This window comes from Kribbella koreensis, from assembly GCF_039525325.1.
Taxonomy (GTDB): Bacteria; Actinomycetota; Actinomycetes; order Propionibacteriales; family Kribbellaceae; genus Kribbella; species Kribbella koreensis.
Genome location: NZ_BAAAHK010000017.1, coordinates 1 through 55,536, shown reverse-complemented (window position 1 = coordinate 55,536; position 55,536 = coordinate 1). Strand labels below are relative to the sequence as shown.

Annotated in this window: 56 protein-coding genes (1 of these 56 only partly in view); 20 read left to right on the top strand and 36 right to left on the bottom strand. The window is 68.4% G+C overall.

Translation table 11 applies throughout. The features are described from left to right. Positions 1–768: the 5' portion of a helix-turn-helix domain-containing protein gene (locus ABD116_RS29815; RefSeq protein ID WP_343977642.1), read on the bottom strand. The gene continues 39 nt to the left of window position 1, outside the view; only the first 768 of its 807 coding nucleotides appear in the window; its start codon is at positions 766–768; the stop codon falls past the left edge of the window. Positions 769–923: 155 nt separating this feature from the next. Here ABD116_RS29815 and ABD116_RS29810 point away from each other — a divergent pair, with 155 nt between their 5' ends. Together ABD116_RS29810 and ABD116_RS29805 are read left to right on the top strand one after the other, a co-directional pair. Beyond that, entirely contained in the window at positions 924–1,610 is a 687-nt protein-coding gene (locus ABD116_RS29810; RefSeq protein ID WP_343977639.1) for an SDR family NAD(P)-dependent oxidoreductase, read from the top strand. 33 nt (positions 1,611–1,643) lie between these two features. Beyond that, a complete protein-coding gene (locus ABD116_RS29805) occupies positions 1,644–2,309 on the top strand; it encodes a hypothetical protein (RefSeq protein ID WP_343977636.1) in 666 nt (221 codons plus the stop codon). A gap of 62 nt (positions 2,310–2,371) precedes the next feature. On the opposite strand, the gene ABD116_RS29800 is transcribed toward ABD116_RS29805, so the two are convergent. Genes ABD116_RS29800 through priA form a run of 5 tightly spaced genes read right to left on the bottom strand, consistent with a single transcriptional unit; the run spans position 2,372 to position 9,202 of the window. Next, complete coding sequence (locus ABD116_RS29800) at positions 2,372–3,304, bottom strand: lysophospholipid acyltransferase family protein (protein ID WP_343977633.1); 933 nt, start codon at positions 3,302–3,304, stop codon at positions 2,372–2,374. After that, positions 3,304–4,884, bottom strand: coding sequence for an NPN-dependent hydroxyacid isomerase, LarAH14/15/16 family (gene larAH, locus ABD116_RS29795; RefSeq protein WP_343977631.1), 1,581 nt, complete (start codon positions 4,882–4,884; stop codon positions 3,304–3,306). The genes ABD116_RS29800 and larAH overlap by 1 nt, the downstream gene beginning before the upstream one ends. Before the next feature lie 54 nt (positions 4,885–4,938). Next, positions 4,939–6,138 (bottom strand): zinc-dependent alcohol dehydrogenase, encoded by a 1,200-nt coding sequence (locus ABD116_RS29790; protein WP_343977629.1) that lies wholly within the window; start codon positions 6,136–6,138, stop codon positions 4,939–4,941. Then, entirely contained in the window at positions 6,135–8,432 is a 2,298-nt protein-coding gene (locus tag ABD116_RS29785) for an HAD-IB family hydrolase (protein WP_343977626.1), read from the bottom strand. Before ABD116_RS29785 ends, ABD116_RS29790 begins: the two co-directional genes overlap by 4 nt. Beyond that, positions 8,429–9,202: a bifunctional 1-(5-phosphoribosyl)-5-((5-phosphoribosylamino)methylideneamino)imidazole-4-carboxamide isomerase/phosphoribosylanthranilate isomerase PriA gene (priA, locus tag ABD116_RS29780; RefSeq protein ID WP_343977623.1), complete on the bottom strand. Its 774-nt coding sequence runs from the start codon at positions 9,200–9,202 to the stop codon at positions 8,429–8,431. Before priA ends, ABD116_RS29785 begins: the two co-directional genes overlap by 4 nt. A gap of 137 nt (positions 9,203–9,339) precedes the next feature. Between priA and ABD116_RS29775 the strand changes: the two genes are divergently transcribed. Beyond that, positions 9,340–10,464 carry a cytochrome P450 gene (locus ABD116_RS29775; RefSeq protein WP_343977620.1) on the top strand — a complete coding sequence of 375 codons (1,125 nt, stop codon included), beginning with the start codon at positions 9,340–9,342 and terminating at the stop codon, positions 10,462–10,464. On the opposite strand, the gene ABD116_RS29770 is transcribed toward ABD116_RS29775, so the two are convergent. Both ABD116_RS29770 and ABD116_RS29765 read right to left on the bottom strand, forming a co-directional pair. After that, positions 10,445–11,200, bottom strand: coding sequence for a class I SAM-dependent methyltransferase (locus ABD116_RS29770; protein WP_343977616.1), 756 nt, complete (start codon positions 11,198–11,200; stop codon positions 10,445–10,447). The two genes, ABD116_RS29775 and ABD116_RS29770, sit on opposite strands and share 20 nt — an antisense overlap. A 42-nt stretch (positions 11,201–11,242) precedes the next feature. Continuing rightward, the gene (locus ABD116_RS29765) at positions 11,243–12,022 is read right to left on the bottom strand and encodes a sulfite exporter TauE/SafE family protein (RefSeq protein ID WP_343977613.1); all 780 of its coding nucleotides are present in this window, start codon (positions 12,020–12,022) and stop codon (positions 11,243–11,245) included. Positions 12,023–12,132: 110 nt separating this feature from the next. On the opposite strand from ABD116_RS29765, the gene ABD116_RS29760 reads away from it, so the two are divergent. Further along, positions 12,133–12,300: a hypothetical protein gene (locus tag ABD116_RS29760; RefSeq protein WP_343977610.1), complete on the top strand. Its 168-nt coding sequence runs from the start codon at positions 12,133–12,135 to the stop codon at positions 12,298–12,300. A 77-nt stretch (positions 12,301–12,377) separates the two neighbouring features. On the opposite strand, the gene ABD116_RS29755 is transcribed toward ABD116_RS29760, so the two are convergent. After that, entirely contained in the window at positions 12,378–13,097 is a 720-nt protein-coding gene (locus ABD116_RS29755; protein WP_343977608.1) for a DUF998 domain-containing protein, read from the bottom strand. Then, positions 13,094–14,143: an aldo/keto reductase gene (locus ABD116_RS29750; RefSeq protein ID WP_343977606.1), complete on the bottom strand. Its 1,050-nt coding sequence runs from the start codon at positions 14,141–14,143 to the stop codon at positions 13,094–13,096. Before ABD116_RS29750 ends, ABD116_RS29755 begins: the two co-directional genes overlap by 4 nt. Before the next feature lie 78 nt (positions 14,144–14,221). Here ABD116_RS29750 and ABD116_RS29745 point away from each other — a divergent pair, with 78 nt between their 5' ends. After that, positions 14,222–14,758, top strand: coding sequence for a TetR/AcrR family transcriptional regulator (locus tag ABD116_RS29745; RefSeq protein WP_343977604.1), 537 nt, complete (start codon positions 14,222–14,224; stop codon positions 14,756–14,758). Between the two features lie 195 nt (positions 14,759–14,953). Here the strand turns inward: ABD116_RS29745 and ABD116_RS29740 are convergent, their stop codons facing one another. The 9 genes from ABD116_RS29740 to ABD116_RS29700 all read right to left on the bottom strand — a co-directional run bounded on the left by ABD116_RS29740 (position 14,954) and on the right by ABD116_RS29700 (position 21,632). Further along, the gene (locus ABD116_RS29740; protein ID WP_343977602.1) at positions 14,954–16,717 is read right to left on the bottom strand and encodes a proline--tRNA ligase; all 1,764 of its coding nucleotides are present in this window, start codon (positions 16,715–16,717) and stop codon (positions 14,954–14,956) included. 100 nt (positions 16,718–16,817) lie between these two features. Next, positions 16,818–17,189 (bottom strand): DoxX family protein, encoded by a 372-nt coding sequence (locus ABD116_RS29735; protein WP_343977599.1) that lies wholly within the window; start codon positions 17,187–17,189, stop codon positions 16,818–16,820. 43 nt (positions 17,190–17,232) lie between these two features. Continuing rightward, positions 17,233–18,558, bottom strand: a complete 1,326-nt coding sequence (locus tag ABD116_RS29730; RefSeq protein ID WP_343977597.1) for a M14 family zinc carboxypeptidase — start codon at positions 18,556–18,558, stop codon at positions 17,233–17,235. A gap of 134 nt (positions 18,559–18,692) precedes the next feature. Further along, entirely contained in the window at positions 18,693–19,517 is an 825-nt protein-coding gene (locus ABD116_RS29725) for a GNAT family N-acetyltransferase (protein WP_343977594.1), read from the bottom strand. Between the two features lie 48 nt (positions 19,518–19,565). After that, positions 19,566–20,039: a GNAT family N-acetyltransferase gene (locus ABD116_RS29720; protein ID WP_343977591.1), complete on the bottom strand. Its 474-nt coding sequence runs from the start codon at positions 20,037–20,039 to the stop codon at positions 19,566–19,568. Next, positions 20,036–20,689: a VOC family protein gene (locus ABD116_RS29715; protein ID WP_343977588.1), complete on the bottom strand. Its 654-nt coding sequence runs from the start codon at positions 20,687–20,689 to the stop codon at positions 20,036–20,038. The genes ABD116_RS29720 and ABD116_RS29715 overlap by 4 nt, the downstream gene beginning before the upstream one ends. Then, complete coding sequence (locus ABD116_RS29710; protein WP_343977584.1) at positions 20,682–20,840, bottom strand: ribbon-helix-helix domain-containing protein; 159 nt, start codon at positions 20,838–20,840, stop codon at positions 20,682–20,684. Before ABD116_RS29710 ends, ABD116_RS29715 begins: the two co-directional genes overlap by 8 nt. Positions 20,841–20,922: 82 nt before the next feature. Then, on the bottom strand, positions 20,923–21,258 hold the full coding sequence (trxA, locus tag ABD116_RS29705) for a thioredoxin (protein WP_343977581.1): 336 nt from the start codon (positions 21,256–21,258) through the stop codon (positions 20,923–20,925). Next, positions 21,255–21,632: a MerR family transcriptional regulator gene (locus ABD116_RS29700; protein WP_343977579.1), complete on the bottom strand. Its 378-nt coding sequence runs from the start codon at positions 21,630–21,632 to the stop codon at positions 21,255–21,257. The genes trxA and ABD116_RS29700 overlap by 4 nt, the downstream gene beginning before the upstream one ends. A 53-nt stretch (positions 21,633–21,685) precedes the next feature. On the opposite strand from ABD116_RS29700, the gene ABD116_RS29695 reads away from it, so the two are divergent. Further along, on the top strand, positions 21,686–22,186 hold the full coding sequence (locus ABD116_RS29695; protein WP_343977577.1) for an NUDIX domain-containing protein: 501 nt from the start codon (positions 21,686–21,688) through the stop codon (positions 22,184–22,186). Here ABD116_RS29695 and ABD116_RS29690 read toward each other — a convergent pair. From ABD116_RS29690 to dxr, 4 genes are read right to left on the bottom strand one after another with little or no spacing between them, the layout of a single operon-like run. Beyond that, positions 22,179–22,727 carry a nucleosidase gene (locus ABD116_RS29690; RefSeq protein ID WP_343977575.1) on the bottom strand — a complete coding sequence of 183 codons (549 nt, stop codon included), beginning with the start codon at positions 22,725–22,727 and terminating at the stop codon, positions 22,179–22,181. The two genes, ABD116_RS29695 and ABD116_RS29690, sit on opposite strands and share 8 nt — an antisense overlap. A 22-nt stretch (positions 22,728–22,749) precedes the next feature. Next, entirely contained in the window at positions 22,750–23,901 is a 1,152-nt protein-coding gene (gene ispG / locus ABD116_RS29685; RefSeq protein WP_343977573.1) for a flavodoxin-dependent (E)-4-hydroxy-3-methylbut-2-enyl-diphosphate synthase, read from the bottom strand. 22 nt (positions 23,902–23,923) lie between these two features. Then, positions 23,924–25,237 (bottom strand): M50 family metallopeptidase, encoded by a 1,314-nt coding sequence (locus ABD116_RS29680; protein ID WP_343977570.1) that lies wholly within the window; start codon positions 25,235–25,237, stop codon positions 23,924–23,926. After that, positions 25,234–26,460, bottom strand: a complete 1,227-nt coding sequence (gene dxr / locus ABD116_RS29675; RefSeq protein WP_343977567.1) for a 1-deoxy-D-xylulose-5-phosphate reductoisomerase — start codon at positions 26,458–26,460, stop codon at positions 25,234–25,236. Before dxr ends, ABD116_RS29680 begins: the two co-directional genes overlap by 4 nt. Positions 26,461–26,521: 61 nt before the next feature. Between dxr and ABD116_RS29670 the strand changes: the two genes are divergently transcribed. The 4 genes from ABD116_RS29670 to ABD116_RS29655 all read left to right on the top strand — a co-directional run bounded on the left by ABD116_RS29670 (position 26,522) and on the right by ABD116_RS29655 (position 29,531). Further along, the gene (locus tag ABD116_RS29670) at positions 26,522–27,100 is read left to right on the top strand and encodes a DUF1707 SHOCT-like domain-containing protein (RefSeq protein WP_343977559.1); all 579 of its coding nucleotides are present in this window, start codon (positions 26,522–26,524) and stop codon (positions 27,098–27,100) included. An 18-nt stretch (positions 27,101–27,118) separates the two neighbouring features. Continuing rightward, positions 27,119–28,282: an acyl-CoA dehydrogenase family protein gene (locus ABD116_RS29665; protein ID WP_343977556.1), complete on the top strand. Its 1,164-nt coding sequence runs from the start codon at positions 27,119–27,121 to the stop codon at positions 28,280–28,282. Between the two features lie 75 nt (positions 28,283–28,357). Further along, positions 28,358–29,206 (top strand): phosphotransferase, encoded by an 849-nt coding sequence (locus ABD116_RS29660; protein WP_343977553.1) that lies wholly within the window; start codon positions 28,358–28,360, stop codon positions 29,204–29,206. A gap of 40 nt (positions 29,207–29,246) precedes the next feature. Beyond that, on the top strand, positions 29,247–29,531 hold the full coding sequence (locus ABD116_RS29655; RefSeq protein ID WP_343977550.1) for a DUF6458 family protein: 285 nt from the start codon (positions 29,247–29,249) through the stop codon (positions 29,529–29,531). Here the strand turns inward: ABD116_RS29655 and ABD116_RS29650 are convergent. Then, positions 29,528–30,253, bottom strand: coding sequence for an SDR family oxidoreductase (locus ABD116_RS29650; RefSeq protein ID WP_343977547.1), 726 nt, complete (start codon positions 30,251–30,253; stop codon positions 29,528–29,530). The genes ABD116_RS29655 and ABD116_RS29650 overlap by 4 nt on opposite strands. A gap of 70 nt (positions 30,254–30,323) precedes the next feature. Between ABD116_RS29650 and ABD116_RS29645 the strand changes: the two genes are divergently transcribed. From ABD116_RS29645 to ABD116_RS29635, 3 genes are read left to right on the top strand one after another with little or no spacing between them, the layout of a single operon-like run. Continuing rightward, a complete protein-coding gene (locus tag ABD116_RS29645; RefSeq protein ID WP_343977545.1) occupies positions 30,324–31,235 on the top strand; it encodes a LysR family transcriptional regulator in 912 nt (303 codons plus the stop codon). A gap of 52 nt (positions 31,236–31,287) precedes the next feature. Next, positions 31,288–31,662, top strand: coding sequence for a nuclear transport factor 2 family protein (locus ABD116_RS29640; RefSeq protein WP_343977542.1), 375 nt, complete (start codon positions 31,288–31,290; stop codon positions 31,660–31,662). A gap of 53 nt (positions 31,663–31,715) precedes the next feature. After that, positions 31,716–32,657 (top strand): cyclase family protein, encoded by a 942-nt coding sequence (locus ABD116_RS29635; RefSeq protein ID WP_343977539.1) that lies wholly within the window; start codon positions 31,716–31,718, stop codon positions 32,655–32,657. Between the two features lie 146 nt (positions 32,658–32,803). On the opposite strand, the gene rny is transcribed toward ABD116_RS29635, so the two are convergent. The 4 genes from rny to ABD116_RS29615 form a co-directional block, all read right to left on the bottom strand. Further along, positions 32,804–34,507, bottom strand: coding sequence for a ribonuclease Y (gene rny / locus ABD116_RS29630; protein ID WP_343977535.1), 1,704 nt, complete (start codon positions 34,505–34,507; stop codon positions 32,804–32,806). A gap of 528 nt (positions 34,508–35,035) precedes the next feature. Further along, complete coding sequence (locus tag ABD116_RS29625; RefSeq protein WP_343977532.1) at positions 35,036–35,623, bottom strand: Rv0909 family putative TA system antitoxin; 588 nt, start codon at positions 35,621–35,623, stop codon at positions 35,036–35,038. Between the two features lie 276 nt (positions 35,624–35,899). Beyond that, positions 35,900–36,358, bottom strand: a complete 459-nt coding sequence (locus ABD116_RS29620; RefSeq protein ID WP_343977529.1) for a P-loop NTPase family protein — start codon at positions 36,356–36,358, stop codon at positions 35,900–35,902. Between the two features lie 41 nt (positions 36,359–36,399). Next, positions 36,400–36,981 (bottom strand): GrpB family protein, encoded by a 582-nt coding sequence (locus ABD116_RS29615; protein ID WP_343977526.1) that lies wholly within the window; start codon positions 36,979–36,981, stop codon positions 36,400–36,402. Positions 36,982–37,065: 84 nt separating this feature from the next. On the opposite strand from ABD116_RS29615, the gene ABD116_RS29610 reads away from it, so the two are divergent. Continuing rightward, the gene (locus ABD116_RS29610; RefSeq protein WP_343977523.1) at positions 37,066–37,776 is read left to right on the top strand and encodes a hypothetical protein; all 711 of its coding nucleotides are present in this window, start codon (positions 37,066–37,068) and stop codon (positions 37,774–37,776) included. Between the two features lie 101 nt (positions 37,777–37,877). On the opposite strand, the gene ABD116_RS29605 is transcribed toward ABD116_RS29610, so the two are convergent. After that, positions 37,878–38,489, bottom strand: coding sequence for a regulatory protein RecX (locus ABD116_RS29605; RefSeq protein ID WP_343977520.1), 612 nt, complete (start codon positions 38,487–38,489; stop codon positions 37,878–37,880). 676 nt (positions 38,490–39,165) lie between these two features. Further along, a complete protein-coding gene (recA, locus tag ABD116_RS29600) occupies positions 39,166–40,260 on the bottom strand; it encodes a recombinase RecA (RefSeq protein ID WP_343977517.1) in 1,095 nt (364 codons plus the stop codon). A 249-nt stretch (positions 40,261–40,509) separates the two neighbouring features. Between recA and ABD116_RS29595 the strand changes: the two genes are divergently transcribed. The 3 genes from ABD116_RS29595 to ABD116_RS29585 all read left to right on the top strand — a co-directional run bounded on the left by ABD116_RS29595 (position 40,510) and on the right by ABD116_RS29585 (position 44,137). Next, positions 40,510–41,304, top strand: coding sequence for a hypothetical protein (locus ABD116_RS29595; RefSeq protein ID WP_343977514.1), 795 nt, complete (start codon positions 40,510–40,512; stop codon positions 41,302–41,304). 40 nt (positions 41,305–41,344) lie between these two features. Further along, the gene (locus tag ABD116_RS29590) at positions 41,345–41,908 is read left to right on the top strand and encodes a GrpB family protein (protein ID WP_343977511.1); all 564 of its coding nucleotides are present in this window, start codon (positions 41,345–41,347) and stop codon (positions 41,906–41,908) included. A gap of 108 nt (positions 41,909–42,016) precedes the next feature. Beyond that, positions 42,017–44,137: an MMPL family transporter gene (locus tag ABD116_RS29585; protein ID WP_343977508.1), complete on the top strand. Its 2,121-nt coding sequence runs from the start codon at positions 42,017–42,019 to the stop codon at positions 44,135–44,137. Between the two features lie 81 nt (positions 44,138–44,218). Here ABD116_RS29585 and ABD116_RS29580 read toward each other — a convergent pair whose 3' ends face one another. Together ABD116_RS29580 and ABD116_RS29575 are read right to left on the bottom strand one after the other, a co-directional pair. Next, positions 44,219–44,413, bottom strand: coding sequence for a DUF3046 domain-containing protein (locus ABD116_RS29580; RefSeq protein ID WP_343977506.1), 195 nt, complete (start codon positions 44,411–44,413; stop codon positions 44,219–44,221). Continuing rightward, a complete protein-coding gene (locus tag ABD116_RS29575; RefSeq protein WP_343977503.1) occupies positions 44,413–45,585 on the bottom strand; it encodes an LppM family (lipo)protein in 1,173 nt (390 codons plus the stop codon). Before ABD116_RS29575 ends, ABD116_RS29580 begins: the two co-directional genes overlap by 1 nt. Positions 45,586–45,661: 76 nt before the next feature. On the opposite strand from ABD116_RS29575, the gene ABD116_RS29570 reads away from it, so the two are divergent. From ABD116_RS29570 to ABD116_RS29560, 3 genes are all read left to right on the top strand, one after another. Further along, positions 45,662–50,302, top strand: coding sequence for an ATP-dependent helicase (locus tag ABD116_RS29570; protein ID WP_343979471.1), 4,641 nt, complete (start codon positions 45,662–45,664; stop codon positions 50,300–50,302). A 3-nt stretch (positions 50,303–50,305) separates the two neighbouring features. Then, positions 50,306–51,091 (top strand): Fpg/Nei family DNA glycosylase, encoded by a 786-nt coding sequence (locus ABD116_RS29565; RefSeq protein WP_343977500.1) that lies wholly within the window; start codon positions 50,306–50,308, stop codon positions 51,089–51,091. Positions 51,092–51,182: 91 nt separating this feature from the next. Next, positions 51,183–51,602 (top strand): DUF4262 domain-containing protein, encoded by a 420-nt coding sequence (locus tag ABD116_RS29560; protein WP_343977497.1) that lies wholly within the window; start codon positions 51,183–51,185, stop codon positions 51,600–51,602. A gap of 20 nt (positions 51,603–51,622) precedes the next feature. Here the strand turns inward: ABD116_RS29560 and ABD116_RS29555 are convergent, their stop codons facing one another. From ABD116_RS29555 to ABD116_RS29540, 4 genes are all read right to left on the bottom strand, one after another. Beyond that, positions 51,623–51,913, bottom strand: coding sequence for a helix-turn-helix domain-containing protein (locus ABD116_RS29555; protein ID WP_328322728.1), 291 nt, complete (start codon positions 51,911–51,913; stop codon positions 51,623–51,625). A gap of 163 nt (positions 51,914–52,076) precedes the next feature. Further along, the gene (locus tag ABD116_RS29550) at positions 52,077–52,577 is read right to left on the bottom strand and encodes a CinA family protein (RefSeq protein WP_343977492.1); all 501 of its coding nucleotides are present in this window, start codon (positions 52,575–52,577) and stop codon (positions 52,077–52,079) included. After that, a complete protein-coding gene (gene pgsA / locus ABD116_RS29545) occupies positions 52,574–53,197 on the bottom strand; it encodes a CDP-diacylglycerol--glycerol-3-phosphate 3-phosphatidyltransferase (protein ID WP_343977489.1) in 624 nt (207 codons plus the stop codon). The genes ABD116_RS29550 and pgsA overlap by 4 nt, the downstream gene beginning before the upstream one ends. Next, on the bottom strand, positions 53,194–54,942 hold the full coding sequence (locus tag ABD116_RS29540; protein WP_343977486.1) for a MiaB/RimO family radical SAM methylthiotransferase: 1,749 nt from the start codon (positions 54,940–54,942) through the stop codon (positions 53,194–53,196). Before ABD116_RS29540 ends, pgsA begins: the two co-directional genes overlap by 4 nt. Positions 54,943–55,536: the final 594 nt, after the last annotated feature.

Genomic DNA, 55,536 nt, shown 5'->3' with positions numbered 1-55,536 from the left:
CAGCAGGGCCAGCTTGTCCGCATCGCTCGACCCGGCGTCGGGGTGATACACGACCAGCTTCAGACCGGCTGCTCCGTCGATCTGCAGTCGCTCGCGGTTCAGGGTCAGTTCGCCGACCAGCGGATGATTGATCCGGAGCGGCCCGCCACGCTGACCACGGACCTCGTGGCGGGCCCAGAGTGCGCGGAACCGGTCGCTCGCGCCGGACAGTTCGCCGATCAGCTCGAGCAGGCGCGGATCGTCGACGTCGTGACCCACGGACTGCCGCAGGTTCGCGATCAGGCACTCGGTGACGTCTTGCCAATCCGGATGCAGAGCCTGCTCCGCCGGCTCCAGGAACAAGTCGCGCAACTGGTTGCCACCCACGGCCAGACCGGGAGACAACGCCCGGGCCAGACTGTTGGAGGCCAGGATGTCGAAGTACCGGCCTTCGATGAAAGCAGGCTGCGCCAGGGAGTCCAGGAGCTTGAGCGCACCGGACGGTGGGATCTCCGCGGACGCTCGATGGCCACCCGCCCGAGGCGCCTCGGAGACGAGGGACTTGAGGTGAGCGAGGTGGTCGTCGTCGAGCCGTAGTACGCGCGCGATCGACTCGAGCACCTGGATGGACGGGTTGCGATCCCGGCCGCGCTCGAGCCGCAGGTAGTAGTCGGCGCTGATGCCGGCCAGCATGGCGACCTCCTCGCGCCGCAGACCGGGTACCCGCCTGACGCCGACCTCAGGAAGGCCCGCCTGCTGAGGCGTCACAAGCTCGCGCCGGGCCCGCAAGAACGCACCGAGCAAGTTGCGTCCGGCCCGGCCGTTCAGCAGAGGGGGTCCTGCGACACCCCGGGCTGGAGAGGGCTCTGGTTGCGGCGACTGGCTGCTCATAGCGTCTTCAACGGTCCACTCGGGCCGGATATTTCGACAGGAGACGCAGACGTATGACGGTCACACTGATCACCGGAGCCAACAAGGGCATCGGTTTCGAGACAGCCAGACAGCTCCTCGAGCTAGGGCACGTGGTCTACCTCGGGGCACGGGACGTCGAGCGGGGTGAGCAGGCCGCGGCAGCGCTCGGCGCGCGGTTCGTCCAGCTCGATGTGACCGACGACGACTCGGTGGGCAAGGCGCTGGCGACGATCGGCGCGGACGAGGGCCGGCTCGATGTTCTGGTACACAACGCGGGAGTCCTCGGCGACGGAACCATCGACGGACCGAAAGCGCTCCGGGTGTTCGACACCAACGCGGTCGGGATCGTCCGGGTGACGGAGGCGGCCCTTCCGTTGCTGCGCAGGTCCACCAATCCCGTCGTCGTGACGGTGTCGAGCAGCGCCGGATCGTTCTGGGCGGTGAACAACCCCGACCGGCCGGAGTACCACCTGCCGGTCGCGCTCTACTCGGCGTCCAAGGCAGCGGCCACCATGCTGACGATCCAGTACGCCAAGGCGGAGCCCGGGATCAGGTTCAACGCGGTCGAGCCCGGCACCACCGCCACCGACATGACCGCGGCCTTCGGAATCGGCCGGTCACCCGAGCAGAGTGCGGCCTTCGTGGTCCGGCTGGCCACCATAGGCCCGGACGGTCCGACCGGAACCTTCCAGGACGAGACCGGAGAACTGCCCTGGTGAGCCACCGCCGAGCCACTAGGCCAGACTTGGCCAGTGAAGATTCCCAGACCGTGGCAGAAGAAGCCGGCAGCTGAGCTCGCCACCGAGATGCGGACGCCACCGCCCGAGCTGGTCGCCGAAGCGGCCCGTACTCCGGGTGGCTGGGTCTACGACATCGACGCGGACTGGGTGGACGATCCGGACAGCGCGGTACCGCCCGAGGCGATCCGCGGCGGTTGGCGCGTCGACGACTCCGGCCAGCTCACCGGCGAGTTCGTCCCCAACGCGAAGCACACACCCCCACGGGACGATTTCAGCGCGCTCACCGAGCCGGACCACTGGCTCGAGTGGCTGGGGAAGAATCCCGGCCAGGTTGTCCGCGACAGCATCGAGATGTCGCTGGCCGAACAGGTCGCGGGCGCCAAGGTCCAGTGGTTGAGGTTCAGGGACGAGCCGGCGTTCGTGACCGGTGGGAAGCCGCTGCCGGACGATCCGGGCAAGGCGCAGGTGGTGCGGACCGGTCTGGCCGTGGAGTTCATTCTGGCGGTCTTGCGGCCGTCGGGTGAGCGGGATGTGCTGACCGGCGTTTACACGCTGGCCGTCGCCGGGATGGACGAGCCGGAGGCGCGGGAGCGGTCGTGGCTCGATCTCGGCGCCGGGATCGAGCAGGTCGGCCCGCTGCTGGAGACTCGCCTGTACGAGCTGGATCAGCAGAGCTGAACTCGCGAGCGATGAACAGCACAAGGGCGGCCGCTGAGCGACCGCCCTTCTGATTTCGAGCTTTACTTCCAGGCCCTGCGCTTCTGCTCTGCAGGCTTGACCGGCGTGGTGGACGCCCAGACTCGGCGCCAGCGGGCGGCGTCGGGGCCGGATTGGGATGGGGATGCGCCGGCGGCTACCCGGCGACGGGCCTCCCACCAGGTGGATGCCTCTTCGTCCAGCAGGGCCGACACAGCGGCCGAGATGCGTGGGGCGAAGTCGCGGGCCGACTCGCCCTCGGCCGGGTACAGCGGGTCGCCGTACCGGACTGCGACCGTCGGGCGACCGGGAACCGGCCAGCCGCGGCCGCGCGGCATCGCGGCGAAGGAGCCCTTGATGCCGACCGGGATCACCGGGACGCCTTGCTCGACGGCGATGTACGCCGCGCCCATCCGGAAGCGTTCCATCCAGCCGTCGGGCGAGCGGGTGCCCTCGGGGAAGACGACGACGTTCCAGCCGTCCGCGAGCAGGTCGCCCGGGGTCGCGCTGAGCTTGCCGCCGCGGCGCTCGATCGGGAACGTGTTGAACACGATCGCCGACGCGGTCGCCCGCCACCACGTGTCGAAGAAGTAGTCCGCCGCGGCAGCGACGGCCGTCTTACGACGCATGTCGTCGGGCAGCGTGCAGAGCACCAGCGGCGTGTCCAGGTGAGACGAGTGGTTCGCCACGATGACGGCCGGCCCGTGCACCTTGCGCAGCGAGTCGAGCCCGCTCACCTGCGGGTTCACCTCGAAGCGGAGTACCGAGTTCAGGGCGCCCTTCTGCAGGACCTCCCGGACCGCGATCGCCGCGGGCGTCCGCGCCCACCGCGTCGGGAAGACCGACGACTCCTTCTTCACCACGTACGGCTCGGCCGACCGCGGCACCTGCTGACGCCGTCCCCAGCGGAAGCCGCGCGCGACCTGCTTCACGTCCCGCGCGGTGTCCCGGCTGAACCGGACCAGGCTCGCGCCCATCAGCGGACGTCCGCGAGCAGGTGCGGCGGGTTGTGCAGGTACGTGATCGACGGCGAGCGGCCGACCGAGTGGCTGACCATCTCGAGCGCGTCCTGCAGCGTCGACGCCGACCGGAAGCCCATCCGCTCGACCGTCTTGCGGTTCGCGCCGACCCAGACGATGTCGCCGCAGTGGTCCAGCGCGTGGCTGATCCAGTACCACATGTAGAACGGGTGCACGCCGTGGTACGCGTTCGAGGTGCGGTACAGGTGGATGTACCACGGGTCCTCGGCGTACTGCTTCTCGAACTTCGCCTCGATGGTGGCCGGGTCGGTCGACTCCGACAGCACCTCCTCGAAGAAGTCCACGTACGACGGGTGGTGCAGCTGGCTGAACTCGTAGTCGACCGGGTGGTACAGGATCACCGCGCCGTCCTTGCGGACGATCGGCTGGCCGAGGTAGGAGTTGAAGTAGTAGCCCAGTCCCATGCAGGCGGCCAGGATCGGGTTCATCACCGAGTTCACGTTGTACGGGCCGACGAACGGCACGCCCATGATCGCCACGTCGGCCTGGCCCTGGACCTCGACCTTGTGCTGGCGGTGCACCGCCTCGATGGTCTTCTCGTGCACCGGCTCGATCTTGCCCGCGGTGACGCCGGTCAGGCCGTAGTTGGCCCGGACGTCCTGGAAGATCTTGCGCCGGATCCGGGTCGGCGCGACGTCCAGCCCGCGCTTGGCGCCGAGGTAGGCGGCCTGGTCCTTGATCGACCACTCCCACTCGCGCTTCTGCAGGAACTCCAGCGGCCCGCCGAAGATGTCGTTGTTCAGCGTGGTCTCGATCTGGAAGACCTTGACGTGCTGGGTGAGGATCTCGCCCATCCGCCAGGCCGACTCGTGCATCTTCGACCGCTTGTGGTCCATGAAGGAGCGCGAGTGGATCATCGTGTGGCTGTTGTGGTGGTGCTTCAGCGACTTGTACGACGCCAGCCCGATCGACGTCGACTTGTGGCCGCCGTCCATCGCCACCAGGTTCACGTTCACGTAGACCAGCAGGTCGGACTCGGCCGCCCGCTTGGAGATCTCGACGTCCTCGCCGTGCCGGGTCTGCCCCAGGTGGGCCAGGTTCGCCTCGTCCTCGGCGTCGAAGTTGTACAGCTTGCCGTCGGGGTAGAACGACCGGAAGACCCGCTCGCCGACGATGTCGCGCAGCTCGTTCGGAGTGAGCCGGCGGTGCAGCGCGTTGGCCGAGATCAGCTCGACGTCGTCGACGCCCGCGTCGGCGGCCATCGTCAGCACCTGCTCGATGATCCGCTGCCGGATGTCGGGCTTCTTCATCGGCGGCAACGGGATCGAGATGTCGTCGAACGCGATGGTCAGCTTCATCCCGGCGAACAGCAGCTCCGGCAGTGGCTCGGACTCCAGCGGGTTGAGCAGCGCGTTCTGGATCGCCTCCTCCACGTCGCGCACGGCCGGCAGCGACTCCGGCGGGTACACCACCCGGGTACCGAGCGGGAACCGCTCCAGCAGGAAACCCTCACCGTTGTGCACGAGCAGCGGCGGCGTCCGGTCGTCCACCTCAAGCACAAACCCTGGCCGAGACATGTCAGAACCTCTCTCGTCGTACGTTCAACGGTGCAGCAACAACAGTGGCGGCGATCATGATGCCCTCACATCGAAGGCGACCTTCACGGTGCCCAGGCGACCGGCCGACTGCGCGTGGTCGAGCGCCTCACGCCACCGGTAGAGCGGGTACCGCGCCCCGACGACCCCGTCCAGCGGAGCCTTCTGGGCCATCTCCAGCGCGGTCTCGAAGGCGGGACGCCCGTTCGGCTCCTCCCGCGAGGACGCGTACGTCCCGGTCAGCTCCAACTCACGGAACCACACCGGCGACAGATCCGCACCCGTCGACGGCATGCCCGCCAGCACCACCCGGCCGCCGGCCTTGGTGACCCGCAGCACGGTGTCGATCGAGTCCTTGCTGCCGACCGCGTCGACGGCGACGTCGACCCCGCCGAGCAGGAACTCCTTGGCGTTCAGATCCGGCTTCAGCCGGAAGGCACCGGTGGCCCGGCGGACGCCCCGGAAGACCTCGTCGGGCGCGACCACGTCGCTCGCCCCGAACGCCCGGGCCAGCTCACGCTGCTTCGGGTGCTTGGCGACGACGGTGATCCGGCCGGCCTGGGTCAGCTCGCGCAGGGCGAGCGTCGCGAACAGCCCGACAGCGCCGGCGCCACTGACCAGTACGGACTGGCCCGGCTCGATCTTGGCCCGGAGCGCGGTGTGCACGGCACCGGCCAGCGGCTCGACCAGGACTGCCCGCTCATCGGAGAGGCCTTCCGGTACGGCGTACAGCTGGCTGCGGTGAGCCACCATGACGTTGCCCCAGCCGCCACCGGTGTCCTGGCAGAAGCCGGTCTGGAGTCCGGGCGAGACATGGCCGACGGTGATCCGGTCGCACAGGCTGGTACGGCCCGACGAGCAGCTCTCGCACGGCTCCACGCCACGCGCGGCACAGGTGAGGACCGAGTCCATCACCACGCGGGTGCCCTTCGGCAGGTCCTCGCAGTCGTCGAGCAGCTCGCCGACGATCTCGTGGCCCGGTACGAACGGCAGCGACACCAGCGCGGAGAAGTACAGCTTGGTGTGGCCGGTGACCATGCCGAGGTCGGAGCCGCAGATGCCGGACAGGATCGGCCGGATCCGCGCCCAGCCCTCCCGGTCGGCCTTCGGCTCGTCGATCGTGACGAGCCGGAGCGGCGCGGCCGGGCCGGTCAGGATGGCCGGGATCCGGCTGCCCATCGCCTTCGCGGCCAGGAACTTGGCCGGTGAGCGGTACATCTCGAGCGCGAGCATCATCGGGCGTTCACCCCGGGGATCTCCAGACGCGAAGAAGTGGCGGGTGTCTTCCAGTCGACGATCTGCCAGCGCGCGGCCCGGGCGGCCCGGAACAGCGACACGTCCGGCGAGACGGCGACCGGGTTGCCGACGGTGGTCAGCATCGGCAGGTCCGAGTGGCTGTCGGCGTAGGCGTACGACTTGGACAGGTCGATGTTCGTGCCGCGGGCGCGGTGCTTGATCCACGCGGCGCGTGACTCGCCCACCAATGGAGGGCCGGTCAGGTACCCGGTGCAGCGGCCGCGGTCGTCGACGGCCAGCTCGGCCGCGACGATCTCGTCGAACAGCGACTCCAGCGGCCGGGTCAGCGGCCGGACGGCGCCGGTGATCAGGATCGTCCGGTGACCGGCCGCCTTGTGCTCGCGGATCCGCCGGACGGCAGCCCCGCTCAGCCGCTCGAGCACGTGGCCGGCCAGCGTCTCGTCGACGATCTTGTTGAGCTCTTCGAGTTCGGCGCCCTGGTACCGGCGGTAGATCGTCCGCAGGAAGGTGCCGCGGTCCTTGCGCTCGGCCGAGATCAGCTTCGGCAGCTTGCGCAGCATCGCGCCGATCTCACCGACCCGCTGGTGGCTGTCCAGCTCGGGCAGCCGCATCCACAGGTAGGTCTCGATCACGTTCGACGACAGCAGCGTGCCGTCCATGTCGAAGGCGGCGATGATCTCGGAGTCCTCCGAGGGCGTCACCTTCTTCAGCACGCCGGCCGACTCGGCCAGCGACTTGTTCCGCTTCTTCCGGACCACGTCCAGCCGGCGCAGCGAGTCGGTGACGCTCGGGCAGTGCACTTCCTGCAGGTAGTGCTGCCAGTCGACGATCGAGGTGTCGCACCAGAACTTCTCCTGGTCGTCGCCCTCCAGCGCGTTGTGCAGGGCGAGCACGTTGTCGTCGATGAACTGCAGCTCGGCCTGCGCGTACTCGGAGTACAGGTCCATGTAGCGGCGGAGGAAGTCGATCCGGCGCTTCTGCACGTCCAGCTCGCGGGCGTACTTGCGGGTCCGCTCGCCGCGCGGCGCGTGCATGATGATCTGGTCGGCGATCTTGTGCGCCTTCTCGCCGTACCGCAGCATGCTCTCGACCGAGTCGCCGCCGGGGAACTTCCAGACCGGCAGCCGGACCGCGCCGCGCTCGCCCAGGTCGAACGGGTGCTTGGAGAAGTACGCGCGGACACCGGCGTACAGCTGCTCGAAGGTCAGCGGGTTCCGGGCGCCGGAGCTGACGTGGTAGTACTCCGGCTTCGACAGCTCGGGCTCGGTCGCCATCACCGCGCAGATCGCGCCGACGACGTGGTCGACCGGGATGATCTCGACGACCGAGTCGGGGCTGGCCGGGAACTCCGGCAGCTCACCGCGGCCGTAGGCCAGGATCAGCGGCTCGGCCATCTTGAAGCCCTCGATCCAGCCCGGGTGCGGGCTCTGGACCGCGGACTCGATGATGGCCGGCCGGACGATCGAGGTCGGCAGCTTGGCCGCGAACTCCTCGACCACCCGCTCGCCCAGCGCCTTGGTGAAGGTGTAGCAGTCGGTCCAGCCGAGGCTGCGGGCGCGCTCGGTGCCGGTCTCGATCAGCTTCTTGGCGACCCACTCGGTACGCCGGCGCTCGGTGTCGGCCGCCGCGGTCAGGTGACCGGCCCGGCGGTGCAGCTTCTCCGACTCCTTGCGGAACTTGATCAGCATCGCGGCGCTGCGCGAGGTCTCCTCGATCCGCGCCTTCATCGCCATCCCGGCCTCGGCCTCGGTGCGCCAGTCGACGTTGTGGTCGACCGGGGCCTCCGGGATCGCGCCGCGGCGACGGCCGGCGGTGTAGGCGGTGGAGATGTGGACGTAGTGCACCGGACGGCCGTCGCTGGCCTCGACGATGCGCTCGAGCAGGCTCTTGGTGCCCAGCACGTTGGTGGTGAACGCCTCGTGGATCGGCGGGTCGAAGGAGACGTCGCCGGCGCAGTGCACCACGATGTCGAGATCCTTCGGCAGCGCCGGTACGTCGGACAGGTCGCCCTCGACGACCTCGACCCGGGCGGCGGTGAGTTCGGCGGCGTCGGCGTACGGGGTGCCCTCGCCGTAGAACGGCTTGAAGATGTCCTTCTTGAGCATCTGCGCCATCCGGTCGGTGCCCTTGAGGGACCCCTTCGGGCGGATGATCGCGACCACCGTGGTACCGGGCAGGTCCCCGATCATCCGGTGCAGCAGGGCCTCACCGACGAATCCGGTGATGCCGGTGACCAGGACCTTCTTGCCTGCCAGCTTGTCGGCAAGGCTCACTTGTCGCCTCCACGGGTGAGTTCGAGTGCCTCGGTCAGGGTGAACGCGCCGGCGTACAGGGCCTTGCCGACGATGACGCCTTCGACGCCGTCGCTGACCAGCGTGCTCAGCGCACGCAGGTCGTCCAGGCTGGAGACGCCGCCGGAAGCGACGATCGGCTTCTCGGTGCGCGCGCACAGGTCGCGGTACAGGTCGAGGTTGGGGCCCTGCAGCATGCCGTCCTTGGTGACGTCGGTGACGACGTACCGCTCACAGCCGGCCCGCTCGAGTCGCTCGAGCACCTCGTACAGGTCGCCACCTTCTTTGGTCCAGCCGCGGGCGGCCAGCGTGCGGCCGCGGACGTCCAGGCCGATCGCGACGCGGTCGCCGTACTGCGAGATGATCCGGTCACACCACTCCGGGTCCTCCAGCGCGGCGGTGCCGATGTTGACCCGGCGCGCGCCGGTCGCCAGGGCGGCCTCGAGAGAGTCGTCGTCGCGGATGCCGCCGGACAGCTCGACCTGTACGTCGAGCTTGCCGGTCACCTCGGCGAGCAACTCACGGTTGCTGCCACGACCGAACGCGGCATCAAGATCGACCAGGTGGATCCAGTCCGCGCCGGCCTCCTGCCAGGCCATCGCCGCGGCCAGCGGGTCACCGTAGGAGGTCTCGCTCCCGGCCTCGCCCTGGACCAACCGAACAGCCTGCCCATCCGCCACATCGACGGCAGGCAGCAGCACCAGAGTCCCAGACCGGGGCGGTGGGGTGGGGGCCGAATCAGACACTGACATGGCCCACACCCTAGATGGCGAAGCCGGCGGTTTTGTAACCCAGTGCCCCGCTGAGTCGTTGAGATCGGATCTGTCGCAGCAATACCAGTACGTGGAGTGGTCTTAGCCAGTCGGCGGTCGTTTGTAAGCTGCTGAGCATGACTACCGTGGCCGAGCTGGAGCAGGATCCGCACCCGTACCTGGCCAGTGTGCGCCCGGTCGGGTGGAGCGATGCGCTGGGGGGCTGGGTGGTTGCCAGCCGGGCGCTGGCGATGGAGGTGATGCGGGATCCGTCGACATTCACTGTGGATGACCCGCGGTTCTCGACGGCTCAGGTGGTGGGGCCGTCGATGTTGTCGCTGGACGGTTCCGTGCATGGTGAGCACCGGGCGCCGTTCGAGCATCCGTTCAGCTTGGCGCAGACCCGGGCGCGGTTCACCTCGTTCGTCTCCGAGGAGACCGATCGGCTTGTCTCGGCGATCGCTCCGCTGGGGTCTGCCGACCTCCGGACCACGGTGGCCGGGCCGTTGTCGGTCGCGGTGGTCGCCTACTCGCTCGGGCTCGACCGGACCGATGCGGCGACCGTGCTCGACTGGTATCAGGACATCTCCTCCTCGGTCAGCGGGATCGCCGCTGGGCTGCCTGTTACCGCCGAAGGTGCTGCCGCGTTCGCCAAACTTCACCAACATGTTGCCGGGAGCATCGATCACTCGGACTCGCTGATCGCCGAGGCGGCGACTGCGGGGCTCGGGACCGACGAGGTGGTCGCCAACGCCGCCGTGCTGATGTTCGGCGGCATCGAGACGACCGAGGGCATGATCACCAATTGCCTCTGGCATCTGCTGACCAACCCGTCCCAGCTTGCTTTGGTTCTGGCAGATCCGTCGTTGATCCCGAACGCGATCGAGGAGTCACTCCGCCTGGAGCCTGCCGCGGCCGTGGTCGACCGGTATGCGACCCGCGACGTCTCGCTGGGTGGCGCTTCGGTCAAGCGTGGCGACTTCGTCAGCGTCTCGCTGGCCGGCGCCAACCGCGACCCGTCAGTGTTTCCTGATCCTGATCGGTACGACGTCCAGCGCGCGAACGCCCGTCGTCATCTCGCCTTCGCCAGCGGTCCGCACATCTGCCTGGGCATGCATCTGGCCAGGCTTGAGGCGGTCAGCGCCCTCACCGAGATCCTCACCCGGCTGCCCGACCTGCGACTCGACCCGGCCTCTCCCCCGCCGCACGGCCTGGTCTTCCGCAAGCCCACTGCGGTCAATGTCAGCTGGACGGTCGCCTGAGCAACAGGACGCCTGCAGGGAACGTGGGCACCTCGCGGTCCGGGTCGGCGTCCGCGTCGCGTTCGAACTGAGCGAATCCGCGGTCGAGTTCGTCCTCGGCGATGTGCTCGAAGGTCGAGAACGCCCGCAACTTCAGCCGCTCGTACGTCGCCCGCTGGGTCCGCGGCTCGGTGACGTCGACCCAGTGCGGCTCCTCCTCGGCTTGGAGCCCGGCCCGCGTCGCGAGGGCTCGGACCTCGTCGAAGGGCAGGTACATCTGCGCGTCGACGCGACGGGCACTGGGGAAGTACCGGTACCAGTAGAGGTCCGGCATACGGTCGCCGAACTGGGTCCGGAGGATGACGGTGCCGCCTGGGCGCAGTACCCGGTTGACCTCACGGAGGCCTTGAAGCGGGTCGGACCAGTGGTGGATCGTCAGGAAGAGCCAGACCAGATCGCAGGACGTGTCGGGCAGCGGGATCGCCTCGGCGGAGCCTTCGAGGTAGGTGACGTCGAGGTGTGCGGTCGCCTGCTCCAGCATCCGGGCCGACGGTTCGACGCCGTAGACGGGACCGCCGAAGGTGTCGGCGAGCGCCGGGGTGAAGCGGCCGATGCCGCAGCCGAGATCGAGGACCGTCAGTGGGCGGGTGGGAGGCGCGAATCCGGCGGCTGCCTGCATCCAGGTGTTCAGGCTGTCTGCGGGGAGGGCGCGTCCTTGGGCGTAGACCTGATGTAGCCGAGTGTCGTAGTCCACCATTTCCCGAGCCTAGCGATTGGGTGTTGGCCCGGCACCGGGTTTTCAGCGCGGCCAGAACACGTCGTACGCGAGGCGGAGGATCAGCGCCGAGACGACGACCAGGAAGATCACCCGGACGAAACGCGAGCCGCGGGCGACCGCGGTACGGGCGCCGAGCAGACCGCCGAGCATGTTGGCCGCGCCCATGATCAGGCCGAGCCGCCACAGCGGGGCGCCGTGGGCGGCGAAGACGAGGATGGCGCCGAGGTTCGTGGCGACGTTGGCGATCTTGGCCTTGGCGCTGGCCCGGAGGAAGTTGTAGCCCATCAGCCCGACCAGCGCGAAGATCAGGAACGAGCCGGTACCTGGGCCGACCGCGCCGTCGTAGAACCCGATCAGCAATCCGACCAGGCTGGCCGCGAGATAATGGGCCCGGCCGTCGAAGCGCAGTACGGTCGCGGAGCCGAGGTCCGGCTTGAACCAGGTGTAGAGCGCGACGCCGATCAGCAGCACGAGCACGATCGGCTTGAACCATGCCATCGGGATCTGCGTCGCCACCAACGCGCCGGCCGCCGCCCCGATCGCGGCCAGCCCGGCCAGTGGGAGGACGGTCCGCCGGTCGGGCTTGACCTTGATGCCGAAGGTGATCGCGCTGGTCGTCGTACCGAACAACGACGAGATCTTGTTGGTCGAGAGGATCTGCGCCGGCGATGCGTTCGGTAACCCCAGCAGCATGGCCGGCAACTGGATCAGCCCGCCACCACCGACCACCGCGTCGATCCAGCCGGCCGAGAACGCGGCCACCACCAAGAACACGAGCGTCCACAGCGAAATATCAGGCACTGCAACCCCGTGCGCGGCGATAATCAGTCACGGACTCCATCATCAGGTAAGCCCATTGTCCCGCTCTACCCTTACAGCCCTCGATGTGACGTAGCCCCCAAGGAGCTCCTGTGGACGAGCAGGCGAGCCCAGCCATCCAGGAACGCATCCGCTCGAGCTTCGACCGCCAGGGCCTGATGGCCCACCTGGATGCCCGCCTGTCCCACATCGGCCCCGGCCGCGTCCACATCACGCTCCCCAGCCGCCCCGAGGTGACCCAGCAACACGGCAAACCCTGATCCAGATAGACGCCCGCTGATCAGCTTTGGGCCGCGAGGCCGTGGGCGAGAAAGCTCTCGGCGGTATCTGGTTGTCCTCAGCTCGACACTCGGGCAGCGGTGGCCGCCAGGTAAGGGGACGTTTCGGGCCGTCGGGCAGCGATCAGGCCCCTGCCCAGGAGCACGTGGCCGACCATGATCGGGTAGATCGCGGAGCGTTCGAACATACCGACGTTCCACATCCAGCCGGTGAAGACGTCGACCATGAAGACCACGAAACCGACCAGGCCGGCGATGCCGAGCACGGTACTGGCGATGGAGCGTCCGCGGGTCAGGCCGATCCGGGAGCCGGTCACGCCGACGACGACCGCCATGATGTTCCCGGCGATCATCACGCCCTGGGCACCGAAGGTGTGGAAGGCGATCAGCCCGCTGTCGACGTTCGCGTTCGAGCCCTGGAAGATGCCGACGAGTGAGACACCGACGCCGGAGATGGTGGCGAGGGCAACAACCAGAATCGGGCGAACGCCCTTGCGGAGATCGAAGGTGAGAAAGGCGCCGACGATCAGGAGTACTCCGTAGAGCACCCAGCCGGTGTCCATGACCGCGCCGAGCGGAGAGTTGCCGACCTGCTGGAAGGCGACCTGGCTCGGACCGGTCAGCCCGAGGTGGCTGACCCAGTTGTAGAAGGGAGAATAGTGGGGGTCCTGCCAGGCTGCGGCGGTGACGAACTCGGCGACCCAGGAGATGAGCGGACCGAGGAAGATGAGAAGCGCTCCGGTGCGGGCCGGTGCGCCGGCCCGCAAGATGGTCTTCATCGCAGCGCCATTCCGGGGACGCGCCGGCGGATGGCTTCCAGTTCGGCCTCGTCGGAGATGCCCTGGAAGTCGTAGCGTGGCGTGTACGGAGCCTCCAGAACCTTGACGTCGTCGTCGGTGAGTTCGAGATCCAGCGACGCGACCGCTTCGTCGATCTGCTGGAGCGAGCCCGCGCCGACCAGGGGTGCGGTGACGACCGGCTGGCGTCGCAGCCAGGCGAGTGCGACCTGGGCGCGGCTGACTCCGTGCTGCTGTGCGACCTGTCCGACGGCGTCGATGATCGCGCGGTTGGACCCCTCCTCTGCAGGTGAATAGAGCATGTCCGCGTACGCGCCATCGGTCTCGGAACGCTCCGTCGTCCTAGCGTCGTCCCAGCCGCGAGCAAGGCGGCCGCGAGCCAGCGGCGACCAGATGACCGTGCCGACGCCTTCGTCGAGGCAGAGCGGGATCATCTCCCGTTCTTCCTCGCGGGCGAGCAGGTTGTAGTGGTCCTGCATCGACACGAATCGGGCCCAGCCGTTCTGCTTCTGCAGGTGCAGTGCTTTCGCGAACTCCCAGGCGTGCATGGACGACGCGCCGAGGTAGCGGACCTTGCCGGCCTTCACGAGATCGCTGAGCGCCTCGAGAGTCTCCTCCAACGGCGTGGCGTGGTCGTTGCGGTGAATCTGGTACAGGTCGATGTAGTCCGTCCCGAGCCGGCGCAGCGAGTGGTCGACCTCGGTCATCACCGCCTTACGCGACAGCCCACGGCCGTTGGGGCCGGTGCGCATCGGGTGCCGGAGCTTGGTCGCGATCACCACGTTGTCGCGGTCGGCGAAGTCCTTGAGCGCCCGGCCGAGGATCTCCTCGCTGGACCCGTTGGAGTACATGTTGGCGGTGTCGAAGAAGTTGATTCCGGCGTCCAGCGCGTGCTGGATGAGCGGTCGCGCCTCGTCCTCGCCCTTCGACCAGACGGGATGGCCGCGGTCGGGCTCGCCGTACGTCATCGCGCCGATCGCGATCGGGGACACGTCGAGGCCGGTGGTGCCGAGCTTGATGTACTGCATGATGCTCCTCTAAGCTATGCGGAGAGTTCTCCAGTTACGGTAGTGGAGAACTCTCCACTTAGCAAGAAGAGGCTGCCCATGGTCCGTTCAGACGCCCGTGAGAACCGGGCCCGCATCCTCGCGGCCGCCCGCGAGGCCTTCACCGAGGACGGCGCCACGTCGATGAACCAGGTCGCCCAGCGCGCAGGAGTCGGCGCCGGCACCCTCTACCGCAACTTCCCCACCCGGGAGACCCTGCTCCTGGCCGTCTATCAGGACGAGGTCGAACGACTCATCTCGACAGTCCCCGGCCTACTGGCCGACCTGACTCCCGTCGAGGCCCTCCGGCACTGGACCACCGACCTGGTCGAAGCGATGCGCCGCAAACACGGCCTGGGCGACGCCCTCAGCCCCACCGCCCACCAGACAATCACCGAACAGACCTACGACCCGGTCATCACCGCCATCACAACCTTGCTCGACGCAGGCAAGACCTCCGGCGCCATCCGCCCCGACGCCGACCCCGGCGACTACCTGCAACTAACGGCCGCCCTCTGGCGCACACCCCCCGGCCCCCACGACCGCTCCCCCCGCATGCTCGCCCTGATCCTCGACGGCCTCCGCCCCCAGCCGTAGCTCCCCGGCCGCCCCTTGCCGACCCTGCTGGCGGGCCGGAGCGCCATGCACGCATAACTCCCGCCAGCCCGCCCGACACGCCGCGGTAATCGCTTGCCCAAGCGGATTGGGTATGCGCCGACGACCATCGGTTGCCGCCAGCAACCAAAACCGCCGCTCCCACCCGAAGGTGGGAGCGGCGGTGGGTGGTGCGGGTCAGGCGCGGACGACTGAGACCAGGTGGTCGACGATTTCGGCGACCGGGACGTCGGTGCGGTCGCCGGAGCGGCGGTCCTTGACCTCGATGGTGCCGTCGGCCAGGCCCTTGCCCACCACGGCGATGGTGGGGACGCCGAGCAGTTCGGCGTCCTTGAACTTGACGCCGGGTGAGACCTTCTCCCGGTCGTCGTACAGCACCGTCAGGCCGCGCGACTCCAGCTCGGCGGCGATCGACGCCGCCTTCTCGAAGACCTCGGCATCCTTGCCGGTGGCAACCAGGTGGACGTCCGCGGGCGAGATCTCGCGCGGCCAGATCAGGCCGAGGTCGTCGTGGTTGCCCTCGGCGATCGCGGCGACGGCGCGGGTGACGCCGACGCCGTACGAGCCCATGGTGACCGTGACGAGCTTGCCGTTGTGGTCGAGCACCTTCAGGTCCAGCGCCTCGGCGTACTTCTTGCCGAGCTGGAAGATGTGCCCCATCTCGATCCCGCGCGCCGACGACAGCGGACCCGAACCATCGGGCGCCTCGTCACCGTCGCGCACCTCAGCCGCCTGGATCGTGCCGTCAGCGGTGAAGTCGCGCCCGTACACCAGGTTGATGACGTGGAAGCCGGTCTTGTCCGCACCCGTCACCCAGGCCGAACCCTCAGCCACACGGGGATCGAGCAGGTACCGGATCTTCGAAGTGTTCTCCGCCCCCAGCACACCCGGCCCGATGTAGCCCTTGGCCAGCGCCGGGTTCTTCTCGAAGTCCGACTCCTCGAACGCGACGACCTCGGCCGGCTCGACCTGCGCGCCCAGCCGCTTCTCGTCGAGGTTCCGGTCGCCCGGTACGCCGATGGCCAACGGCTCCCGCGTCCCGTCGGGATGCACGAGCATCACCAGCACGTTCTTCAACGTGTCAGCAGCCGTCCACTCGCGACCATCCGCCCGAGCATGCTTCGCGTTCAGCGCGTCGACCAACGTATCGATCGTCGGCGTGTCCGGAGTGTCGACAACCTCAGCAGCAGGCACGCCGGAGGCATCGACAGCCGGCGACTGCGGCACCACGACCGCCTCGACGTTCGCCGCATACCCACCCGGCGAGCGGACGAAGGTGTCCTCGCCGTTCTCCGCGATCGCCAGGAACTCCTCCGACGCCGACCCGCCCATCGCGCCCGACATCGCGGCGACGATCACGTAGTCGAAGCCGAGCCGGTCGAAGATCGCGATGTACGCCTTGCGGTGCAGCTCGTACGACGCCTGCAGCCCGTCCTGGTCGATGTCGAACGAGTACGAGTCCTTCATCACGAACTCGCGCCCGCGCAGCACGCCGGCCCGCGGCCGGGCCTCGTCGCGGTACTTGTTCTGGATCTGGTAGATCGACAGCGGCAGGTCCTTGTACGACGAGTACAGGTCCTTCACGACGAGGGTGAACATCTCCTCGTGCGTCGGCCCGAGCAGCATGTCGGCGCCCTTGCGGTCCTTGATCCGGAAGATGTTCGGCCCGTACTCGGTCCAGCGGCCGGTCGCCTCGTAGGGCTCGCGGGGCAGCAGCGCCGGGAAGACCAGCTCCTGCGCGCCGATCCGGTCCATCTCCTCGCGGACGATGTTCTCGACGTTGCGCAGCACCTTCAGGCCGAGCGGCAACCAGGTGTAGATACCGGGCGCGGCGCGACGGATGTAGCCGGCCCGGACCAGCAGCCGGTGGCTCGGGACCTCCGCGTCCGCCGGGTCCTCGCGAAGGGTGCGAAGGAACAGCGACGACATGCGCAGTATCACGGGAGTCTCCAAGCAGTGAACGAGTGGTGGAAGAACTACTGTCGGCAAAGAGGATATCCGCCGACGGGTAGTACTCTCACCACCTTTCCACAGCCCCGCCTCAGCGCCCCTCGCGGGCCGCCTTCAGCGCCGCCCGGATCAGCGGGATCTGCAGCGGCAGCCGGGCGAATCCGATCGCCCTCGCCCGCGGCCCCGCGGACCGGTTCAGGTCGAGCGCCATCTGCACGTTCGCCGGGAACACGGCGGCCAGCAGGCCCGCGCTGAGCAGGCCTGCCGGTCGCCGCGTCCGTGGGTGCAGGAGCCCGGCCGCGCAGGCGAGCTCGGCGACGCCCGAGGCGTAGACGAGTTCCTTCTTGCGCGGCAGCTGCCGCGGCACGATCCGCTCGAACGGCTCCGGCTTCACGAAATGCAGCACCCCCATGACGCCGAAAAGCACTGCCAGTCCGGTGGTGCTCCTGCTCCGTCTGCTCATGCCGACGACCTTAGCCGATCGTGTTACCCACGGGTAAGCAGTACTAAGGCAACTTCCCGTACGGCGTCGCGGCCGCGCGCGCGGCGTACAGCAGAGCCGGTTTCTGCGCCGGCCACAAGGTGCTCGTGAAGCACGCGTACGACGGGAAGAACCCGCCACAGCTCCCCGAGTCCGGCCCGATCTCGAACGTGTACGACGGTACGCCGCGAGTCCCGTAGAGCCAGTCATCCGTCGCCCCAGGCGCGAAGTACCCGACCCCGCCGTCACCGGTCGACACCGGATACCCGTTCAGCGCCCCCATCTTCTTGCCCAAGGCAACCAACGCGGCCTTGTTCGGAGCCGCCGTGTTCGTATACCCATAAGGCGCCAGGATGTCGTTGCCGAAACTGTGCAACGTCAGGAACACCCCGGTCGTGTCGGCCGCCGCAGGCTCACCGACCGCCCCCTTCGTGTCGCGGAAGATCTTGTCCAGCAACCCCTGGATCGCGATCGTCTCCGGCTCCGAAACGGCCCTCTTCCCCGGATACGTCTCGTCGCAAGGCCCACCCTGCTCCACATCCCACTGGAAGCTCGAGTTGCGATTCAGATCCACACCCGCATCAGCGGCCGGGCACCCACCCGCGGAGTTGTCGACGTTCTTGCGCTGCATCACCGGCTGCGTCGGATTCGACGCGACCACGTCGACACCATCAGGATTCGCGATCGGGATCACCCACAACTCCCGGGTGTCCAGCAACGAAGTGATCGCCGGATCCGTCCCGTACGACGAGACGAGCAGATCGATCCACTTGTACGCGATCTCCCCCGTCGCCACCTCCCGCGCGTGGATCTGGGTGTGCAGGACGAACTTCGGCTTCTTGCCAGAAGTGCTGTCCAGCGCGCAGTCGCCACTGGTCAGCTTGGTGATGCACAGAGCCTGGATGTCGTGCCCGCCCTGCCCCTTCGTCTTCTTCCACGAGTCGCCGATGTCATACAGCTTCACCAGCTCCGGGTGGGCGGCTGTGACGGCCGCATTGTGCTGCTCATGGCCCGCTGCCGTGTGGTAGCCGCCGTAGTACGTAGCACCGGCCAGGTCCGAGGCTGTGCGGATCACGGGCTGGTAGACGTTGCCGGTCTTGCCGACGAGCACGCCGCGATCGCGAAGGCGAGCAACCTCAGCAGGGGTCGCGACCAGCGTCGGGCGGGTGCCGTGGCCGTGAGTGATGTCGTAGCCGTCGCGAACCAGCTCGGCGACGGTCACCCCAGCGGGCAGTTTGAACGAGTAGTACGACGGAGTGGTGTCGACCTCGGGCTGGGGCGCGGCTGCAGAGGGGCCGGGCGCGAAGCCGGCGACGGCGATCGCGACGGAGGCCAAACCGGCCAATGACACAGCACGTCTTCGACCGGGGCGGTGGGGTGGGGGAAGCATAGACACAGCAGTTGTCCTTCGACTGGGCGGGGGCGGCGCTGTCGAACAGCCAACCTCACCACCGGTCACCGCGCCATCACATTCAGCGCTCAGCCTTAGAACAGGATCGTCGCGAAGGTCTCGATGGTCCGGAACCCCACCCGCTCGTACGCCGCTCGCGCCGGCGTATTGAACGCGTTGACATACAAGGTCACCACCGGCGAGATCTGTCGCGCGAGTTCCACCACGGCCGCCATGCCAGGAGCGGCCAGCCCCTGACCCCGTCGCTCAGGATCGACCCAGACCCCCTGGATCTGGCAGACCCCGGTGCCCACCGAGCCGATCTCCGCCTTGAACACGACCTTGCCGTCCTCGATCCGCGCAAAGGCCCGGCCGGCCCGGATCAACTCGGCGACCCGCGACCGGTAGAACGTCCCGTCCGGCCCCGTCTGCGGCGGCACACCCACTTCCTCGGTGTACATGGCGACGCACGCCGGGTACAGGATCCCCAGCTCCACCGGCTCGACCGCGCGCACGAGCGGATCCGGCGCGATCGCCGGCGGACCTTCGATCACCATGAACGGCTGCTCGTCGCGCACCTCGCGCGCCGGACCCCAGTGCGGTTCCAGTGCAGTCCACAACTGCTCGACAGCACGAGCAGGCCCGAGGATCTGGAAGCAGTTGCGGCCACGACGCAACGCGTACGCCGCGAACGCCCGCAGCGCGGCCTCCCCCGCGCCGACCGGCACCATGTTGCCGCCGGCATGGCAGAGCGCCTCGAGTTCGCCCTTCTCGACGTACCCCCAGACCTCCGCGCCGCGGCGCGGATCGAGCCCGGACGCCTGCACCAAGGAGTCGACGAAGACGTTCACGACCGGATCGCGGGCGATGACGGCCCTCGCTGCTGAGAGGTCGCGAGGACCCAGTACCCGTACGCCCACGCCGCAGAACCTAGCCGATTACCGCCGCCGTGGCGCGCAATGGGTCATCTAGAGTTCGCGAGCCATCCAAATCAGCTCGTCGCCGAGGTCCCGGTCCGGCGTACTCCGGGGCTCACCGAAACCGTTCTTGCGATAGAACCGAATCGCCTGCTCGTTGCCGACCAGTACATCCAGCAACAACTGCTCCGTCCCCACCGGCAGCGCCTCGATCGCCCCGTCCAGCAAGGCTTTCCCGACCCCGAGCCGCTGATACCCCGGCAGCACATAAAGCTTCCACATCACCCAGAAGCCGGCCTCCTGACCAAGGCCCACCATCCCCACGAGATGCTCATCGACCACCGCGACGAGGGTGATGCCTTGCGTGATGCCACGCTCGACCGCCGCCGGCGACCACCACTGCGCCAACCCGTCCGAGATGAACTCGGCCGACACCAATCCGGCGTACGCGACCGGCCAGGTCGTCAGCCCGATCTCCCGCACCGCCGCGACATCTTCCATCACGGCCCGGCGGACGCTGATCATCCGCGAATCCGCACGATCTGCCCGTCCGGATCGGCCACCGCCAATCCCCCGTCGTCCCTCGACGCGTGATATCCGGTCGCCGCAAGCCGCTCGGCAACCGCATCCAGGCTCTCCGAAGTAGTCAGCTCTATCTGTACTTCGAGAGCGCCCGCCGCCCGGAACCCCGCCAACTCGGGGTTGTCCCCACCCAGGATGCCCAGCAGCCGCTCCCAACCGGCCCGATCCGGGACGCCGAGCATCGGCGTGACCGACCACCGGGTGTCCGGATGGGCGTCGTGCAACTTGTAGCCGTACAGATCCTTGGGACGCTCGTCGATCCACAACCCGGCGCCGTCCGGCCCCTTCGCCGTCAGCACCCGCCCGAACGCCTCGTCGAAGATGCTCGCGTCCTCGAAGCCGGCCGCGTCGAGCCGGTCCAACAGCTCGTCGATGTCGTCGGCCTCGAAGGTCAGCCTGGTCTGCCCCGGCTCGCCACCGGTATCGCTGCGGGCCGCGTCGTGCAGCGCGATCATCCCGCGCCCGGCGACCATGTCGATCCAGATCCCGCTCTCCGACTCGATCCGGGACCGCAACCCCAGCGTCTCCAGGAACGCGCGCATCGCCTGCACGTCGTTGGAGAACCGCAAGGTGCGGATGACAACCTCATTCATGCCGATCCCTCTCCAGGTAGTCCGTCAGCGCCTGCTCGACCAGGGCCGACAAGCTCGTGCTCTCGTCGATCGCCTGATGCTTGATCCGCCGGATCAGGTCCGGCGACAGGTACACGTTGAACTGCGCCTTCTTGGCGGCCTCTTCGGTCATACCTAGGATGCTAGCAATCTAGCGGGCTAACAAACAAGCCCCTGGCCGAGGACGGCCAGGGGCTTGGTCGAAGCGGGATGGATCAGACGGCGGTGAGCAGCGCGTCGTCCAGTTCCTTGAGGAGCTTGGCCTTCGGGCGGGCGCCGACGACCGACCAGATCAGCTCGCCGTGGTGGAACAGCATCAGGGTCGGCAGCGCCATCACGCGGTAGTTCGAGGAGATGGCCGGGTTCTCGTCCGAGTTCACCTTCACCACGGTCAGCCGGTCGGCGCGCTCGACCGCGATCTGCTGCAGAATCGGGACGATCTGGTGGCACGGTGGGCACCACTGCGCCCAGAAATCCACCAGGACGGGCTTGTCTGCCCGTAGTACCAGCTGGTCGAAGTTCGTCTCGTCGGCCACGAGTAGTTCGGTCATCGTTGGGTCCTCCAGTTCTCGGCATCGGTCAGGAGGTCGGCCAGCTTGATCCGCAGCTCGGTCAGCTCGGCGATCCGCCGGTCGACCTCCGCGATCCGCGCCCGGTACGCCGTCAGCGACGCCGGGCAGACGTCCGCCCGGTCGTTGCCGGCCCGCAGGCACTCGATGAACGGATAGGTCTGCTCCGCCGTCAACCCGAGCGACAGCAACGCCTTCACCTCACGGACCACGATCACGTCCTCGGCGCTGTACGCCCGATACCCGTTGGCCTCCCGCCGGGGCTTCAACAGCCCCTGAGACTCGTAGTACCGCACCGCCTTGACCGTCACCCCGGCCTCAGCCGCCAAATCCCCGATCCGCATCGCGACCTCCATAACCCCGACGCTAAACCCTGCCCCCAGGGTCAAGGTCAAGTCAGACTATGCCCATGCACCTCGGCACCTTCACCCATGACCATTCGCTGGATCTCACCGGCCCGACCATCGAGCGCACCGCCGTCCGCGGTGTACTCCAGCGCGGCCGGGACCTGCTGCTGCTGAAGTCCCGGCACGGCGACTACAAGTTCCCCGGCGGCGGGGTCGAGCCGGGCGAGTCGATGCAGTCCGCCCTCCAGCGCGAGTTCCTGGAGGAATGCGGGCTCCGCGAGGTCGACGTCGGCAAGCTGCTCGGGGAGACCGTCGAGTTCGTGCGCGCCGTCGATGCGGAGTACGAGGTGTTCAAGATGACCTCGCACTACTTCACCTGTACCAGCGTGGCGACGCCGAACGCCCCACAGCAGCTCGAGGCCTACGAGGCAGAGCTGGAACTCGAGCCGTGCTGGGTCACCGTCGAGCAGGCGTTGTACGCCAATCGCGCCGTGCTCGAGAGCGGCGTCGGTGTGATGCGGTGGCTTGTCCGGGAGACCGCGGTCCTCGAGTTGCTCAGCTGAGTTCGGTGCGGAGCCAGTCGCCCAGGACCTTGGCGCTCGCGTCCACGAGGGCGGGCCAGTCCATGGCGGCCTCGTCGGCCGAGTCGGAGACGTGTTTGATCAGCCGGACCGGTACGCCGAACTGGCGGCAGGCGAAGGCGACGCCGTACGCCTCCATGTCGACCAGGTGGGCGCGCTCCGCGAGCCGTGCCTTGACGACCGGGTCGGTGACGAAGACGTCGCCCGAGGCGAGGACCGTGCCGTCGCCACCGTCGATCCGGATGGACTCCTGCGGGTCGAGGCCAATCCCGCGGATCGCCTCGGCGTTGAGGTCGTGGTTGACGACCTCGCTCGGCAGGTAGATCCCGGCCAGCCCGTCACGCAGGGCACCCGTCGTACCGACGTTCAGGACCGTGAGGTCGCTGGTGTCGCGTCCGGCCAGGGCCTGCGCGGTGATCACCGCCGCCGCGGTCTTGCCGACCCCGGTGATGACCACCGGGATGCCTTCCGGAACGTACCGGGCCTCGCCGCGCGTCGCGCTGATCACGATGTAGTCCGTCACGCGGCGAGGGTACCCGCTGGAATCAGCCGACCGTCACGGTCGGCTCGCCGCCGTCGACGGACTCGCCCATCTCCTCGGCGATCCGCAGCGCCTCCTCGATCAGGGTCTCGACGATCTTCGACTCGGGCACCGTCTTGATCACCTCGCCCTTGACGAAGATCTGGCCCTTGCCGTTGCCGGAGGCAACCCCGAGGTCGGCCTCGCGGGCCTCACCCGGTCCGTTCACGACGCAGCCCATCACGGCCACCCGCAGCGGGACCTCCATGCCCTCGAGCCCCGCGGTGACCTGCTCGGCCAGCGTGTAGACGTCGACCTGGGCGCGGCCACACGACGGGCAGGAGACGATCTCGAGCTTGCGCTCGCGCAGGTTCAGCGACTGCAGGATCTGCAGGCCGACCTTGACCTCCTCGACCGGCGGCGCGGACAGCGAGACGCGGATCGTGTCGCCGATGCCCTGGGACAGCAGCGCGCCGAACGCGACCGACGACTTGATCGTGCCCTGGAAGGCCGGCCCGGCCTCGGTGACGCCGAGGTGCAGCGGCCAGTCACCGGCCTCGGACAGCAGCTGGTACGCCTTGACCATCACGACCGGGTCGTTGTGCTTGACCGAGATCTTGAAGTCGTGGAAGTCGTGCTCCTCGAACAGCGACGCCTCCCAGACGGCCGACTCGACCAGCGCCTCGGGGGTCGCCTTGCCGTACTTCTTCAGCAGCCGCGGGTCGAGCGAGCCGGCGTTGACGCCGATCCGGATCGAGGTGCCGTGGTCCTTGGCGGCGGCCGCGATCTCCTTGACCTGGTCGTCGAACTTGCGGATGTTGCCCGGGTTCACCCGGACCGCGGCGCAGCCGGCCTCGATCGCGGCGAACACGTACTTGGGCTGGAAGTGGATGTCGGCGATCACCGGGATCTGCGAGTGCCTGGCGATCTCCGGCAGCGCGTCGGCGTCGTCCTGCGACGGGCAGGCGACCCGGACGATGTCGCAGCCCGCCGCGGTGAGCTCGGCGATCTGCTGCAGCGTCGTGTTGACGTCCGAGGTCAGCGTGGTGGTCATCGACTGCACCGACACCGGCGCGTCGCCACCGACCAGCACCTTGCCCACCTTGATCTGGCGGGTCTTGCGGCGCGGGGCGAGGGTCGGCGGAGGCAGCGCGGGCATGCCCAGGGAGATGCTCATTTTTCCTTTGTCCGGTTGAGAGTTATCCGTTGAAGAGCTTGATCGGGTTGACGATGTCGGCGACGACGAGCAGTACGCCCATCACCACGATGACGCTGGCGGCCACGTACGCGATCGGCAGCAGCTTGGCCACATCGACGTACCCGGGGTCGGGCCGGCCGAGCAGCTTGGCGAACCCGCGGCGGATGCCTTCCCAGATCGCGCCGATCATGTGGCCGCCGTCCAGCGGGAGCAGCGGGATGAAGTTGAACAGCGCGAGGAACAGGTTGAGCGAGGCGAGCAGTGAGACCAGGAAGGCGATCCGCTCGCCGCCGGTCAGGCTGTTGTTCGAGGCGACCTCGCCGGCCACCCGGCTGGCGCCGACGACGCTCATCGGGCTGTCGGCGTCGCGGTCGCCGCCGACGATCGACTTGGCCACCCCGACCAGCTTCTCCGGGAAGTTGCCGAGCGCCTTGACGGTGGCGACGGTCAGCTCGCCCATCTTGTCGACGACGAAGCCGAAGTTCTGCCGGACCACCTTCTGCTCCGGCGAGACGCCGAGGAAGCCGACCGAGACGTACTTGTCCGAGCCGGCCTTCTCCACCACCTGGTTGAGGATGGTGTTGGTGGTCAGCGTCTGCTGCTTGCCGTCGCGCTCGACCACGATGGTGGCCGGCTTGTCCGTGTTGGACCGGATCAGCGGCGTCAGGTCGTCCCAGCTCTTGATGGTGGTGCCGTTGAAGGACAGGATCTTGTCCCCGACGTGGAACCCGGCGGCCTTGGCCGGCGACTCCTTGTCGGACGGCTGGCAGACCCGGCCGGCCTTCGACGCCTCCGAGGCGGGAATCACGCAGTCGGTGACGGTGGCGACCGTGGTCTGCGCGACGTTGGCGCCGTAGAACATGAACAGCCCGGCAAACAGGAAGAACGCGATCGCGACGTTCACCAGCGGGCCGGACGCCATCACGATCAGCTTCTTCCACCAGACCTTCTGGTAGAACAGCCGGCCGTTGTCGGCGGGATCGATCGTCTCGTACTCCGCGGTGCGCGCGTTCTCCACCAGCGACTGGATCGGCCCGGTGTTGGCCTTGCGGACCTTGGTCGGGTCCTGCCCCTTGGCCGGCGGCATCATCCCGATGATCCGGACGAACCCACCCGCCGGGATCGCCTTGAAGCCGTACTCGGTCTCGCCCCGCTTGGTCGACCAGACGGTCTTGCCGAAGCCGACGAAGAACTGGGTCACCTTCATGCCGAACGCCTTGGCCGGCAGCATGTGACCCATTTCATGCAGCGCGACCGACACCAGGATGCCGATCACGAACAGCACCACGCCGACGAAAGTGAGGAGTGCGCTCATACCTGTGTGGTCTCCTGGCCCTGGTGGTCCGTGCTGCCGGTCAGTTCGCGGGCCCGGACCCGGGCCCAGGCGTCCGCGGCGAGTACGTCGTCGATGGACAGTTCCTCGTACGAGGGTACGTCGTGTTCGGTCACGATCCGGGCCACGGTGTCGACGATCCCCAGGAACGGGAGCCGGCCGCTGCGGAACGCCTCGACGCAGACCTCGTTCGCCGCGTTCAGCACGGCTGGGGCGGTACCGCCCCGCTCCCCCGCCTCACGGGCCAGCTGGACGGCCGGGAACGCCTCGTTGTCGAGCGGCTCGAACTCCCACGACGACGCCTTGGTCCAGTCGCAGCTCGGCGCGGCGTCCGGTATCCGTTCAGGCCAGCCCAGCGCGAGCGCGATCGGCAGCCGCATGTCCGGCGGCGAGGCCTGGGCGATGGTCGAGCCGTCCACGAACTCGACCATCGAGTGCACGATCGACTGCGGGTGGACGACGACCTCGATCCGGTCCATCGGGAGGCCGTAGAGCAGGTGCGCCTCGATCACCTCGAGCCCCTTGTTGATCAGGTTGGCCGAGTTGATCGTGATGACCGGGCCCATGTCCCAGGTCGGGTGGTTGGCTGCCTGCTCGGGCGTCACGTCGGTCATCTCGGCCCTCGAGCGACCACGGAAGGGGCCGCCGCTCGCGGTCACGATGAGACGGCGTACCTCGTCGGCGGTACCGGTGCGGAGGCACTGGGCGATCGCGCTGTGCTCGGAGTCGACCGGGACGATCTGGCCCGGCTTGACCCGCTTCACCACTAGCGGGCCGCCGATGACCAGCGACTCCTTGTTGGCCAGCGCGAGGGTGGTACCGGCATCCAGGGCAGCCAATGTGGGCTGCAGGCCGACAGATCCGGTGATGCCGTTCAGTACTACGTCGCACGCCATCCCGGCCAGCTCCGTCGACGCGTCCGGGCCGGTGATGATCTTCGGGATCCGGAACTGTCCCTGGGAGTAGCCGCGCTTCTGCGCCTCGGCGTAGAAGGCCAGCTGCAGGTCCTGGGTCGCGGTGGCCTTGGCGACCGCGACGACCTCGACCTCGAACTCCAGCGCCTGCTGCGCCAGCAACGCGACGTTGTCACCGCCCGCGGACAGCGCGAGCACGCGGAACCGATCCCGGTTGCGGCTGATCAGCTCGAGCGCCTGCGTACCGATCGAGCCGGTCGAACCGAGGATGACGACGGTGCGTTGATTCACGCGACCTATTGTCACAGGTATCGATCCCTGCTCGACTCCCGGCAGCGCTACCGTTGGGCTCATGAGTCTGGAACAGCCGCCGCCCGCCCGCAGGGCATCCGATCATGACCGTGAGCGCGCCGCCGCGGTGATCCAGGAAGCCCACAGTGACGGCCGGCTGGACTTCGAGGAGATGGACGAGCGGCTGACGCAGATCTACTCCGCCAAGACCGAGATCGAGTTGCGCACGGCCACTGCCGACCTGCTGCCGATCGCGCACGGCAGCAACGCGGCCGAGCTGACGATCCGCGCCAAGCACAGCGCGCAGAAGCGAGAGGGCGCCTGGGTCGTGCCCGAGCGGGTGACCGCGGTCGCCGAGCACTCGTCGGTGAAGCTCGACTTCACCGACGCGGTGATCAGCTGGCGCGAGGTGCACGTGGAGGCGCACGCCAAGCACAGCTCGGTGGTGATGGTCGTGCCGCGCGGCTGGAGCGTCGACATCGACAACGTCGACATGGTCCACAGCGCCGCCAAGAACAAGGCGACCGCCCCGGCCGCCGGCGGCGTCCGGCTGATCGTCACCGGCCAGGCCCAGCACGGCTCGATCGTCGTACGGCACCCACGCAAGCGACACTGGTGGTGGCCTTGGTACAGCAAGTGACTCCGTTAGCGTGTGCGCATGACGGTTTCGCTTGATCTTGTAGACGTCGACTCGCTGCTGACCGAAGAGGAAGTCGCGATCAGGGCGACGGCCCGGCGGTTCGCGGACGAGCAACTGCGGCCGCACCTGCCCGAGTGGTTCGAGTCGGCCAGCATCCCGGCGCGGGATCTGGCGAAGGAGCTGGGCTCGCTCGGTCTGCTGGGTATGCACCTGACGGGCTACGGCTGCGCCGGGCTGGGGCCGGTGGCTTATGGGCTGGCGTGTCTGGAGATCGAGGCGGCCGACTCGGGGATGCGGTCGCTGGTGAGCGTGCAGGGTTCGCTCGCGATGTACGCGATCTGGAAGTACGGCAGCGAAGAGCAGAAGACCGAGTGGCTGCCGCGGATGGCCGCCGGCGAGGCGATCGGCTGCTTCGGGCTGACCGAGCCGGACTTCGGGTCGAACCCGGGTGGCATGCGCACCAACGCCCGGCGCGACGGCGACGACTGGGTGCTCAACGGGTCGAAGATGTGGATCACCAACGGGTCGGTGGCCGATGTGGCGGTCGTCTGGGCGCGGACGGACGACGGGGTGCGCGGGTTCGTCGTACCGACCTCTACGGCCGGCTTCTCCGCACCGGAGATCACCCGGAAGATGTCGCTGCGGGCGTCGGTGACGTCGGAGCTGATCTTCTCGGACGTGCGGTTGCCTGCGTCGGCAATGCTGCCCGAGGCTCGTGGGCTGTCCGGGCCGCTGGGGTGTCTGAACGAGGCCCGGTTCGGGATCATCTTCGGCGCGATGGGTGCAGCGCGAGACTGTCTGGAGACGGCGGTTTCGTATGCGGCTGATCGACAGGTGTTCGACAAGCCGCTGTCGGCGTACCAGCTCACGCAGGCGAAGTTCGCCGACATGGCCGTCGAGCTGAACAAGGGCATCCTGCTGGCCGTCCACCTCGGCCGCCTCAAGGAGAAGGGCACCCTGCGCCCCGAGCAGGTCAGCGTAGGCAAGCTCAACAACGTCCGCGAAGCCATCGCCATCGCCCGCGAATGCCGCACGATCCTGGCCGCCAACGGCATCAGCGGCGAATACCCGATCATGCGCCACGCCAACAACCTCGAATCAGTCCTCACCTACGAAGGCACCTCCGAGGTCCACCAACTAGTAATAGGCCAAGCCCTAACCGGCCAATCCGCCTTCCGCTGACGACCCAGTACGCCGAGATGCCGGCCGGCCGCCGGCTCGGGCCGGCTGAGCTTCCACGGGGCTGGGCGGTGCCCGGTGCTCGTTGAGCCCCGGCTGGATCGGGCCGCCTTGCTCGACACCCTCCGGGAGCACTACGGGCTCGCCTTCGAGGCTTTGCGGTTCATCCCGGTCGGGTGGGCCTCGGCAGCGTACGAAGTACAGGCCGGTGACGACCGGTACTTCCTGAAGCTGTGGCCGGATGGGCGGGATGCAGCGGGGGCCGTGGCTCGATTGCCGTTGGTTTTACGACTGCACGAGCTCGGGTTCCGGGTGCCTTATCCGGTGGCGACTGCCGAGGGCGCGTTGTCCGCGTCCGTTGCGGCGGGGGTTGTCGCCTTGTCCCCGTTCCTGGCCGGCGTGACTCCGGCGGGCTGGCCGCGCTGGCCGTTGGCGGTGCTCGACGAGCTCGGCCGGACCGTTGCCGGACTGCACGCGGCCACTTCGAGGCTGTCCGTCGCACTGCCGACGCAGTATGTGCTCAGCCACGCCGACCTCGTCGGCGACAACATCCTCGTCGACGACGACGGCCGGATCAGCCTGCTCGACTGGGACGAGGCCTACCTCGCTCCCCCGGAGCTAGACCTCGCCATGCTGCTGCACGGCGAGCAACCTACCGATGCCGAGGCCTTCCGCCGCGCGCTAGCCGTGTACCCCAGCGACGTACCGCTCTCCGAAGACTTGTTCGCCTTCTTCCTCCTCCGCCGCTACCTGGACGACTACACAGCCCGCGTACTACGCCTGCACCAGGACGAGCTCGACCCAGCCGTGGAGGCCGACGCCCGCGACGGCCTCCGGCGGTGGGGATCTGGGCAATGGGTACACCTCGACCGGACGCTCGGGCTGATCCGTGGCGCCCTGCTTGAGAACCAGCGGATCGGGTACTGAGCGTAAGTAGACATCCACGGACAGTCACCTGGAGGTGACGATGAGGATCAACGGGGGCATTGCACTCATCGCGGTCGGGGCGATCATCGCCTTCGCCGTCCACGACACGCTGAGCGGGGTCGATCTGACCGCGGTCGGCATCATCATCATGCTCGGCGGCGCCTTCGGGCTGTGGTTCTCGTACCGGCTCGCGAACGCCAAGCACGACGAGGAGATCGAGCTGATCAAGCCGTCGGTCGAGGAGCAGTACACGACCGAGCCGCACGAGTACGCGATCCAGGAACAGATCGACGTCACCCCCAGCCACCTCCCGAAGGAGCCCTAAGCCAGACGTGCGCCGCCATCCAGGTGGAGGACCGTTCCGGTCAGGAACGGATTGGTGATGGCGCTCAGCACCGCCGCCGAAACGTCTTCGGTGGTACCGATCCGGCGGGCCGGGTTCTTCGCGGCGACATCGGCGTACATCCGCTCCTTGTCCGCGCCCATCCCGTCCCACGCACCTGAATCGATGATGCCCGGCGAGACCGCATTGACCCGGACCGGCGCCAGCTCGACCGCCAGCGCCTGAGCCAGGAACGCAACCGCTCCGTTCGTCGTCGCCGTCACGACCATGCCGGGCTTCGGCCGCCAGCCGACGATGCCGGAGAAGAGCGTCACCGAAGTCGTCGGCCGCAGATGCTTCACCAGCAGCAGCGCCCCGATCACCTTCGCGTCAAACGCCTTGGCGATCGCCTCCCGCTCCAGCTTCTCCACCGGACCCTTCGCCGGCGCGTTGGCCAGCGAGATCAGGTGCTCGACGACGACATCCCGTCGCGCCAGCTCCGTCGCCAGCTCCGCGATCGAGTCCTCGTTGCCCAGATCAACGACCGCCGTCGCCACCTCGCCGTCGATCGAGTCCGCCACCTTCTGTACTGCGTCCGCGCTGCGCCCGGTGATCGTCACCCGGGCTCCTTGGTCCAGGGCGTCCTGGGCCAGCTGCCGGCCGATGCCCGAGCCGCCCGCCACGATGAGGACCTGATTGCCGCTGAGTTCTGTCGCTGTTGTCATGCGTCCAGCCTCTGCGGATTGTGCCATCGGCACAAAGACCAGTTTTCGATACTCGCCATAGACTGCTTCTATGCCTACCTTGCGCGCCCTGGAGTGCTTCGTCGCCATCGTCGAGGCCGGGTCGATCACCCGGGCCGCCGCGTTGCTCCATCTTTCGCAGCCGTCGCTGTCGCACCAGCTCGCAATGCTCGAGAACGAACTCGGCTCGCCGCTGCTCGAACGGCTCCCCCGCGGCGTCCGGCCGACGACCGCCGGCCGGGAGGCACTACGGCATGCTCGCGCGGCTCTGGAGTCGGCCGATCGCGTAGTACAGGCTGGTCGGGCGGTGGCCACGTTGGGCGAGGGGCAGCTCCGGATCGGCTGCGCGGGCTCGATGACGGCCGGCCTCGTGGCTCCGCTGCTCCGTGCTTGGCGACGGCGTCATCCGCGGGTGCGGCTCGCCCTGCAGGAGCGCAACAGTGCCGACGCGCTCGCCTCGATGATCACCGCCGACGAGATCGACATCGCGATCGGCCCACGCCCCACCCGCTGGGACGGCGCTGTCGACCTGCTTGCTCAGGAAGAGCTGGTCATCGTCTTCAGCGCCGGCGACCCGCTCGGGGATCACCCCGGACCGGTCGCCATCAGCGCCCTCCACGGCTACCCGGTCATCCAGTACGCCGGTCCGCATGGCCTCGCGAGCTGGCTCGACGGGCTCTTCGCCGAGCATCAGGTGTCGCCCGAGGTTGTCATCCGCACCCAACAGACGACCTCGGCGCCGGCCCTTGCCGCGGCGGGGCTGGGCGCGGCCGTCGTACCGATCAGTGGGGTTCCCGCCGGGTTTGCAGGGACTGTGCATCGGCTCGATCCGCCGCAGTCGCGGGATGTCGTGGCGCTGACGGCTGGGCGGGCCGACGTACTGGTCTCGCAGTTCGTCGCGTCGGTGAAGGCGACCGGGCTGCGGGTGCCGGCGGCCGTTGCCAGGCAACTGGAGGCGGTTTAAGACTGGCTGAAGGCCGCTGCGCAGGCTGGCGTCAGAAAGGCGGGTGGTCGCGATGACCGACAAGAACCGTGCGCTACTGGAACGCCTCTGGCCGATGGACGGGCAGCTGGCGTTGTCGGCCGAGGCCGAGCACGAGCTGCGCACCGAGGACTACGTGCTGGAGATGCCGCAGTCCGGCGAACGCATCGTCGGCCGGGACAAGATGCGCGCGATGCAGCGCGAGTACCCGTCACCGCCATCGATCGTGATCCAGCGGATCACCGGCGCGGGCGACCACTTCGTCGTACTGGGCCGATCGGACTACGACGGCGAGATCTTCCACGTGGCCAACATTGTCGAGTTCCGCGACGGCCGGATCGCCCGGGAGACGCGCATCTACGGGTCGCCGTTCGAACCGCCGGCCTGGCGTTCGAAGTACGCGGAGTAGCCCTCTGGATCAATAAACTCGGCTGCCTCGTGACCTGAGGAGTCGATGCCGGGATGACGATGCCCACACAGGACGACGTACTGGCGTACTTCGACACGCTGTCGAACTGGGGCCGCTGGGGCGACGACGACGAACTCGGCACGCTGAACCTCATCACCGACGACGTCCGGCTAGCGGCGGCGCGGGCCGTCCGCCACGGCAGGAGTGTGTCGTGCGGCTGGGAGATCGCCGTACCGGAGGAGATGGAGCGGTCGACGACGGCCTGCCCGTGCGCCGCCGACATGCCAGGCGCCGAGCACATGCCGCCCGCCTTCCACGCCGACCGCCGCTGGGGCTTCTCGAACGAGCGACTCGGCATCTTCTTCCACGGCAACACGATCACCCACCTCGACTCCCCCTGCCACCTCTTCTGGGACGGCAAGATGTACAACGGCCGATCCCACTCCCTGGTCGACGGCGAGACCGGATCATCCTGGGCAGCCGTCACCGCAGCAGCGAACGGCATCACCACCCGAGGCGTCCTCCTAGACATCGCCAAGGTCCGCGACGTCCCGTGGCTGGCCCCCGGCGAAGGCGTCTTCCCCGAAGACCTAGAGGAAGCCGAACGCCGCCAAGGCGTCCGAGTGCAACCCGGCGACGCCGTACTCCTCCGCACCGGCTACGGCCGAGCCCGCCACCAGTCCGGCCCCTCCGGCGGCATCACCCAGTCCGGCTGGCACGCCTCCTGCCTCCCCTGGCTCCACGACCGAGGCGTAGCCCTGATCGGCGCCGACACCCCCCAAGACGTCCAACCCTCCGGCTACGACAACATCCTCATGCCCGTCCACGCCGTAAGCCTGGTAGCCATGGGCCTCTGGCTCCTGGACAACTGCGACCTGGAAGCCTGCGCCACCACAGCCACCGCCCTAAGCCAATGGGACTTCCAGCTATCCCTGGCCCCACTCCGCCTAGCCGGCACCTCAGGCAGCCCAGTAAACCCAATAGCCACCTTCTGACCGCCGCACCCTCGAGGCCTGAGCCCACTCCTGTGGATAACTCTCCGCCGACGCGACCTCTGACGGATACGCTCAGTTAGGAAGGACAGGGTGGCAGCAGCAGCGGCTCAGCCACCCGGCAACCTCACCGATGTGCGACGGCTCTGCTATTTGGCGACTTCGGTGGCACGGGACTCGCGGACCACCGTGACGCGGATCTGGCCCGGGTAGGTCAGCTCCTCCTCGACCTGCTTGGCGATGTCGCGCGCCATCACCTGCGCGGCGATGTCGTCGACGGCGTCCGGCAACACCATCACCCGGATCTCGCGACCAGCCTGCATCGCGAACACCTTCTCGACGCCGTCGTGGTGCATCGCGATCTCCTCGAGCCGCTCGAGCCGCTGCACGTACGCCTCCAACGACTCGCGCCGCGCCCCCGGCCGCCCACCGCTGACCGCGTCCGCCGCCTGCGTCAGCACCGCCTCGACGGTCCGCACCTCGACCTCGTTGTGGTGCGCTTCGATGCAGTGCACGACGTCATCGTCCTCGCCGTACTTGCGTGCCAGCTCGGCCCCGACGATCGCGTGGCTGCCCTCGGACTCATGCGTCAGCGCCTTGCCGATGTCGTGCAGGAACGCACCCCGCTTGCACCGCTTGGCATCCAGCCCCAGCTCAGCCGCCATCATGCCGGCGATGTGGGCCGACTCGACCAGGTGCTTGAGCACGTTCTGCCCGTATGACGTCCGGTAGCGCAGCAGCCCCATCGTGCGAACCAGCTCGGGGTGCAGATCGGTGATCCCCACATCGGCCATCGCGTCCTCGGCCGCCCGCTCGCACAGCTCGGCGACCTCACCCTTGCTCCGCTCGTAGATCTCCTCGATCCGGCTCGGGTGGATCCGGCCGTCGAGCACCAGCGAATCGAGGGTCAGCCGCGCCGTCTCCCGCCGTACCGGGTCGAAGCAGGACAGCAGCACCGCTTCGGGGGTGTCGTCGATGATCAGGTTGACGCCGGTGGTCTGCTCGAAGGACCTGATGTTGCGGCCCTCGCGACCGATGATCCGGCCCTTCATGTCGTCGCTGGGCAGGTGAACGACCGACACGACCGACTCACTGGTCTGCTCCGAGGCCAGCCGCTGGACCGCGCCGGTGATGATCTTGCGCGCCTTGATCTCGCCCTCGTCCTGCGCCTGCCGCTCGATGTCGCGGACGATCGTGTGCGCGTGCCGTTTCGCCTCCGCCTCGATCGCGGCGACCAGCTCGGCCTTCGCCTGCTCGGTGGTCAGGTTGGCGACGCCCTCCAGGATCCGGCGCCGCTCGTCCTCGAGATCGCGGATCTCGGCCTTGCGCTGGTCGAGCTCGGCGAGCTGGGTGGTGAGCTCGCTCTGGCGCTCTTCGATCGCGCGATGCTGCTCGTCGAGACGTTCTTCCCGCTCGGTCAGCCGGTGCTCGCGACGCTCCATCTCCAGCCGCTGCTCACGCAGGTCGTCGCGGATGGATTGCGCCTCCAACTCGGCTTCCCGGCGCACATCGGACGCCCGCTGCTCAGCCTCACGCCGTACTTCGGACGCGCGGGTCTCGGCGTCACGCCGGATCTCCTCGGCACGCTGCTCGGTCGCCTCGGTGCGGACGCGGAGTACCGCCGCTGCTTCTTCCGCCTGCCGGGTCACCAGCTCGGCTGCGGACTTGGCACCGGCCGTGATCGTGGCGGCCTCGAGCTTGGCGTTCGCCTGGGCAGCGCTCACGGCCGCGGACTGGTCGGCGACCTTGCGGCGCGACAGTGTCAGGCCGATCCAGGCCAGCAGGCCGACGATCAGCAACCCGATCAGGACGAGCCCCACAGATGCCGCCGTCGGCATGGCCGCGAGTGACATCGGCGTCTCCCCTCTGCGAGTCGCGCCCGGGGGCGTGACGTTGTCGGCGTCGAAGGGAGCCTTCACAGCGATCAGCAGGACGGTACGACGAAGAGCACCACCCGGTTCGGCGGTGCTGCAAACACCCGGCGGGGCCGGGTCGTCCTATGCGGCAGCTCGGTCGAGCGTTGGTCTCACGTCCCCCGCGCCACGGTGTTGGGTCGTGGCCCGGGTTTTTGTCCGGCCGGTCCAGCCGGCCGCTGCTATGTACGCCATCTCGCGATGGAGTGCTCCCTTACTGATTCCGAGGCTAGGCGCGGCCATCCACAGGGTCAAGACGAACACCCGCCGACCGGTTTCCCGGTTAAATCGAGACCTAACGCCGCCTCACCCCTTGGTTACCCTCCAGTCACTCTGCGCCGCCCAACCCCGCTTTCCCGTACTCCGGGCCGCAAGCGTCGTCGGCAACCTCAACGACCCGGGCCTCCCCTGCTCACTGGCAGGTGGGAGGCCCGGGTCGTTGGCGGGATTACGGAGTACTACCTCGTGCTACCTCGGGCCGGGGAGGCCGCCATCCGACGTACCGGTCGCCGTACTGCCCGTGTCGGCGCCCTCGGTACCGGAACCAGCCGAACTACTCGGATTGCCCGCGACATCCGGCGCCTCTCCACCGACGACGGTGCCGTCCACCGCGTCAGGAGCAGCCTCGTCAACAGTCTCCTCGGCCCCAGCCCCAGCTTCATCAACGCTGCCCGTCGGCTCTGGCGCAGCCTCGTCGACGCTGCTCTCCGGCTCAGGGGCGGCCGTACCGGGCCCTGCGGATTGGTCTGGTCCAGAATCAGCAGGCTCCGCCGTTGCTTCATCGGCTCCGGCCGTGGGTGCGTCTGTGGTGGTGTCCTCACTGCTCTGCTCGGTCGAGGTGGTCCCGGGCCCTCCGGCGGGCTCCGCAGGGTCCGCGTGGGAGTCGACGTAGCTGCCGACCTTCTCCTGCACGGAATCGACCTTGTCGGCGTACTTTCCGCCGGTCTGCTTGTCGATCAGGTCGCCGGCTTTCTCCACGCCTGCCTTGATCTTGTCCGGGTTTTGCTTGACGACATTCCGGAGCCAGTTCTTCGCCTGGTCTTGGAAATCGTTCATTGCACCCTCCGAGAGGTGTCAGGGGCGGATCGGACGAAAATCCCAGCCTACGGACCACACAAACCCGATCCGTACTTCGGATCAGACACCGTCAACCCCGACCCGTCAACGTCCCTCGCCGCTAACCCCTCGTCCCCTTCCCCGAAACCCACCCGTCATCCGGCCCCGAAACCGCCGGAAACGCGTCCCCGAAGACCCGGAATCACCGATTCCAACTCCCCAGCCGTCCGGCTCAGTGAGCCGACCGCAGGAACCGGTCGATCTCCCTCCGCGACCTCAACCGGACGAACCGCAGCTAGCAGACTCCGGATCCTGCATCGCCAGACCGTACTCAGCCTTCGTCGGACCGTAGGTGCGCCAGGACCACAACAGAATCGACCTGGCCGGGTCGCGGCTGAACTGGTCGCGCAGCGAGCCCTCCCGATTTCCGTTCCAGAGCTCCACCCCGGAGGCAATCCGCCACACTGTCCGACGTGCTAGTTGCCACATCACCACAACGCGCGGCAGATCGAGCCAGACCACCGTGTCAGCCGCACCCCAGGCGATCGCCCGGATCCGTTCGGAATAGTTGCCATCGACAACCCACCCTCCGGACCGGGTCGCCTCCCGAACGCGCGCCTCGAACTCGCCCTGCTCAAGCTTGGTCCAGTTCGCCTGCCAGAAAATCGAGTCCAGCTCAACATGCCGAAGTCCCAAGCGCTCGCTCAACCCACGCGCAACCGTCGACTTCCCCACGCCGGCCACCCCGATAACCACAACGCGATGCACCTGAGCGCCTAGTGACTCGGGTGCGGGGACCAGTTGGTTTCGAGGGCCCAGCGTTCGGCGCCTGCCATCAGTACTTCGGTTGCCGGGGCCTTGATCTGACCGTAGTCGAACAAATCGGAAGCACTCATCGCCAACCGTTTCTTGAAGGCTCCCCACCCTGTCCGCGCGGCGTCGTCGGCCCGGAGGTAATCCCGGAACAGCAACGCATACCGCGCATTCGGCCCGTCGCCGATCCGGAGATGGACGTTGCAGGTCCGCCCACCAACCGGTGGCGCGAAGACCAACTTCCTGCACTCCACCCCACTGGACACCTCAACCCGATTCCACGCCTCCGGTCGGCACCTGAACCCAACCTCCGACATCAACCGGACCAACTCATCCTCATCCAGCGACCGCACCCGAACCTGTACGTCGATGCAGTCCTTCGCCGCCAACCCCGGTACCGAGGTGGACCCGACATGCTCGACAACCAACGCCCGGTTTCCCAACGCGGACCGCAACACCTCAGCGATCAGCTCGAACTCCGTCACCCACTCCGACCGGTAGTCGACAACCACAACCCCTGACCCAAGCTCATCCGCAAACGGCACGCCTCCGATCGTGACAGACGCGCGGCTCTCGCTCAGCCCTAATTCAAAGGCAGGGTCGACCAACGGCCGCCTATGCTCCACGCCATGACGCCGGAGGAAGTCCACCGCGAGACGCCCACGCTGATCATGGAAACGCTCGCACTGGTTGAAGCCGACGCCACCCACGGCGACGTCGAACAAGCGCTCCTCGCCGCGGGCTGGACTCCGTGCGGCGCCGGCGACTGGGCCATCGCCCTCCGCTCACCCGACGGCACCACAGCCGCGCGAATCAGCCCATTCGATCCAACCGGCCCCTACACCGCAGCCCTGTACCGCGAGGCCACCCACACCCGCCAGGTCCCCGTACTGTTCGCCCACCGCCGTCTCACCGGCGGCGGCGACCTCCAACTGATGGAATGGCTCCAACCCGTCCCCCAGCCCGAAGCCGCCGCCTTCCACCAAGCGATCAGCAACCACTCGCCAGAAGTCGCCGACCTCGTAGACATCATCCGCCGCATCCACACCCGCGCTCTGGAAGAACTCCCTTGGTGCGGCCCCTTGGACGACAATCCGTCCAACGTCATGCGCGGCGCAGACAACCGCCTGGTAGTAGCCGACCTCTTCTACGCCGACGGCCCCAACCTCTACGCCACCGCACTCAAAGACCCCGACCTGGTCGCAACCCGAATCCCAGAACCCGAACGCCGCTACCTGACCGAGATCCCCCTAGCCGCCTCCGGCCCCTGGGACCCCATAGAACGAGCCGCCCTACGCACAGCCCTGGCAACCGCCGACTCCCGCAACAACAGCACGTAACCCGGCAACCACTCGCGAGAACACGATCGCCATCCCGCCCGTCCCACAGCTGCACTTCATGACAGTGGTTCGGCAGGTCAGATGGGGAGTGGTCGGGCTTGCTAGTCGGCTTCTAGGCCGGAGTCGTTGAGGAGGGGGAGTTCTTCGTCGGAGGCGGCTAGTTCTTGCTTGACGACGGTCATGGCGAGGGCGCCGGGGTAGCCCTTGCGGGCGAGCATGCCGATCAGGCGGCGCATGGCGACCTGGCGTTCGAGGGAGCGCATCGAGCGGAGCTTCTTGCGGACGAGGGCGCGTGCGGTGGCCTCTTCCTGGTCGGGTTCGATCTCTTCGATGGCGTCGCGGGCCAGTTCGTCGTCGACTCCTCGCCGGCGGAGTTCTTGGGCGAGAGCACGCTTGCCCAGGCCGCGACCGCGGTGGCGCGACTCCACCCAGGCGTTGGCGAAGGCGGCATCGTCGATCAGCCCGACCTCGGTGAACCGATCGAGCACCTCATCCGCCACCTCGTCGGGAATCTCCCGCTCCGCCAGTAGATCGGCCAGCTCGGCCCGGGTCCGTGGCTGCCCACTCAACTTGTCGAGCAAGATCGTCCGCGCCGTCGAATGCGGATCCGCGAACTCGTCGACCTCAACCTCCGCAGCCTCGCTGGGACGCCGCCCGCCGAACTTCCGGCTCCCCCGCATCCCCGACCGCCGCCGCCCAGACCCATCCGACATCCCAGCCCCGCCGGACCACTCCCGCACACCATCGCCCGGCCCACCACCAGCACCAGCACCAGCACCAGCACCAGCACCAGCACCAGCACCAGCACCAGCAGGTTCATCGCCCGCGCTGGACGATCCAAGCCCGGACAAGCCAGTGCTGACTTCAGATCGCTCAGGAGATCCGTCGGAGGTCGTTGCGGCGTCGGCTGGGCTACTTACAGCCCAGTCCGGCATACCGTCTGACTGGCCTTCGAAAGCATCGAAGGCGCCGTCGTCGGACGAGCGACTCCCACCGATACGGCCGGCCCTGACCCGATCGGAATCGCCAAAGGCACGGCCGGATTTTCCAGCGGTAGCGCGGCCGGCTTTGCCCGAACCACCACGGCTCGAGCTAGCGCCGCCCGAGCTGATGCCGTCCGAAGCGGTACGAGCGGAACCGGCGCGGGTCGATCTACCGGATCGTGCTCTGGGCGACTTCTTGGAGGGTGCTCCGGTCTTGTCGTCCAGGGACCACGGGAGGGGCTGGACCGGAACTCGTTCTACCTCCGGGTCGGGGCTCACCGGCGCCTGCTTCGGCGTGGTGATTCCTGCTACCCCCCGGCGGACTCCCGCGGGCAGCTCTGGCAGGGCCTTGGAACTGGCCTGCCCGGAGCTGCCCGGACGGTCGTCGCCGGGAGACGAGCTGTGATCAGAAGTCGACATCGACCTCGGCCGCAGCCTTGCCCGCGGCCTTGGCGTCCTTGGCGTCGACCGGCTCCGCCACCACGCCGATGCCCATCTTGTCCTTGATCTTCTTCTCCAGCTCGTTGGCCAGATCCGGGTTGTCGCGCAGGAAGTTCCGCGCGTTCTCCCGGCCCTGACCGAGTTGGTCGCTCTCGTAGGTGAACCAGGCGCCGGCCTTGCGGACGAAGCCCTGCTCCACACCGAGGTCCAGCAGGCTGCCCTCACGGCTGATGCCCAGGCCGTAGATGATGTCGAACTCGGCCTGCTTGAACGGCGGGGCCACCTTGTTCTTCACGACCTTGACCCGGGTCCGGTTGCCGACGAAGTCGGTGCCGTCCTTCAGCGACTCGATCCTGCGCACGTCGAGCCGGACCGAGGCGTAGAACTTCAGCGCCTTACCACCGGTCGTCGTCTCCGGAGAGCCGAACATCACGCCGATCTTCTCGCGCAGCTGGTTGATGAAGATCGCGGTGGTGTTCGTCCCGCTGACCGCACCGGTCATCTTCCGCAGCGCCTGGCTCATCAGCCGGGCCTGCAGACCGACGTGGCTGTCACCCATCTCGCCCTCGATCTCGGCCCGGGGCACCAGCGCGGCCACCGAGTCGATCACGACGATGTCGATCGCGCCGGAGCGGATCAGCATGTCGGCGATCTCCAGCGCCTGCTCACCGGAGTCCGGCTGCGAGACCAGCAGCGCGTCGGTGTCGACGCCCAGCTTCTGCGCGTAGTCCGGGTCGAGCGCGTGCTCCGCGTCGATGAACGCGGCGATCCCGCCGGCCCGCTGCGCGTTCGCCACCGCGTGCAGCGCGACCGTCGTCTTACCGGAGGACTCCGGGCCGTAGATCTCCACCACACGACCGCGCGGCAGGCCGCCGATCCCGAGCGCGATGTCGAGCGCGATCGACCCGGTCGGAATGACCTCGATCTTCGCCCGCTCCTGATCGCCCAGGCGCATCACCGCGCCCTTGCCGCAGTTCCGCTCGATCTGCGTCAGCGCGGTCGCCAGCGCCTTCTCGCGATCCGCGACCTTGCGATCGTCCTTCGCCGCTGCACCAGCCATGTGACTGCCACCTAACCCATCTACTATCGGGGCCGCTGTCCCAGCCGCCCGGAGGAAATTCGTTGTCGCCAGAGACGGTATGGGTTCCCACGGACAGTTTTCGGTGCTGCCGGGAATCTGTGGAAAACCCGGTCCGTCCGCGGAACTCGTACGGGACAAAATAGCCCGAACACCTGTTCGAATCACAACTGACACGCCGAAGTACCCCGGAGATCGTCGCCGACCCGCCCAGTCCCTACCCTGACGGACGTGACCGACCGCCCTGACGTCCCCGACTCCGCCGTCGTCCTCGCCCTCAGCCGGGTCGAGTTCGGCATCGACTCGGTCCTCGACGCGCTCCGCACCCAGGACCCGTTCGGCATCCGTGGCCTCCTGACCGAGTACTCCGCCCAGGAGCAACCCAACCTGGCCGAGAAGGGCCTGATCCTGGCGATCGACCGCCTGCTGCGGATGAAGGTGCCCGGACACGCCGAGTGGCCGACCCTGCCATTGGGCCAGCGCTGCGACTGGTGGGTGGAGCGGCTCGGCGGGTTCGCCGCCGTGGTGGCGGGTCTCCCCCGGCTCAGTGGCGCGGCCGCGGACGCCCTGCCGGTCAAGGACACCCTCGGCGCCGCAGTACAGGCGATGGTGATCGGTGCGGTCTGCCGCGAGTACGGCGTCGAGGCGCACGCGGACCGGACCGCCGTCATGGCCAGGGTGCTCACCGCGCGCCCGATCACGCCGGACGACGTACTCCGGTACGACGACCCGACCACGGCCGGCAAGGACGTCGCAGCGCAACTGGGGTTCGGTGACGAGTCGGAGGAGGCCGGCCTGCGCAAGGGCATCCGCCTGGTCTGGCGGATCAGCAAGCTCTTCGGCGGGCTCGGAGAGGTGTTCGAGGACCGTCCACGGGGCAGTATCGGCGCCAGGATGCTCGGCAAGCTCCCGGCGGTCGGTGTGGTCGGCGGGTTCTTCGACGAGCGCAAGGGCATCCGCAAGGCAGCGTACGCAGCTGCCGAACTGCTCAGCACCAGCGCGTTCCGGGTGAAGCCGATCGGATAAGGGCTGTCTGTGCCACCGGGTCGCTGCGATGATTCACCCCATGAGCGCGATCGCCATCGTCAATCCGGATCCGACCTGGGCCGCGCAGTACGACAAGACGGCACAGGTGATCAGCAACATCCTCGGCGACACGGTCGTACGGGTGGACCACATCGGTTCGACCTCGGTACCGAATCTGGCGGCCAAGGACATCCTGGACATCCAGGCGACCGTCGCTGTCGAGTCCGAGCTGGATGACGCCGTGCAGCTGCTGACGGCGGCCGATTGGGAGGCGAGGCCGCCTCGCCGCGACCACCCGGTGCCAGGACTGCCCGGGGACGAGTTCCAGTGGGTCAAGCGGCTCGTGGTCGAGCCCATGTACCGCCGCCGGGTGAACCTGCATCTGCGAGTGATCGGCCGCGCCAACCAGCGGTATGCGCTGCTTTTCAGGGACTACCTGCGCGCCCACCCGGACACAGCTGCGGCGTACGGCGAGTTCAAGCGGCGCGCAGCGACCCTGCCCCTGGAGTCCGTCGGCGAGTACGCCGATCTGAAGGACCCCGTCTGCGACCTGATCTACCTGCCGGCCGAGGACTGGGCCGCGCGGACCGGCTGGTCTGCCTGAACCGATGACCCTTCGGGTAGACCTCTGCGGACGGTGACCGGAGTACTACTCGGGGCTCGTTGACGCGTCCCACGGCAGCCGGGAGGCTGGACGTGGGGGTGGTTTCGGATGGCTGGAACAGGGCGGCTCGCGGCGTTGCCATGCGGCAAGGTGTCGAAGTGGATCGTGCTCGGGTTGTGGATCGTGGCGGTCGCGGTGTGCTTCAGCCCGGCCGGCAAGCTCACCGGTGCTCAGGACAACGACGCAGTGTCCTGGTTGCCCGGCAATGCCGAGTCCACCGAAGTGCTGAAGGCGACGGCTCAGTTCTCATCGCCTGACGAGATCCCTGCAGTGCTGGTCTACGAGCGGCCCGGTGGGCTGACCGAGGCTGACAAGCAGGCCGTGACCGGGCACGCGGCGGAGTACGGGAAGTTGCCGAACGTCGACCGCGAGGTGGTCGGGCCGATCCCCTCCGACGACGGCAAGGCGCTGCAGGTCCTGGTACCGATCAACGCAGGCGACGGTGGTTGGGACACGATCGGCGCCAGAGCCGACGACATCCGCCGAGTCGCCGCCGACCGACCTGATGGCCTGTCGTTCCACCTGACCGGCCCTGGTGGCTTCGCTGCCGACTCGCAGGAGGCGTTCGCCGGTATCGACGGCAAGCTGCTGTACTCCGCGGCCGCTGTCGTGATCGTCATCCTGCTGCTCACGTACCGAAGCCCGGTGCTTTGGCTGCTACCGCTGATCTCAGCCGGTACTGCGCTGTTCGCCGCGCAGGCTGTCGTGTACCTGCTGGCGACCAAGGCAGACCTCACGGTGAACGCACAGAGCGCAGGCATCCTCACCGTGCTCGTTTTCGGCGCGGGGACGGACTATGCCCTGCTCCTGGTGGCTCGCTATCGAGAAGAGCTCCGGCGGCATGAGGACCGTCATGAGGCGATGGCCTTTGCCCTGCACCGATCCGGGCCGGCCATCTTCGCATCGGGCTCGACAGTGGTGGCCGGCATGCTGTGCCTGCTGCTCGCTTCGATGAACTCGACCCGTGGCCTCGGCCCGGTGGCAGCGGTCGGCATCGTGGTCGCCCTACTCGCCATGCTGACGCTACTGCCTGCACTGCTGGTGGTATGCGGCCGCTGGGTGTTCTGGCCGCTACGGCCGACCTACGGGTCCGACGACCACACAGAGACGAGTGTGTGGGGACGGATCGGGCGACGGATCGCCGTACGGCCGCGGCTCACCTGGATCACGACCACGGTCCTGCTGGGCGCTGCTGCGTTGGGGATGCTCACCCTTGACGCCAACGGGCTGTCGAACGAGGAGTCCTTCACTGGAACTCCGGACTCGGTAGTCGGCGAGAAGGTGGTCGCGGCGCACTTCCCAGCGGGCGCAGGGAACCCGCTGGTCGTCGTAGGCAAGGCAGACCACGCCGCCGAGATCCGTACTGCGATGTCGTCGGTCAAGGGCATCGCGTCAGTTGCTGAGCCGCAGACCTCGGGTGAGCTCGCCTACATCGAGGGCACGATGACCGATGCGGTCGACACCCAAGCAGCGAAGGACACCGTCGATCGGGTGCGGGCAGCCGTCCACGCTGTCGACGGTGCGGATGCGCTGGCCGGCGGCGGCGCGGCGATCGTGCTGGATACCCAGCGGGCGTCGAATCACGACAACAAGGTGATCATCCCTGTCGTACTCGCGGTGGTGCTGCTGATCCTCGCCCTGCTGCTGCGAGCGCTGGTGGCGCCGGTGATGCTGGTGGCGACCGTCGTACTGTCCTTCGGCGCGGCCCTTGGAATCAGCTCGTTGGTGTTCCATCACCTGCTGGGCTTCAACGGCGCCGACAGCTCCCTGCCGTTGTTCGTCTTCGTCTTCTTGGTGGCCCTGGGCATCGACTACAACATCTTCCTGATGACCAGGGTGCACGAGGAGTCGAAGGTGCACGGGACCAGGCGCGGGGCGCTGATCGGCGTCGCCGCGACCGGTGGGGTGATCACCTCGGCAGGGCTGGTGCTGGCCGGCACGTTCGCCGTACTGGCGACGATGCCGGTCGTCGCGTTCGCGGAGATCGGCATCGCGGTCGCCCTGGGCGTTCTGCTGGACACGATCGTCGTCCGGTCGGTGCTGGTGACGGCACTCAACCTCGACATCGGGCGGCACCTGTGGTGGCCGAGCAAACTCGCCCAGAAGCACGATCCGGCGCCAGAGCAACTCGGCGACCCCGAACCCGAGCGAGCCCTGGCCGGCAACTGACAACTGCGCAGCGGCGCCAGTTGGGCGATCAACAGGGCTGGGCGCGCTAGCGGTCGTGACCGATAGGGCTGGTCCGTAGAGCTAGCGCTCGCTGGGCGGGAGTTGGAGGTGCGCCCAGACGGCGCGCCAGACCTCCTTGGCGGACTCACCGTCGCCGAGGGCCTCGTCGACCGTGCGGCCGCCGAGCTCACTCAGCGCCTGGGTCTCCGCCCAGGTTCGCGAGTAGGCAGGACCCAGATGGCTGTCCATCCGGGTCCAGAACTCCGTCAGTCTCATTACTGCCCATCGTTGTCCGGCGGCCGGTTCCAGCCGCCTTGCTGTCCGCCCTGCGGCGGCTGACCCCAGCCACCCTGCCCCTGCTGAGGCGGCTGTCCCTGCGGGGGTTGTCCCTGCTGCGGAGGCTGACCCTGGGGAGGCCGACCCTGCGGGGGCTGGCCCTGCGGAGGCTGACCTTGAGCAGGCGGTCCCTGCGGCGGCTGACCCCAACCACCCTGGCCCTGCTGAGGCGGACCTTGCGGCGGCTGTTGCGGTCCCCACTGGCCAGGCTGACCCTGCTGCGGAGGCTGCGGCTGCCCAGGGTACTGCCCCGGACCAGGCTGACCGTACTGCTGCGGCGGCTGGCCCGGCTGACCGTACGGTCCCTGCTGGCCCGGACCGTACGGACCAGGCTGACCCGGCTGCCCGTACCCACCAGGCTGGCCTTGCGGCGGACCGTACTGGCCAGGCGCACCCGGCTGGCCACCGTACTGGGGACCCCACTGGCCCTGCGGCTGGCCCGGGTACTGCCCGTACTGGCCGTATTGCTGCTGCGTCTTGGCCTTGCGACCACGAAGTACGAAGAAGGCCACGGCACCGCCGCCGAGGAGCAGCAGCACGATGATCAGGATCAGCGCCCAGGCCGGGAAGCTGCTGCCGGCCTCCGACGTCAGCGACACCTTGCCCAGCTTGTCGAGGCTGTCGTACGTCGCCGTCCGGCCGCTGACCTTGGCACCCGCGTCGTGCTCGAGGATCTTGCCCGGCATGGTGATCTTGAAGTTCACCACCGGCGTGATGCCGTTCGTGTCGCCGTCCAGACCCAGGTCCTTGATCGAGACGAAGAACTTGTCGCCCTCCTTGCGGAACCCGACCCCTTCGTCGGTCGACTGACCCATCGAGCGGAACGGCACGTCGTCGAACGTGCAGTTCGAGCCGACGTACTTGTCGTCCTCGAAGGATTTGCAGGTGACGCCCTCGGTCGAGGTCTGCTGAAGCCCCTTCTCGACCGATTGCCGGAGCAGGTCGAGCGACTGGCCGCTGCTGGACGCCAACTGCTTGTCCAGGCCGATCTTCATGCTGCCGGAGACGGTCTCGTCGGAGTTGACCTTGAGGTCGCCATCGAGCTTCACGCAGCCGGTCAGGCCGACCAGGCAGGCGATGATGACGAGCGCGAGGCGCACGCGGTTCTTCATGCCGACGATCATTCCAGAAGCCAGGGACAGCCCGCTGCCAAGGTCCGGCCGGAAATTGTCGGAGCGGCCGGGCAAGATGGGCATCGTGCAGAAATCCAGCGCGTTGAGCCGATTCTCGCCCGCGACCCGGGCGTGGTTCGACGACGTCTTCGAAGCGGCCACCCCGGCCCAGCTCGAGGCGTGGGACGCGATCACCGCAGGCCGGGACGCGCTGGTGGTCGCCCCGACGGGTTCGGGCAAGACGCTGGCGGCCTTCCTCTGGGCGCTCGACCGGCTGGCCACGGTGCCACCGGCCGAGGATCCGAAGCTGCGTTGCCGGGTCCTGTACGTGTCGCCGATGAAGGCGCTGGCCGTCGACGTCGAGCGCAACCTGCGCGCACCGCTGATCGGCATCCGGGAGACCGCCCGCCGGCTGGGAGAGGCCCCGATCGACGTCGAGGTCGCGGTCCGCTCGGGTGACACGCCGGCCAACGAGCGCCGGCGCTTCGCCACGAAACCCTCCGATGTCCTGATCACGACGCCGGAGTCGTTGTTCCTGCTGCTCACCTCGCAGGCGCGGGAGTCTCTGCGGGGCGTCGAGACGATCATCATCGACGAGGTGCACGCAGTCGCCGGCACCAAGCGCGGCGCGCACCTGGCGCTGACGCTCGAGCGGCTCGACGCGCTGCTGCCCAAACCAGCGCAGCGGATCGGGCTGTCGGCGACGGTCCGGCCGGTCGAAGAGGTGGCGCGCTTCCTGGGCGGCGGCCGGCCGGTGAAGGTCGTACAGCCGAAGTTCACCAAGCAGTGGGACCTGAGCGTCGTCGTGCCGGTCGAGGACATGGCCGAGCTGGCCAACACCGAGGTCGAGACGTCGGGATCGGCCGCCGGTCAGCCCCGGCACGCCTCGATCTGGCCGCACGTCGAGGAGCACGTCTTCGACCTGATCTCGGCCCACCGCTCGACCATCGTCTTCTCGAACTCGCGCCGGTTGGCCGAGCGGCTGACCGCCCGGCTCAACGAGATCGCCGCCGAGCGGGCCGAGCTCGAGCTGCCCGAGGCCGGCTCGCCGGCTCAGGTGATGGCTCAGTCGGGTGCCTCCCTGGCGGCTCCCCCAGTGATTGCCAAAGCCCACCACGGCTCGGTCAGCAAGGAACAGCGTGGCCTGATCGAGTCCGATCTGAAGTCCGGCCGGCTGCCGTGCGTGGTCGCGACCAGCAGCCTCGAGCTCGGCATCGACATGGGCGCGGTCGATCTGGTCATCCAGGTCGAGGCGCCGCCATCGGTCGCGAGCGGGCTGCAGCGGGTCGGCCGGGCCGGCCACCAAGTCGGTGCGGTTTCGCGTGGAGTGCTGTTCCCGAAGTTCCGCGGCGACCTGGTCGACACGGCCGTGGTGGTCCAGCGGATGCGCGACGGCCTGATCGAGAGCCTGCACATCCCGGCCAACCCGCTCGACGTGCTGGCCCAGCAGATCGTCTCGATCGTCGCCCTCGACTCGATCGACGTGGACGAGCTCTTTGCACTTGTACGCCGCTGCGCCCCGTTCGCGTCGTTGCCCCGCTCGGCGTACGACGGTGTGCTGGACATGCTGTCCGGGCGCTACCCGTCGGACGAGTTCGCCGAGTTGCGGCCGCGGATCGTGTTCGACCGGGTCAGCGGGGAGATCTCCGGCCGGCCCGGTGCGCAACGCCTCGCGGTGACCAGCGGCGGCACGATCCCGGACCGCGGTCTGTTCGGCGTCTTCCTGGTCGGCGAGTCGACCAACCACCGCGTCGGCGAGCTCGACGAGGAGATGGTCTACGAGTCGCGGGTCGGCGACGTCTTCACGCTGGGCGCGTCGAGCTGGCGGATCGAGGACATCACCCACGACCGGGTGCTGGTCTCCCCCGCTCCGGGGCAACCGGGGCGACTGCCGTTCTGGAAGGGCGACGCGGTCGGTCGCCCGGCCGAGCTCGGAGCCGCGACCGGTGCTTTCGTCCGGACGATGGCCGCGCTGCCGCCCGCGAAGGCGATCAAGCGGGCCCGTGACGCCGGCCTCGACGAGTACGCGGCGAACAACTTGGTGGCTTATCTCGGTGAGCAGCGCGAAGCGACCAGCCGGGTGCCCGACGACATCACGATCCTGGTCGAGCGGTTCCGGGACGAGCTGGGCGACTGGCGGGTCTGCATCCATTCGCCGTACGGAGGTCAGGTCCACGGTCCCTGGGCCTTGGCGATCGCTGCTCGGCTCCGCGAGCGGTACGGCATGGACGCGCAGTCGGTCTCCGGTGACGACGGCATCGTGCTGCGCCTGCCGGAGACGGATGAGCCGCCGCCGGGTGCCGACTTGGTGCTCTTCGACGCGGCAGAGATCGAGGATCTGGTCACTGCGGAGGTGGGCGGCTCAGCGCTTTTCGCGGCGCGCTTCCGTGAGTGTGCGGCGCGGGCGTTGCTGCTCCCGCGGCGGAACCCTGGCAAGCGATCACCTCTGTGGCAGCAACGTCAGAGGTCGGCGCAGTTGTTGAGTGTGGCCAGCAAGTACGGCTCGTTCCCGATCGTGCTGGAGACGCTGCGTGAGGTGCTGCAGGACGTCTACGACCTCGACGCGCTGAAGGACCTGCTGACCGGCATCAGCGAGCGGCGAATCTCCGTCGTAGAGGTGGAGACGCCCGAGGCGTCGCCGTTCGCGAAGTCACTGCTGTTCGGGTACGTGGGCGCGTTCATGTACGAGGGCGACACCCCGCTCGCCGAGAAGCGTGCCGCAGCGCTGGCACTCGACCAGAGCCTGCTGTCCGAGCTGCTCGGCCGCACCGAGCTGCGCGAGCTACTCGACGCCGAGGTCGTACTGCGCACCGAGGCCGAGCTGCAACGCCTCGCCGAGGACCGGCGTGCCCGCGACGGCGAAGGACTCTTCGACGTACTACGCCTGATCGGGCCGCTGTCATTGAACGAGGCGTCCCAACGATGCGTCGACGGCTCGGACGCCGAAGCCTGGCTGACCGAGCTCGCCGCCGCTCGTCGAGTGGTCCGGGTGCGGATTGCCGGCGAGCATCGATGGGCCGTGGTGGAGGACGTCGCGCGGTTGCGTGACGCGCTCGGGGTGCCGCTGCCTCCTGGGATCGCCGAAGCCCACGCTGAATCTGTGGCGGACCCGATGGGCGATCTGGTGTCGCGCTACGCCCGCACCCACGGGCCTTTCCGCGCCATCGATCTGGCGACACACTTCGGCATCGGCGTGGCGGTCGTGTCCGACACTCTGCGTCGGCTGGCAGCGGCCGGGCGGGTGGTCGAGGGCGAATTCCTGCCTGGCGGAATCGCGATGGAGTGGTGTGACAGCGAGGTCCTGAGGCTGCTCCGTCGCCGGTCGCTCGCCGCACTGCGCAAGGAGGTCGAGCCGGTCGACCCGTCCGCGCTCGCGCGATTCCTCCCTGCCTGGCAAGGCATCACCAGCAGTCGCGGCCGTGGGTACGACGTGCTGCTGGGTGCAGTTGAGCAACTGGCGGGCTGTGCGGTCCCTGCGTCAGCGCTGGAGTCGATTGTGCTGCCGTCGCGAGTCCCTGGGTACCAGCCATCGATGCTGGACGAGCTGACCGCGACTGGTGAGGTGGTGTGGGCCGGGTCTGGGTCTTTGCCCGGTACGGACGGCTGGGTCTCGTTGCACCTCGCGGACAACAGCGACCTCACGCTGCCCGATCCGGATCCGTCCTTCGAGATCGGCGAGACCCATCAAGCGGTGCTGGACGCGTTGGCCGGTGGCGGCGCGTTCTTCTTCCGCCAACTGAGTGATGTCGTCGGCGCGACGGCTGGGGTGGTCGACGACGAGACGATGGTCGGCATCTTGTGGGATCTCGTCTGGGCCGGGCATCTCACCAACGACACCTTGGCGCCGGTACGGTCGCTGGTCGGCGGCGGCCGGGGCACCCACCGCACGCGTCGTGCTACGCCTCGCGCGCGACCTGGGCGTCCGTTGAGGCCGGGGCGTCCGGCGATGCCTGCACGGAGCGGTCCGCCGACGGCAGGTGGGCGTTGGTCGTTGCTGCCCGAGCGCAATGAGGATGCGACCAGACGAGCCCATGCGGCGGCGGAGACGTTGCTTGATCGCTATGGGATCGTCACGCGTGGCTCGGTCATTACAGAGCGGACGCCAGGCGGGTTCGCGGCGGTGTACAAGGTGCTGAGCGCGTTCGAGGAGTCCGGGCGGTGCCGGCGTGGGTACTTCGTGGCTGGGCTGGGGGCGGCGCAGTTCGCGTTACCGGGGGCGGTCGACCGGTTGCGGGCGATGGCCGAGTTGCCTACTGGAGAGCTGGGTTCCGGTGGGTCTGGGTCTGGTGGCTTGGGGTCTGGGTCTGTTCGGTCGGGGGCCGGCGGTCGGGCGAAGGAGGAGCCTGCGGCGCGTGCCGTAGTACTGGCTGCTTCCGATCCGGCCAATCCCTATGGCGCGGCACTGCCTTGGCCCGAGCGGGAGAACGCGGGCGGGCACCGACCTGGACGGAAGGCGGGCGCACTTGTGATGCTCGTCGACGGGCGACTGATCGTGTACGTCGAGCGTGGCGGGCGGACCGTGCTGAGCTTCACCGAGGATCCGGAACTGTTGCAACCGGCCGTGGATGCGCTGGCGCTGGCGATCAGGGACGGGCACCTGGGCAAGCTCAGCGTGGAGACGGCCGATGGCGAACAGGTGCGGCATACGGCGTTCGGTGATGCGCTGGCCAAGGCCGGGTTCCATGCGACTCCGCGCGGTCTGCGGCTCCGGGCGTGAGCCATGCCTGAGGGAGATACCGTCTGGCGCGCATGCAAGCGCCTCGATCAGGCCTTGGGAGGGCATGAGCTGATCGAGACGGACTTCCGGGTACCGACGCTGGCCACCACGGACCTCAGCGGGCGGACCATGCTCGAAGTTGTTGCGAAGGGCAAGCACTTGCTGATGCGGCTGTCCGGCGGGCTGACCATCCACAGTCACTTCCGGATGGACGGCAGCTGGCATCTGTACCGGCCGGGCGAGTCCTGGAAGGGCGGTCCGGATCATCAGGTGCGGGCGGTGCTGAGGACCGCTGACTGGACAGCTGTGGGGTATCGGCTGCCAGTGCTGGAGCTGGTCGCGACCGAGCAGGAAGACACCGTGGTGGGTCATCTGGGGCCGGATCTGCTCTCACCTGACTTCGATCGGGAGCTAGCGCTGGCCAACCTCGCTGCTGAGCCGGAGCGGACGATCAGCGAGGCTCTGCTGGATCAGCGGAATCTGGCCGGGATCGGCAACTTCTATCGGACCGAGGTCTGCTTCCTGCTCGGTCTGCATCCATGGCGGACGGCGGGGTCCGTCGATCTGGCAGCGACGGTGGATCTCAGTCGCCGGCTGATGAAGGCGAACCTCCGGCACGCGGCCCAGGTGACGACGGGCGTTGACCGGCCCGGCCAGCGGTCCTATGCGTTCGAGCGGCCCGGCAAGCCGTGCCGGCGGTGCCGGACGACGATCCGGACGGCGCCGATCGGCGAGCCACCCCGGGAGCGGGTCAGCTACTGGTGTCCCACCTGCCAGCCCGAACCCTGAAACCACCTGTGGATGAACCGCTGAACCGGCGCGCAGCCGGATACCTTCCCTGACGAGTCGAACATTTGTTCGAGTCCGAGAGGAGAGGTTCATGTGCGACATCTGCGGCGGCGTCACGAATCCGGAGTACGAGCAGCGACTGCGGAGCAACATCCGCAAGCACGGCTGGACCGTGCAGTTCATCGAGGGTGCGGACGACCGGAATCCGGCCTACGCCTACACCCTCGGAATGAGCCTGCACGGGCACCCGGAGTTCGTCACCTTCAACTGCCATCCGGGCTTCGTCGCGGGCGAGTTCCAGCCGCTCGCGGAGGCGGTGCTGTCCGGGCGCCGGTTCGACGAAGGCGATGACCTCGGCGATCTCCTGCAGCCGCGGCTGCTCCGGGTGCCGGACTCGAGCACACACCTCTACACCGCAAACACCATGTTCAGGCAGCCTGGAGAGCCACCCATCGCGGCACTACAGCTGGTCTGGCCGACCAGGACGCCGTGGCTGGAGAGCGGACGATGAACGTCCGTGAGCCGCCAGGGTCAGGCAGCGGAGGCAACGACCTCGGGCTCGATGGCCGGATGGGCCAGCACCAGGGCCTCTTCGCGGGCCAAATCCTCGCTCACCTCGGCGAAGACCGTCGACAGCGGCACTTCCAGTGCCATGCAGATGGCGGCGAGAAGCTCGCTCGACGCCTCTTTCTGGCCACGCTCGACCTCGGACAGGTAGCCCAGGCTCACCCGAGCATCAGCGGACACCTCGCGCAGAGTGCGCCCCTGGCGCAGCCGCTTGCGCCGCAGGACGTCGCCCAGGAGGCCACGAACCAGCACCATGAGGTTTCTCCCTTCCGCCTGTCGGACCGAACCTACTCGCACCGTAGCTCGACCGTGGGGACCAACGGTACCCGTTGCCGGGTCACTACTCCTCGCAATGTCCAGCTTCGGTGCGCCGTGCCAGTCTGCCCTACCTGTTCCCATGGTGGTCTCAACACCCCGATCAAGCCAGTTCTTCCGCCACCAAGTCGGCGGCGAGTTCCAGGACGGCCTGCACGCTCCCCTGCCGGACGGCCGCCCGATCACCGCTCAGAGCCAGCTTCCGGACCCGTACTGTGCTCGGCCCCGCCGCCGCCACATAGACGGTGCCGGCCTCGACACCCGCCTGCGGGTCCGGACCGGCCACACCGGTCGTGGCTAGCCCGTAGGTGGCCCCAAGGCGCTCCCGGACACCCGTGGCCAGAGCAGCGGCCGTGTCAGGGTGAACCGGGCCCACATCGGCCAGCAGATCTGCTGGGACGCCGGCCAGGGTGGCCTTCAGATCGGTCGCATAGACGACGACTCCGCCTCGATAGACCGCTGACACGCCTGGCACGTCTGTCAACGCGGCGCCGACCAGGCCGCCGGTCAGCGACTCCGCCGTCGCGAGGGTCTCCCCGCGCTCCTTCAACCGCGCAACCAGCCCCAGCAACACCTCCTGGGAGTCAGCTTGGTTCGCGGTCACGGGAGCGGGCGCTTTGCGGCGGCTCGGAGGCGGAGGGCGCGGCCTACGTAGTCGAGACCGGTGATGATCGTGACGATGACGGCGGCGGCCATGAAGACGATCGCGGTCCAGTGCACGACGGCGACCGAGTGCCACGGAAGGAGGTAGAGGCCGAGGGCGATCGCCTGCAGGACCGTCTTGAGCTTGCCGCCGCGGCTGGCCGGCATCACGCCGTGCCGGATCACCCAGAACCGGAGCGCGGTGACACCCCATTCGCGAACCATCACGACGATGGTGACCCACCAGGGCAGGTCGCCGAGGATCGAGAGGCCGATGAACGCTGCCCCGGTGAGTGCCTTGTCGGCGATCGGGTCGGCGATCTTGCCGAAGTTGGTGACCATGTTCCAGCGGCGCGCGATGTCGCCGTCGAACCGGTCGGTGACGATCGCGACCACGAAGGCGGCGGTGGCGAGCAGCCGGTTGCCGTCGCTCGCACCGGCGTCGCGGAGCAACAGCCAGACGAACAGCGGGACCAGGACGAGCCGCAGGACGGTCAGCGCGTTCGCCACATTCCAGGCGCTGGGCGCGCTGAGCTGGCCGGCGGCCGCTCGCGGCACCGGGTTCGTCGGCGGGATCGTCACGCGGTCAGGTTAGCTGCCGGAACGCCCTCTCGGGTGCGTACCTGCGCGCCGAAGGCGGCGATCAGGTCGACGCCTTCGGTCCCGACCACCTCGGCGGTGACCAGATCGCCGATCGCGAGGTCGGCCGGGAAGTCGGTGAGGGTCGTCGAGCCGTCGACCTCGGGGCCCTGGTGGGCGGCGCGGCCTTCGGCGGTGTCGCCGTCGATCGACTCGACCAGGATCTCGACGGTCTCGCCGATGCGGGCCTCAGCGCGGGCCGAGGTCAGGTCCTCGGCGAGCCGGGTGACGCGGTCCAGGCGGGCCGCGATGGTGTCCTCGTCGAGCTTGCCGTCGTAGGTCTCCGCCTCGGTGCCGTCTTCGTCCGAGTAGCCGAACACCCCGATCGCGTCGAGGCCGGCGCGGGAAAGGAAGTCGCAGAGAATGTCCACGTCCTCCTCGGTCTCACCCGGGAAGCCGACGATCACATTGCTCCGGATGCCGGCTGTCGGCGCCTGGGCGCGGACCTGGGCGATCAGCTCGAGGAAGCGCTCGGAGTCACCGAAGCGACGCATCCGCCGCAGGAGCGGGCCGGACGCGTGCTGGAAGGAGAGGTCGAAGTACGGGACGACGCCGGGGGTCGAGGCCATCGCCGTGATCAGGGTCGGGCGCATCTCGGCGGGCTGCAGGTACGAGACGCGGACGCGGGTCAAGCCCGGCACCTCGGCGATCTCTGCGACCAGGGTCTCGAGCAGGCGGAGGTCGCCGAGGTCCTTGCCGTAGGAGGTGGAGTTCTCGGAGACCAGGAAGACCTCGCGGACACCGTTCTCGGCGAGCCAGTGCGCCTCGCCGAGCACCTCGGTCGGGCGGCGGGAGACGAACGCACCACGGAAGGCGGGGATCGCACAGAACGCGCACCGGCGGTCGCAACCGGACGCCAGCTTCAACGGAGCCATCGGCCCGCCATCCAGCCGACGCCGAACGATGCGCGGACCGCTGGCAGGCGCCGAGGCGAGATCGGGAGCGTCGATGGTCAGCTCAGCGGGATCAGAGGCCTTGACCGTACGACCCTTCAGCCCCTGCTCACGCTGGGCGTCGTCACCCGCACCGTTCAGGATCTGCTGCGCGGTCGCCCTGGTGTCGCCAAGCACTCCCGGTGTCTCGCTGACCCCGGTGTCGCTGTTCGGCCGGCGCCCCGAGCCCGCTCCGGTGTCGCCGTCCAGATCCTGCGCGGCGTTGGCCCCGGTGTCGCCGTTCAGGCCCTGCGTGGCGGCGTTCGGGGGCTGGTGGGCGGTATCGCCGTGGCCGGGGAGGGCTACGCCTTGGGCGGTTGCGCGGTCGGCGGGGGCCAGTGGGAGGAGTTTGCGGCGGTCGCGGGGGACGTGGGACTGGTGTTTGGTGCCGGCGAGGATCGAGCGGAGTTTTTCGGAGATGTCCGCGTAGTCGTCGAAGCCGAGGACGGCGTCGGTCTCGGGGAGCGCCTCGGCCAGTTGTTCGCCGTAGCGCTCGGCCAGGCAGCCGACGGCTACGACAGCTTGCGTGCGGCCGGACTCCTTGTAGTCGGAGGCGGCGAGCAAGGTGTCGACCGAGTCCTTCTTGGCGGCCTCGACGAATCCGCAGGTGTTGACCACCACGGTGTCGGCCTCGGCGGCATCCTCGACGAGCCGGAAGCCACCGGCTTCGAGCCGGCCGGCCAGCTCCTCGGAGTCGACGTCATTGCGAGCACAGCCCAGCGTGACCAGGGCGACGGTGGTGGGAGTCGTAGTCATCACCCACGAGTATGACCCCTCCCCCGACCCCACCGAAATCAACGCCATCCACCCCAACCTCACGCGCCATACCCTGCAGCCACCTCCCACCCCACCGAGAGAACCCCACCTCAACACGACCCCAACCCTCCAAGGCAAAGACCTCACCCAAACCACCTCAGCCACCTTCACCCCTCCGCCACCTCCACCTCTCCGCCGCTGCGCCGCTGCGCCGCGGCCGGGCGCTGGAGTCCGGCGCTGCGATCGGACACTGGAGTCCGGCGCTGCGGTCAGGCGCTGAAGCCAGCGCTGCGGTCAGACGTCGGAGCCGGACGCTGCGGTCAGACGCTGCAGCCCGGCGCTGCGGTCGGGCGCTGGAGCCGGGCGCTGGAGTCCGGCGCTGCGATCGGGCGTTGGAGTCCGGCGCTGGAGTCCGGCGCTGCGGTCAGGCGCTGCGCTCAGACGTCGGAACCGGACGCTGCGGTCAGGCGTTGGAGCCGGACGCTGCGGTCAGGCGCTGCACCCAGGCGCTGCGATCGGACGCTGCAGCCCGGCGCTGCGGTCAGGCGCTGCACCCAGGCGCTGCGATCGGACGCTGCAGCCCGGCGCCACGGC

Bases quoted from the DNA above. Each gene is read 5' to 3' on its own strand.
- ABD116_RS29605 (WP_343977520.1), bottom strand. From the start codon at position 38,489: ATGTCGGATGGGTCTGGGCGGCGGCGGTCGGGGATGCGGGGGAGCCGG.
- ABD116_RS29590 (WP_343977511.1), top strand. From the start codon at position 41,345: ATGAGCGCGATCGCCATCGTCAATCCGGATCCGACCTGGGCCGCGCAG.
- ABD116_RS29670 (WP_343977559.1), top strand. From the start codon at position 26,522: ATGAGTCTGGAACAGCCGCCGCCCGCCCGCAGGGCATCCGATCATGAC.
- trxA (WP_343977581.1), bottom strand. From the start codon at position 21,258: ATGACCGAACTACTCGTGGCCGACGAGACGAACTTCGACCAGCTGGTA.
- ABD116_RS29700 (WP_343977579.1), bottom strand. From the start codon at position 21,632: ATGGAGGTCGCGATGCGGATCGGGGATTTGGCGGCTGAGGCCGGGGTG.
- larAH (WP_343977631.1), bottom strand. From the start codon at position 4,884: ATGTCTCGGCCAGGGTTTGTGCTTGAGGTGGACGACCGGACGCCGCCG.
- ABD116_RS29665 (WP_343977556.1), top strand. From the start codon at position 27,119: ATGACGGTTTCGCTTGATCTTGTAGACGTCGACTCGCTGCTGACCGAA.
- ABD116_RS29565 (WP_343977500.1), top strand. From the start codon at position 50,306: ATGCCTGAGGGAGATACCGTCTGGCGCGCATGCAAGCGCCTCGATCAG.
- ABD116_RS29580 (WP_343977506.1), bottom strand. From the start codon at position 44,413: ATGAGACTGACGGAGTTCTGGACCCGGATGGACAGCCATCTGGGTCCT.
- ABD116_RS29680 (WP_343977570.1), bottom strand. From the start codon at position 25,237: ATGAGCGCACTCCTCACTTTCGTCGGCGTGGTGCTGTTCGTGATCGGC.
- ABD116_RS29810 (WP_343977639.1), top strand. From the start codon at position 924: ATGACGGTCACACTGATCACCGGAGCCAACAAGGGCATCGGTTTCGAG.
- rny (WP_343977535.1), bottom strand. From the start codon at position 34,507: ATGTCACTCGCGGCCATGCCGACGGCGGCATCTGTGGGGCTCGTCCTG.
- ABD116_RS29640 (WP_343977542.1), top strand. From the start codon at position 31,288: ATGACCGACAAGAACCGTGCGCTACTGGAACGCCTCTGGCCGATGGAC.
- ABD116_RS29695 (WP_343977577.1), top strand. From the start codon at position 21,686: ATGCACCTCGGCACCTTCACCCATGACCATTCGCTGGATCTCACCGGC.
- ABD116_RS29645 (WP_343977545.1), top strand. From the start codon at position 30,324: ATGCCTACCTTGCGCGCCCTGGAGTGCTTCGTCGCCATCGTCGAGGCC.
- ABD116_RS29585 (WP_343977508.1), top strand. From the start codon at position 42,017: ATGGCTGGAACAGGGCGGCTCGCGGCGTTGCCATGCGGCAAGGTGTCG.
- ispG (WP_343977573.1), bottom strand. From the start codon at position 23,901: ATGAGCATCTCCCTGGGCATGCCCGCGCTGCCTCCGCCGACCCTCGCC.
- ABD116_RS29720 (WP_343977591.1), bottom strand. From the start codon at position 20,039: ATGATCAGCGTCCGCCGGGCCGTGATGGAAGATGTCGCGGCGGTGCGG.
- priA (WP_343977623.1), bottom strand. From the start codon at position 9,202: ATGTCAGTGTCTGATTCGGCCCCCACCCCACCGCCCCGGTCTGGGACT.
- ABD116_RS29575 (WP_343977503.1), bottom strand. From the start codon at position 45,585: ATGAAGAACCGCGTGCGCCTCGCGCTCGTCATCATCGCCTGCCTGGTC.
- ABD116_RS29745 (WP_343977604.1), top strand. From the start codon at position 14,222: ATGGTCCGTTCAGACGCCCGTGAGAACCGGGCCCGCATCCTCGCGGCC.
- ABD116_RS29635 (WP_343977539.1), top strand. From the start codon at position 31,716: ATGACGATGCCCACACAGGACGACGTACTGGCGTACTTCGACACGCTG.
- ABD116_RS29710 (WP_343977584.1), bottom strand. From the start codon at position 20,840: ATGACCGAAGAGGCCGCCAAGAAGGCGCAGTTCAACGTGTACCTGTCG.
- ABD116_RS29750 (WP_343977606.1), bottom strand. From the start codon at position 14,143: ATGCAGTACATCAAGCTCGGCACCACCGGCCTCGACGTGTCCCCGATC.
- ABD116_RS29800 (WP_343977633.1), bottom strand. From the start codon at position 3,304: ATGGGCGCGAGCCTGGTCCGGTTCAGCCGGGACACCGCGCGGGACGTG.
- ABD116_RS29570 (WP_343979471.1), top strand. From the start codon at position 45,662: ATGGGCATCGTGCAGAAATCCAGCGCGTTGAGCCGATTCTCGCCCGCG.
- ABD116_RS29655 (WP_343977550.1), top strand. From the start codon at position 29,247: ATGAGGATCAACGGGGGCATTGCACTCATCGCGGTCGGGGCGATCATC.
- ABD116_RS29775 (WP_343977620.1), top strand. From the start codon at position 9,340: ATGACTACCGTGGCCGAGCTGGAGCAGGATCCGCACCCGTACCTGGCC.
- ABD116_RS29715 (WP_343977588.1), bottom strand. From the start codon at position 20,689: ATGAATGAGGTTGTCATCCGCACCTTGCGGTTCTCCAACGACGTGCAG.
- ABD116_RS29555 (WP_328322728.1), bottom strand. From the start codon at position 51,913: ATGGTGCTGGTTCGTGGCCTCCTGGGCGACGTCCTGCGGCGCAAGCGG.
- ABD116_RS29625 (WP_343977532.1), bottom strand. From the start codon at position 35,623: ATGAACGATTTCCAAGACCAGGCGAAGAACTGGCTCCGGAATGTCGTC.
- ABD116_RS29650 (WP_343977547.1), bottom strand. From the start codon at position 30,253: ATGACAACAGCGACAGAACTCAGCGGCAATCAGGTCCTCATCGTGGCG.
- ABD116_RS29610 (WP_343977523.1), top strand. From the start codon at position 37,066: ATGACGCCGGAGGAAGTCCACCGCGAGACGCCCACGCTGATCATGGAA.
- ABD116_RS29755 (WP_343977608.1), bottom strand. From the start codon at position 13,097: ATGAAGACCATCTTGCGGGCCGGCGCACCGGCCCGCACCGGAGCGCTT.
- ABD116_RS29540 (WP_343977486.1), bottom strand. From the start codon at position 54,942: ATGACTACGACTCCCACCACCGTCGCCCTGGTCACGCTGGGCTGTGCT.
- ABD116_RS29770 (WP_343977616.1), bottom strand. From the start codon at position 11,200: ATGGTGGACTACGACACTCGGCTACATCAGGTCTACGCCCAAGGACGC.
- ABD116_RS29735 (WP_343977599.1), bottom strand. From the start codon at position 17,189: ATGAGCAGACGGAGCAGGAGCACCACCGGACTGGCAGTGCTTTTCGGC.
- recA (WP_343977517.1), bottom strand. From the start codon at position 40,260: ATGGCTGGTGCAGCGGCGAAGGACGATCGCAAGGTCGCGGATCGCGAG.
- ABD116_RS29560 (WP_343977497.1), top strand. From the start codon at position 51,183: ATGTGCGACATCTGCGGCGGCGTCACGAATCCGGAGTACGAGCAGCGA.
- ABD116_RS29790 (WP_343977629.1), bottom strand. From the start codon at position 6,138: ATGATGCTCGCGCTCGAGATGTACCGCTCACCGGCCAAGTTCCTGGCC.